The organism is Micromonospora sp. NPDC049240 (assembly GCF_040647835.1).
Lineage (GTDB): Bacteria > Actinomycetota > Actinomycetes > Mycobacteriales > Micromonosporaceae > Micromonospora.
The window spans coordinates 57,672-114,779 of record NZ_JBEZCX010000011.1 but is presented as its reverse complement, the minus strand read 5'-3'; the positions used below and the strand labels follow the sequence as shown (position 1 = coordinate 114,779).

Below are 57,108 nucleotides of genomic sequence, written 5' to 3'. Positions count from 1 at the left end.
CCGGAGGGCAGCCGCATCAGCCGTGGGTCGATCGTGAACGAGTCGAGCTTGCCGTCCCTGATGGTGGCGTACATCAGGCCCTCGCCGGCGCTGCCGGTTCCCATCGCCGATTCGGTGTCTTCCTGCACGGAACCCGGACCGCCGGACCGGACCGCCTCCAGCGACTGACGCGTCCCGGTCAGCAGAGCATCCAGAGAGGACAGCTCACGTTCGTTCGGCACAACACGGCAAGGTAGCAGCTCGACACCGTACGTAGGATCCCACAGTAGCGCCGCTCGTATGAAGAACCTGACCTTCCGTGGTCCATGAGGGACAAACGGCCACTTCCAGGCGCTGGGCACTCACCCTAGTGTCGATCACCTCACATGCTGTGAAGATCCCGACGGCAGCGGAGGAAACCTTGGTTGTCAGGCACACCATCGCCAACTGGTACGCCAACGCTGAAGGCCGAGATTCGACCGATTCACGATACGACTGGGAGAACGACGACCGGCCCGACCGCACGCCGGACACCTGGCTCGACCAGCTCGGGCAGTCGAAGCGGACTGGGGACTCCCGTCCCTCGAATGGATCCGCCACCCCCTCTCGGAAGAAGCGGCCGGCGCCGACACAACGAGGTCTCGCGGAGGCCGCCCGCGCGCTCCAGGCACGAATGCGAGGCATCAAGGATCAGACGATCGCCCGGCATCTGCGCGAGAGCGGCTGGCCGGACGTCTCCGCCGAGCAGGTTCGCCAAGCGCTGCGCGCTTACCCCGCCCGGCCGAGCCCTCAGCCCCGCGGGACCATCACGGTGACCACTCCACCCAGCACGACCCGGAAGCCGGCGAAGACCCCGTCCCGCGGCACCATCACCGTGATCACGCCACCCACCACCCGGACGCCAGCAAAGGCCAGTGCAACCGCCCCAGCACGACAGCCCCTGGTCGAGGTGGTCCGCGCCGTTCAGGCGAGCCGCCCGGGCCTGGGCATCAAGCAGTTCGCCCGGGAGGTCAGGGCACGCGGCTGGCCGTACGTCAGCAAGAAACAGGTGGAGGCCGCGCGGCGGTCCCTGCGGAAGGCTCCGCGCCCGTCGACTCCGCGCCCATCGATCACGGCGGTGCGGGCAACACCGGCGGCGCCATCGCTTCAGGCCGTACGGGCGCCTCATCCCGACGCCTGTTTCGCCTGCGGAGTGGTGCCGTCACCGCTGGGATCATGCCGTTGTTCCTGATGCACGGCGGATCCCAGCGGTCCCGGCGTCCATCGGACCCGGCCGCAGTAGGCCTGTGGTGACCGGTCAGTTCTCGGGGTCGTCCAGCTCGGCGACCGGTGGCAGCTTCGCCCGGTCGGGCCGCACCGGGGCGGGCGGCGGGGCGCCGAGGCCGGCCTGGTCCAGCGCGGTGTGCAGGTTGCCGACCAGTTCCTGGAGCACGTCCTTCCGGGCCTGCTGGTAGGCGAGCTGGGCGGCCGCTCCGGCGGCGGCACCGGCGCGCTCGTAGCCGCCCCAGACGTCCAACCACTCGTAGGAGCCGTTCGACTTGCGGATCCGCGCCACCCAGTAGGTCGCTCCCTGCTTGCGCACCGTCCAGTAGCTGCCGTCGGCCGTGTAATCCCGATATGCCATGACCACGAACCTATCGACACAACCACGCGCCACCTCGGCATTATGTCCACAGTGGTCATGAGACGCCGGTCGGCGGGGTCGGATAGTCGTCACAGAGATCGCATTGACAGTTTGCGGTCAATCGATGACCCTGGGTGTCCGGATGAACGCTGTGCCTCGCCCCCGGAGGTAGGCGTGAGGATCGATTCACTGGTGCGGTCGCTGGGCACCGAGTCGACGTTGGCGGTCGTCTCCGACGAGAACCTCGTGGCCGAGGTGCGCACGTTCGCCGGCGACAACGACCCGTACGCCAAGGTGCCGGTGCCCGTCCCGTTGGGTGCGGCCTTCCGCACCAGTCCCGCGCAGGTGCTGCACGAGTTGGGCGTGGCGACCACGTTCCTGGACACCTCCCCGCTGGCGCGGGTGGCCCGGCACTGGGCGCACGTCCGATACTGCGCGACGCTCGACGTCCGCCGGGGTCATCTCGCGTTGTCCCGGCACGCCGGCAACGTGGTGTACCACCACAAGGTGACCCAGTCCGAGCAGTTGGGCATCGGGCTGGCTCTGGTGGTGGCGAAGGAGGTGCTGCGGCGGCAGCACCCGGGGTGGGACTTCCACGCGGTCGACGCCGAGGTGGCGCTGAAGGCGGGGTTCCTCGACGGGGTCGGTGAGGTCGACACCGCGTCGAAGACCAAGAAGCGGCCGGACTACATCCTGATGGGCCACCACAGCGCCGGTCGGCGCAGCGGCGTGAAGATCGTGATCCTGGAGTGCAAGGGCACTCACGGGAAGGTCGGCTTCGCCCACGAGCAGCTCGCCCGCGCCGCCGTGCAGGTGGACGCGCTGCGGGTGGCGCCGACAGCCGTCGCTCATGGTGGCCTCCCGTCTGGCCGCGTCGCGGATCACCTCGTACGTGCTGGATCCACCGGGCGACGGCGAGCTGTGGTCCGGCGCGGACGGCGAGCTGGACGGCCTGCTGGGCGCCACCCCCGACGACCAGGACTGGCTGCCGCAGCCCGCACCGCCCGACGAGGAGCCGCCCGCGGAGCCGCCGGCCGAGGTCACGGACGCCTCCCTCGACGAGGAGTCGCCACCCGCGCGGCCGGACGTGTTCGACATCCCCGCCGAAGGTCGCCGCTGGTTCACCCAGATCCTGAGCCGTGCGGCGGCGGCGACCGCGCTGCTCTTCGCCGGCGCCAACGACACCGCCGGCGCCTACACCACGCCGCGCCAACGGGAGGAAACCCAGCAGCCGGCGCTGTTCGAGATCGACCACCCCTGGGCGTCGAACACCGCGCAGACACTGCGGCTGCCTAACGGCCTCCGGGCCGAGGGCACCCGCTACCGCGCACCGCTGCCCGGCGGCAACACGCTGGAGGTGTTCCGGGGCGTGGAGAGCGGCCTCTACCGACAGCTCGCGGAGGGCCGGGTCGGACCCTACCTGCGGGCCGCCCCGCGCACCTTCCGGCGTTGGTCGGGGGCGCGGCTCACCGGCGGGGTGCTGTCGGTCGGCCAGGACGGCACGATCCTCGTCGTCCGATCCAACGACGCAATCTGACGGCATCCGCGCCACACATTCCCACCCCTGGGGTACGTGATCAGCGCGGCGCGGGAATTGCGCGGTGATAGCCACTGTCGGGGGTGTCTTGTATGGTCAGAGGCGTAATCACCGCACTCGCAGGGGCCCCGGAAAACCATTTCCCGGGCAGCCATTGCCTGTTCCATCGACGGCGGAATGATGTAACAAAAAGCAACACGGAGAGGGGTGGGCGATGGCCGACGACATGGGTTCGACGGTCCCGAGACGACAGCTCGGGAGGGCGCTGCGCGAGCTGCGCACCGAGGCGCGCATGACGCTCGACGGCGCGGCCGAGGCGATCCAGTGCAGCCGGCAGAAGATGTGGCGCATCGAGACCGGCCTCGGCGCGGTCCGCGCGCTCGACGTCAAGGCCATGTGCGACCTGTACGCCGCCACGCCCGAGCTGACCACCGCGCTCACCGCCCTCGCCACCGAGACCAAGGCCAAGGGCTGGTGGCACTCCTACGGCGACGCCATCCCCGACTGGTTCGAGCTGTACGTCGGCCTCGAATCCGCCGCCTCCCGCCTGCGGGAGTACGACGACACCCTGATCCCGGGGCTGTTGCAAACCCGAGGGTACGCCAATGGCGTCTACCAACATCGCTTGCGCATGTCAGGGGATGAGCGGGAGCGCTTGGTCGAGGTGCGGTTGCAGCGTCAGACGCTCCTGGAACGTCGCCTTCCACCCGCACCCCGATTCGAAGTCGTTCTCTCGGAGGCGGTGTTGTTGAGGGTCGTCGGCAGCCCACACACGATGGCCGAACAGCTCCGGCGCCTGCTCAACGTAGGCAGACTTCCGCATGTCTCGATCCGGGTTCTCCCTCTGGCCGCCGGGTTGCACTTCGGCGCAGTGGCAGGGCCCTTCGTCATGCTGGACTTCCCGCTGCGCAACCGGGTCGAGCCCGAACCGTCGGTCATCTACAGCGAGTCCCTGACCGGAGCGCTCTACCTCGATCGCAAGGAAGAGATCGCCACCTACGAGGAGGTGTGGGCGAGCCTCGCCTCACTGGCCCTCGATGAGCAACAATCAAGGCAACTGATCAACAAGATCATCGGAGAGGTCCACCATGGTTGAGCTGACCGGCGCCCAGTGGCGGAAGAGCACCCGCAGCGGAGACAACGGCGGCAACTGCGTCGAGGTCGCGACCAACATGCCCGGCGTCGTCGCCGTACGCGACAGCAAGGATCCAGCCCAGCATGTTCTCACCTTCTCCCCAGCCTCTTGGACGAGGTTCGTTCGAGCGACAACGCGTTGACTTAAACGCAGAGATGCGGGAGCGCGCTTTGAACTATTAAAAGCACGCCCCCACATCTCCTTGCTAACACACAATTAGCTCTTCCCTGAACCCCGCAGAATGTAACGGATGACTGCAAGTCCAACGAGCGCCATAACAACGTAGCCAACTGTTTCGCCAGAACTCCCAAACAATTTCTCCGTCACCCAAAATAAGCACCCGAGCAGTACCATCAGAATGAACACCGCAATGAGGCACCCGCCGAAATCTAAATTGTTACGACTCATTAACCTCTCGCCGCTCTAGAGATTATCCGCTCGGATGACTGCTGGCCTGCATTGGCCGCATCCTGCAGCCGCTTGCTGAATACGGCGTGCGCCTGCCGGTATTCAGCCTCTCGTTCCGCTTTGTAGAACGGCGCCGAATAGCCCTCCGGCACAGCGTTACGCACTGGGTCGTCAAGGTAATCCATAAGCTTCCTGTATGCATCGTTCGCTTGGTTCACGCCTCGCGCATAGTAGTCCCTCGTAATCCGTCGCCCCGCGCCATCGAACCACATCGTGGACTCGTAATCATTCAACACGGGGAAGCGCGCCCTGTACATCGATAGCAGTTCGTCGACTCCGATGCCAAGCCAAACGGAAACAAGCGCGTCAAGTTCGACTAACGCTGAGCGACGAACTCGCTCCGTCCTCAGCGGCGTGCCGCGGCTCCACTCGCGATCCACGTCGCCGAGGGCCCGCGCCTCGGGCAGCTCGGGCCACCGCACGGCCCACCCCTCTTCGCCACGCCACCCATCGCAGTAGAGACCTCGCCAAAGGGCAGCGTAGGAGCGGGTCACGCAGTTCAGACGTAACGCACGGATCAACGCAGCAGACGCCAGAGGATGCCCCAGCTCAGGAGCTGGCATCAACCCCGCATCTTTCACATCTAAGTGACCACGGCCGGTAATGCGGAGCAGATAGTCCAGCGGCAGCGACGCCCAGAAGGCTGCATGTAAAGCAGTTTCGCGGTCAGTTTCGAGCACCATAGAACGCACTGCATGGATATGAGTCGGACCAGGTGGAATAATAGCCGCGAAGAGGCTCCGCTCGGTGTTCAGCGGCACCATCTCACGCCAAGCTAGACGGTAGTATTCGCTGGATGGTCGATCTTTCCACGAGTCTTGGGCTGAATCGAATACTGCACGTTCAACTACTCTTCGATAGTTCGTTCGCGGTATGGCGTCATCGCCGCAAACCGTAAGGTCCCATGATTCGTAGTCCTTAGGACTACGACATGGAATGTTCGGCTGCTTGGCGAGCGGTGCAGCCACACCAAAATGGGGCCCCTGCAGGATCACTTCGCGCCAGTCACCCGGAGCCGAGCCAAGCCACTTGATCAATCCATCGCTTTTAGCAATTTTTTCATGGAAGCCTGACGAAATCATGGGCCGCATATCGGCTAACCGACCACCAACGTTCGCCAAGGCAGAAATAACTGCCTGCTCTCCGCAGGTTACAGGCTGGAGAAGCTTGGCCTGATCCGCGGCGCCGCCAACATCACCGATTACCATCTGCCATTCCGCGAGCACTGATTTATCTACCGTAATAAGCCGGCCCCGATGCGGCCGCAGATCCCAGACGCCTTCGAACTTGATGCCCGGCAGTTCTCCCTGGCCGTCGTGCGTCAACGAACCAGCAAGGGTCTCCGGTGCATAGAGCCAACTTGCATGAGTGAAGGAGATATGTGATCTAGGACCTCCGTAAACGTGGATACCGAACTCACGAGTCCAGCTAATTTCTTTAAAGATTAAACGCATATTCTGAAAATGAGCATGAAGCCGCAGATGACTATAGGCCGCCGAACGTAGTCGCCCCTCACGCGCGCCGCCGAAGTGGCTGTCTGGGTGGACCAAGCCTGCCATACCAGTTTCCGCAAGATTTGACCACACGCGACACATAAAAGCGCGGTACAAGTCCGGCTGCGTTCCAGCGAGCAATGGATACGTGGCAATGGCCGCATAATAGGCCGCGTGGCCAGCGTTGACCGTACGCTCCTGGAGGAAAAACCGATCGGCTGTCGCGGCCAGCATCTTACGGCCCTGCCGCGCCTGAGGCGACGATCCATCGGTCAAGATGAACCAGGGGTCTTGCTCAGCCAGCACGAGGTTCTCTTCCCACAGTGGACGCACCCACGGTGGGTTTCCGACTTGAAGGTCGAAGCCGCCTTTGCCGAAGACTTGTGCGAAGGCAAGGCCCCAGTGGAAGAAGCCCTGCTGATCAGCAACCTCGCCCGTTATGAGAAGCCAAGGGAAGCGATCGGACAGGGTCCAGGGTGCGTCGACGCCGATGACGCCGTCGAGTTTGCGCTCGAAGTCGCTCATCTCGCTCAGGCTGGTCAGCTTCCGGCCGTAGAACCGCTCGGTGTTCTCGTCGGCGTCGCTGCGGCCGATCAACGCTTCGGCGAAGGTGAGCCAGTCGTCAAGGTTGGTCAGCGGGACCTGCCGGCGGAGCTGTTCGGACACCGACAGCTTCCGGGAGGTGGTCGGCTTGGTCGGCAGTTGCATCTGCCGTGCCGGCACGTTTCCGAAGAGGTCGGCGGCCTCGTAGACCACCGGTTCCTCGTACGCCGGCACCTCGCTGACGTGTGACACCTGGACCGGCGCGGCCGGGTAGGCCGGATCCGAGCCGTCGAGCATCCCGACCTTGTCCAGCGGCCAGAACCACAGCGCGCACCATACGTCCATCAGTGTCTTGAGCCGCCAGTACGGCGTGCCCGGCGCGGTCAGGTCGGCGAGGATCTCCTCCCGGGGCACCGCCTCGGTGACCGGTGGCAGGTCGTCGGCGCCCCAGACCTTGATGTCGCGGCGGATCTCCTGCTCGGAGATGGCGAGGCGCTGCTGCACCAGCCCCCACAGGAACTCCACCCGCCGGGCGAGCACCTGCAAGCGCTTGACCTGGGAGTTCTTGCCCTTGGCGGAGGGGGTGCGCTTCATCGCCGTACGCCATGCCTTGAGCTTGGCGGTCTCGGCCGGTGCCAGCTCGCGGGCCTCCTTCTCCCCCGCGACCGCGCCCCAGCCGTCGGCGGGGAGCAGGAAGTGGTGGATGGTGCCCTCGTCGATCGGGCCGTCCCGGAACGGCTGCTCCTTGGGTGCGGTGGTCAGCCACGACTTGTCGGCGAGCTGCTTCGGGTCGTAGGTCTTGCGTCCGCAGCCGATCAGCGAGTTGCCGCGTTGCAGGTGCAGGCCGAACCAGGGGGCCTGGAGGCCGGCGTGCATGACGTTGAGCCAGAGCGACACCTCGGCCAGCTCGACGGCGGTGCGGTTGAGGTCGACGCCATAGCAGTTGTGCAGCGCGATGTAGGCCTTCACCCGCTGGAGTTCGAGGTGGTAGTCCTCCGGGTCGAGGGTGACCTCCAACTCCTTCTGCCGGCGGCGCAGGTATTCGGCGGCGACCTGGTTGATCGCCTCGTTGAGGAACGCGCCGGAGCCGAGCGCCGGCTCGCAGATCGTCCAGTCGAGCAGCTCCCGCGCCTTGGTCTCGGTGCCGTCCTGGTCGAGGCGGTACTTCAGGGCGAGCTGGACGGTGACCTCGGTCAGCGACTGCGGCGTGTAGTAGGAGGCGCTGGTCTGCCGGTCCCGGCCGGCGAGCCGGTAGACGAACGCGCCGGGAGCGTGGCTGACCCGGCTGCGGACCCCCGTGTACGGGTCCTCCTTGTAGACGAAGACGGCGTCGTCGTAGTCGTCGGCCTTGGAGGCCGGGATCATCCACGAGCCGTCCTTCGGGTCGCCGTTCTTGGCGACCTCGTAGAGCTGCTCGGTGGCGACGAAACCGGTGTACGACATCAGGCCCTCGTAGACGGCACCGAGCTGGTTGATGCCGAGCTGCGCGTACGAGATGAAACCGCCGCGGCGCTTCTTGCCGCCCTTGGTGAGCATCAGGCGGCGCAGCACCTCGTAGAGGACCTTGTTGCGCAGCCGCGTGTCGATCTTCGGGCTGTCCGGGTCGTCGGGGTCGCCGTCGTAGTCCGGCTCGGGGATGAGCCGCCCGATGAGTCGGGTCTTCTCCGGCAGGAATAGGTCCGAGCGCATCGGCTCGAAGCGCAGCCCCTCCCCCTCGCTGGCCTTGTCGTCGACCTGCGCGCCGCCGCGTGGCCGGTGGCCCTCGTTGACCATGCGGAACAGCAGGTCGAGCGACTCGTAGAGGTGGGTGCCGCCCTCGGCCGAGGGTGCCAGCCGGCGGGCGACCAGGTCGCCGATGCGGGCCAGGCTGTAGCCCTGGGCGTAGTCGGGGTCGTTGACCGGGAGGACACCCAGCTCGGGGCGGGCCTCGGCATAGAGCAGGAAGAGGATCCGGTAGAGGTAGCGCAGCGCCTCCCGGCCCAGCTCCCTGGCCAGCTCGTCGAGAACCATCACGTCCTGCGGCTGGTAGCCGGCGTCCCGGATCCGGTTCAGGACCTCGTTGGCGATCAGCTCGACGGAGACCTTCAATCCCTCGCGCAGTTCGCCGGAGACGCCGACGGCGTGCTGGCGGGAGCCCGCGACCAGGTCGGCGAGGGGTTCGGTGCCGCCCTCGGCGGGCGGGCGCAGCGAGTCGGCGCCGAACAGCGCCGCGACGACGTCGTACTCCTTGTCGTCGTTGCGGCCGTAGGCGGTGTCGAGGCTGACGGCCAGGTAGCGGCCCTCGCCCCAGGCGTGGCGGTCGGCGAGGGTGACCACGCCGCCGCTGAGGATCAGCACGTAACGCGGCTGCGGGCTGTCGGCGGCGAAGAGCCAGGAGGCGAGCTTGGCACCGGTGGCGATGGTCTCGTTGCCGGGCAGCGTGACCGGGTCGAGAAGCCGGCCGGCGTCGTCCGGGTCCTGGGCGGCCTCGGTGTCGACGGCCCAGCCGCAGTCCAGCGCGACGATGCCGTGCGCACCGCCCAGCTCGGCGTGGGCGACCGGGATCTGGTGCTCGTGGCCGGCGCGTTCAACCGTGATGGTCTGCGGTCGCGGCTCGAAGCCGAGCGCCGTCAACAGCCCCTGGTGGTGCTTGCGCAGCCGATCCGCGCCGAAGAACTCCTCGTCGGCCAGCTCCGTCTTGGCGTCGAAGTAGTCGCGGCGTGCGCGCCGCAGCGAGGTACGCGGGGTCTGCTCGCCGCTCTTCTCCGTCGCGGTCCAGCGCTTGACCAGGTCGCTGTTCTTGAGAGTGGCGGGCAGGATCTCGGCGAGGTAGTGCGCGGACAGGTACTCGCCGCGGTTGGTAAGTGACTCGAAGCTCATGCGACGTTCTCCGGGGACGGGACGAGGACGGCGAGCACCCGCAGCAGCGGGTCACCGGCGGTTTCCAGGCGGTCGAGCAGGTCGTGTTGCTCGGCGACGGTGGCGTCGACGCGCTGACGTCGCTTCTCGCGGTACGGCGCGGGCAGCTCGTCGAAGATGCTCGCCTGCTGGAAGTGGACGAGCTGGTCGCGGTGTCTGCGCAACGGCTCGGCGTTGGCCTCGGCCCACTCGTCGCGCTTGCCTTCCAGATACGTCCGGGCGGCGTCGACGGCCTGCGGCAGGTGATCGGCGAGCGGGTCCAGGGGCACCGCCTCCGCGCGGTTGACCATGTCCGGCCCGACTCCGGCCGCGCGGAGCACCTCGTCCATCGGGCTCACCGTCGGGTCGCCGGGCAGGCCGGACACGGCCATCCACTGCACCACTGTGGGCTGGCCGAGGCGGTTGGCGTAGATGCCCTGGATCAGATAGGTGGGGGCGGCGACGTCGGCGGTGAGCACCGGCGCCTGCTGGCGTCCCAGGCGGATCAGCACCTTGTCGACCAGCCAGTCGACCATCGGGTGCACGTCGCTGAGGAAGGCGATCTCCGGCCACATCGGGGTCTTGCTCTGCCGGGCCTGGTCGAGCTTGCGTTGCGCGAGCCGGCGGTCGAACGTGACCTTCAGGCGCAGATCCTCGCCCTCGCGGTGGGCGCGCAGATAGGACCGGGGCAGGTCGGTGAGGCGGTGCACCAGGTCGTCGGGGGCGAGGAAGGTCAGCAGCTCGTCGTCGCGGTGCAGGTCGATGTGGTCGTCGGGCCGGTCGTCGTAGATCTCGGCCAGTGCGGCGTCGACGAAGTCGGGGGTGGAGTCGAACAGCTTCGGCACCTGGGCCCGGGCGATGTCGGCGGTGACCGGGGCGGTGCCGACCTCGGCGAACAGGTCGGCCATCACGTCGATCTCGGCGTGCGCGGTCTCGTAGGACTCGTCGACGGTCCGGCCGGCGAGCAGGTCGCGGATCAGGCGGTCCTCCTCGGCCTTCGCGTCGTAGAGACCGGTCGTGGCCTCGACGCTACCGAGGGTGCGGTGGGCGACCGCCTCGCGGTCCAGCAGTTTCTGGGCGACCGTGCGGTCGTCCTTGGCGTCGTCGCGGCCGGAGGTGAGGATCAGCGCGCGGAACTGCGGCCGGTGCTTCTGCCCGTAGCGGTCGATGCGGCCGTTGCGCTGCTCGATGCGGATCAGGCTCCACGGTACGTCGTAGTGGATCAGGTGGTGGCACTGCTGGTGCAGGTTGACGCCCTCGGACGCGACGTCGCCGGTGAACAGCAGTCGTACTGCGCTGCCGGCCAGCTCGAACTCCTGGAGGATCCGCTGTTCGTCCTTGTCGGCCACGCCGCCGTACAGCACCCGGACCGCGTCGCGCGGAAGCCCGAGCCGGCCGGGCACCACCTCGGCGAGCCATTTGATGGTCGGCACCCGCTCGGAGAAGACCACCGCCCGGGTGTCGCTGCCCCGGCCCACGCCGATCGTCCGCAGCTCCTCGACCAGCGCGTCGAGCTTGCTGGAGTCCTGGTCGGACATCGCGGAGGTCAGCTCCGCGAGCCGGTCCAGGGCCGCCCGCTCGGTGCCGGTGGCGTTCCTGCTGCGGTTCTTGACCGTCTCGTGCAGGGCCCGGTGGGAGGAGAGGAACGACTTGAGCAGGTTGTAGGGGAAGAGACGATCCTTGCCGGTGACGGCGTCGTCGCTCCATCTGCCGGCCAGCCACACGTCGGTCAGCTCGTCGAAGATCTTCTCCTCGATCGCGCCGGCCTGGCAGTACACGGCCTGGGACGGGCCCCGGTCCGCCCAGCGGTCGCCGATCTGGTCACGCACCTCCGGACTGATCTTCGTGCGCCGCAGGTAGAGGTGGGCGATGTCCTTGGCCTCGTACCGCTTCTCGTCGGCGATCGCCGCCGGGTCGAGCAGCGAGATCAGCCGGGCGAAGGACTCCTTGTCGCCGTTGTGCGGGGTGGCACTGGCCAGCAGCAACGCGTCGGTCTTCGCGGCGAGCCGGCGGGCCAGCTCGTTGCGCTGCGTGCCCTTGTTGATGAGGTTGTGCGACTCGTCGATGACCACCACGTCCCAGGTGGTGGCGTCGAGGTGGTGACCGAACTGGCCGGCGTCCTTCAACGTGTCGACGGAGATGATGGCCCGTTTGAAATGGGTGAACGGATTCCGCCCGGCCGGGATCTCCTGCTGGATGCGCTGGATGCCGGTGGAGTCGAGCCGCACCAGCGGGATCGCGAACCGCGTCCACAGCTCCCGCTGGAACTGTTCGAGCACCTGCTGCGGGGACACCACCAGGATCCGGTCACCCCGACCGCGTCGGATCAGTTCCGCGAGGATCAGTCCGATCTCCAGCGTCTTACCCAGACCGACCACGTCGGCGAGCAGGATGCGTGGCCGCAGGCCCGACAGGGCCAACTCGACCGGGCGCTGCTGGTAGGTCAGCGGGTCGAGCAGGAACCGGTCGGCCAACGCCAGACCCCGCTCGGTACGGGGCAACGGAGTACGCCGCAGCACCGCCTCGAGAAACAGCCGGCTCTGCCGGAACCGCGACGACGTGTCGTGGACCAGGCGGGTCTCCTCCGGGCGCATCGCCTTGATGGTGTCGAGGGCGGTGAAGAAGGTGGCCTCGACGTCCTGCACGAACTCGGAGACGCCCACCGCCTTCACCATCGTGCCGTCCGCGGTGCCGGTCTTGACGCTGCGGACCAGCCATTCCTCGTCGCGGACGACGATCCGGGAACCCGGGGCGAAGGTGGCGTCCTGGGGGGTGGTCATCGGTGGAGCCTTCCTACAGGGTCGAACGGCGGGCGTACTGGCGGCGCACCCGGTCGACCAGCCAGGTCATGTCGGCGCCCGGGAGGGTGGGCCGCTCCGGGTCGGGCCTGGTGGGTGCCGGATCCGGCACCGGCACGGTGCCGTCCTCCTCGGGGATGGGCGGATCCTCGGGTTCCCGGCGCGGATCGTCCAGATCAGGCGGCACCAGCAGCTCGGTGTCACCGTCATAGGTCAGCGCGGCGACCTCCCGCCGCAGGTCGAGGACGGTCCGGCCGCTGCTGCCGGTGGCGACCGCGAGCAGCCGGGCGCGCACGGCGTCGAGGCCGGGCCGGGCGGTCGGGTCAAAGGCCAGCATCGTGCCGAGCACCTGCACCAGTTCCGCCGGTACGCCGCTCAGATCGGGCAGGTCGGCCGGATCGGTGATCCGCAGCAGCAGATTCCACGAGTTCGTCGGCGGGTAGAGGCCGTGACCGGTGAGTGCGAAGACCAGCGTCGCGGCCAGGCCGTAGATGTCGACCGCAGCCGTCAGATCCCGCTCGCCGCGCACCTGCTCCGGTGACATGTACGCGGGGGTGCCGACGATCGCGCCCACCTCGGTCAGGTAGTGCTCACGGTCGATCAGCACCGCCAGACCGAAGTCGATCAGTTTCGGGCCGTCCGGACCCAGGATGATGTTCTGCGGCTTCAGGTCGCGGTGCAGCAGCCCAACCTGGTGCACCTTCGCCAGGCCGTCGGCGAGCATCGCGCCGACCATCGCGGCCAGCGGCAACGGCAGCGGGCCCCGGGCGTCGACGTGCTGGCGCAAGTTCGCGCCCGGCACGTACTCGACCGCCAGCCACGCGGGGTCGCCGGTGGTGTCGGCGTCCTCGAGCTGCGCCACCCGGGAGCCGAACACCAGCCTCAGGCTGTCGACCTCGGCGGCGAACCGCTCCCGGACCGTGGGTTTCTCGATGAGATGCTGCTTGATCACCTTGAGGGCGACCCGGTCCGCGGTCGGTGACACCGCGAAGAAGACCTCACCCATGCCACCGGACCCGAGCGGCTTGACCAGCTCATAGCCGCCGATGTTGCGCAGCGTCATTCGCCCCCCCTCGCGACGACCGGCACTGTCCACAATGTCGTATCCATGCCGGACAGACGCATGACCGTACAACTTCGCACGATCACGAAGCTAGGGACCCTTTGGCGTATCGTGCTGACCCGATGGCGGCCGATCACCGACCTGTCGCCGGAACCTCTTTCATGCCGGGCCGTTACGCCCCAGGTGCGGGCCGTAGAACTCCGCTCGCCAGACCGTCGGCGGTCAGCCTGACCAGCTCCGCCCCCAGCGACGCCGCCTGTCGGATTGTCGACTCGAATGCCTCCAACCGCCGGAACGCCTCCCCGTACGCCCCCTGCTCCGCTCGCGACACCCGCCGCACCTGCGCCCGCCGCACGTCGAACCGCAGCGTCCCCGACAGGCTCGACGCCTGCCGTTCGTTCGTCGACGTCCGCAGTTGCCCGGCCAGGAACCACGAGTCGAGAACCGCCGGATCAGGCCGCAGCAGGTACAGACCCGGTCCCAACAGTGCTCCTTCGGCGGTCACGACGAGAGCGGTGAGCTGCCGGGCGATCACCGGCACGACCACGTCACCGGCGGCCAGGGGGATCTCCTGCCCGAGCGAGCCGCCGCGGGCCGAGGGCTCGCTGCGGGTGACCACGTCGGGCGCGGTCAGCACCGGCCGGCCACCCCCGGCCGGCTCACCACCGTCGCCGGAAGCCGCTCCCCGGATCGGGCCGAGGAGGTGCAGCGCGCCGGACCGCACCAGCTCACCGACGGAGAGGAACTCCCCCTCGGCCCCGTCGGGCGCGGGCGTGACCTGCGGCATCAGCGCCGGCAGGTCCGCGACGACGGTGGCGAGGCGCTCCCGCGTGCGTACCAGATGTTCTCCGCTCGCCTCGCCCACGACGGCGGGTTGGCGGCGGGCGGGGGTGAGGTCGACGTCCTCGTCGAGCAGCTCGATGACCGGCACGGCACGCGCGTAGCCGGGTTCGTCGACGTCGGTGTCCGCGACGAACGCCCGCCAGGTGTCGAGGACGCGCGAGAGGTCGGCGGCGTCGACGAGAAGCGTCCGCGCCGGGGGCGGCGCGTCGGCCGGCGGGCGTCGCAGCACCCACAGGTGCAGGGGTACGCCGTGCGGCGCCGCCGCCCCGGGCGGAAGTGCCACGACGGCGCGCAGTGCGCCGCGGCGCAGCAGTTCGGCGCGGATGCGCCGCCCGGCGCGGCGACCGGCGACGGTGGGCGGCATCAGGAGCACGGCGTGGCCGCCGGGGCGCAGGTGGGCCAGGGCGTGTTGGACCCAGGCCAGCTCGGGTTCGGTACGCGGGGTGGTGCCGACGATCCAGCGGGGGTCGTGGCCGAGTTCGTCGTCGCCCCAGTTGCTGGCGCCGAACGGCGGGTGGCAGACCACGGCGTCGAAGGTGCGCCCCGGGTAGGCGTCGGCGCGCAGTGAGTCGCCGGTGCTCACCTCTCCCGGCACGTCGCGCAGGGCCAGCCGGAGTTCGGCGAGTCGGGCGAGGTCGCTGTCGAGTTCCTGCCCGTACGCGGAGGTGCAGCCGGCGCGGACCGCGGCGCGGAGGGTGGCGCCGGTGCCGGCGGCCGGGTCGAGCACGGCGCCGCCGGCGACGTCGGCGAGCCCGGCCATCAGGTCGGCGAGGTCGTCGGGGGTGGCGATCGCGCGGCCAGGGCCGGGGGCGGAGAAGCGTTGCCACAGCGCGTCGAAGGCGCCCTGTGGGCCGAGCTCGTCGGCGAGCGCGTCGACGTCGGGCAGTAGCGGTATGAGCTGCGGATCGGTGGTGCGGGCGGGGCGTCGGCCATGGTGCCGGGCGAGCAGTCGGGCGGCGACGGCGGCGAGGCCGGCAGCCGGGGAGGTGCTGGTGGCGGCGAGGTGCCGCCAGAGCCGGTCGGCGGTGGCGAGGTCGGGGAGCTTGCCCTGGGCGTGCAACCAGCGTTCGACCTGGGCGAGGTCGAACTCGGGGCTGGTCGCGCTGCCGCCGACCGGCGCGGGGAAGTCCTCGTGCCGTTTGCGCCAGTTGCTGACGGCGGCCCGGCCGACACCGGCGAGCCGGGCGATCTCCGCTGCGGTGATGGTCGGCGTCTCCTGCACGTTCGAAGTGTGCCACAGACGTCAAGCGTCATATCTGTTGACAGGGTTCACGGACGATGCTGTCATTGAGCCCGTTGACATCCCTGCTCTCCACCGGAGTTCGTCATGCGCTTGGTGAACAACCCCGATGACACCTACCCGACCACTGTCTACCGGCTCGCCGTGCCGCCCACCGTCGACGGCCTGTCGTCCGCGCTCCACGTCGACTACCTGCGGCGACACGGTTTCGAGCCGACGCCGCACCGGGTCGGCGACACGCCGGCGATCCTGGTGCACGGCAGCGCCCCGCGCAGCCGGGCCGAGTGGTGCGGCGTGCTTTCCGGACTGGTCGGTACGGACGTGACCATCGGCCACAGCAACGGCGGCGGAGCGCTGCTGCTCGCCGTGGACGACCGGGCGTACGCCCTGACCTTCGGCACGCTGGGCCGGTTCATGGTCGAGCCGGAGCGGGTGGATCCCACGTTCGGGGTCTCCTTCGCCGTGCGGACCCTGAAGCCCGACGACATCCGCCACGTCCGGCGGCGGGTGCTCGGCACCAGTGGCCGCGTGGACCGCAGCCTCGTGCCGGGCGGTCAGCCCATCTGGAGGTACGCCATCGACAAGTGGGGCGAGATCGTCGGCCAGCTGTCCGGCCGGGTCGACAATCCGAACCTGACCGCGTGCCGGCGCGTCGGCGGGGCGGTGAAGGTCGAGGGCGGTGACGCGCTGCGCATCCCGCTCGGCGTCTCCCCGGAACGGCTCCTCGCCGACCTGCGGGAGATCGACCGGGTGTGCCGGCAGGAGTCGCCCCCGGCCGACCTCGAGTTCATCGAGCAGATCCGGCCGCTGCGACCCACCGACCCGCGACAGTCGGCGCTGGCCGACGAGCTGGACCGGCGGCTGGCGCTGGCGGAGCCGCCGGACCTCGGCGTCGCCGTGCCGGGCCGGCTCGTGGCCGACGTCGAGCACGTCGGGTCGTACCGGATCCGGGTGCCCCGCTCCGGACGGCGCCCCACCCTGACCACGGAGCTGGACCTGGCCGCGATCCTCGCCCACACCACCGGAGCGCTCGACGGTGACCGGTGGACCGGGCTGCACGACGGCACGCTGACGCTCTACGCCGACACCGCCGGCACCGAGGAGCTGACGTCCACGCCGGTGTCCCGCTGGCTCACCGCGGAGGTGGCGGTCGGCGCCGGTCACCTGCTGCTCCACGAAGGCCGGTGGTACGAGATCGGCGCTCGGCACCGCGAGTTCCTGCGCGACGAGATCGCCCGCCTCCTGGACCGGCCACCGAGCGTCGCGCTGCCGGCCTGGACCACCGCGCTGCCCAACGAGGACGCCTACAACAAGGAGGCCGCGAAGCGTCACCCCGGGCTGGTGCTGCTGGACAAGAAGCTCGTCCACACCCGCCAGCACCCCCGTGGGATCGAGGCGTGCGACCTGCTCGGCCCGAACGGCGAGCTGATCCACGTCAAGCGGGCGTCCGGCAGTTCCCCGCTCAGTCACCTCTTCGCGCAGGGTGTCACCTCCTACGACGCGCTGCGCTACGACGCCCGGGCGCGTACCCGGTTCCGTGACCTGGTGCGCGCCCAGCCCGGCGGCGTGGAGCTGCCCGAGGACTTCCGTCCCCGCACGGTGGTCTACGCCATCGCGCTGAGCGCCGGCCGCACGCTCACCGTGGACTCGCTCTTCACGTTCGCGCAGGTCGCGCTCTATCAGGCGGTGAAGACGCTGCGCGCCGAGGGCGTCGACGTCGAGGTCGTCGCCATCCCGTCCCGCTGACCGCGCACCGCTGAGCCACCCGCCGCGCCGCGCCGGGGCGGTCCCCCTGTCCGTTGACGTCACTCCGGAGGCACCGTGCGATCCGACGAGTTCCGCCAGGCCCTGAGCCTGCTCCCCGCCGCCCTGCACGACCGCGTCCCCGCGCTGCGTCGCCACCTGTTCCGCGACGACTGCCCGCGGTGCCAGCGCGTCGGCGACACGGTCACGCTCGCGCTCACCGCGGCCCACTACGGCCAGGTGGACTCGGCCGGCCGACTCCTCGACAACGCCACCCGGCTGGCCGCCGAACACGACGCCGCCGGCCACCCGCCCGACCGGGAACGGGGACACGGCCGGGCCGAGCGCCGGGTGGCGGTCTCCGCGTCGGTCACCGCTGGGACCGACGCCGGCCGGGACGGACACCCCGCCGGCAACGGCCGGTTCGTCCTGCGGCCCGAGACGCGGATCGGCCCGACGCGTCCCCGAGCGCGGCCGGCCGGTCCGGTCCCGGTGTCGCTGCGGCGGACCGGCTCCGGCCTGTACGTCTCCTCGCCACGCTTGCTCCGGGCGCCCACCGGATAGTTGACTCGACGACATGGCCCGCATCGCGTACGACGACACCGACGCGGCGGCGTTCGCGGCGACCCGGCACCTCGCCGACGACGGGCTCACCGCGTGGCGGGAGGCGGTCGCCCGGCACCTCGACCCGCGGCCCGGCATGCGCCTGCTCGACCTGGGTGCCGGCACCGGCAGTTGGGCGCGCGCGTTCACCACCTGGTTTCCGGGCCTGCGCGTCGTCGCGGTCGAGCCGTCGCCGGCGATGCGCGCCCGTGCCGCGTTCCGGCCGCTCCTGGGCGGCGACGCGGCGGGCCTCCCGCTCGGCGACGGCAGCGTCGACGGCGCGTGGCTCTCCACCGTGATCCACCACGTGCCCGACCTCGTCGCCGCGGCGCGCGAGCTGCGCCGGGTGGTGCGGCCCGGCGGCCCGGTGCTCATCCGCTCGGCATTCGCCGGCCGGCATCGGGCGATCACGCTGTTCCGCTACTTCCCGGAGGCCGTGCGCGTGCTCGACACGTACCCCGGCGTCGCCGAGGTCGGGTCGGCCTTCGGCGGCGCCGGTTTCCCCGCCGCGTCCGTCGAGCCGGTCCCGCAGGTCACCGCGGCGTCGCTGCGGGAGGCGGCGGTCACGCTGCGCCGGGAGGCGCACACGCCGCTCCAGTTGATCACCGACGACGAGTACGCGGCGGGCGTCGCGCGCCTGCGCGAGGCTGCCCGGGCCGGCACCGGGCCGGTGGTCGACGCGTTGGACCTGCTGGTCGTGCGCTGATCACCGCCGCGTGAGTCGTCTCCGCTCTCAGCTCGACAGTGGCCGTCCGACGCCGACCGAAGCCTGACGTGACGTGACGGAACGCTAGCCGACCTCGGGGTCGGCCAGGTGCAGCGACAGGACCTTGGCGGTGCCGACCGCCAGTTCGCGGTCGAGCACCTGGTCGCGGGGCACGAAGACCATGGCCTGCCCCTCGCCGAGCACCACGTCCTCCTGGCGGGCGTCCGTGGTGCCACGGAAGACGTACACGGTGACGGTGTGCGGGAAACCTTCCTCGTACGGTCGGGGGCCGCTCCACAGCAGGCGCAGGTCACCGGCGGTCAGGCCGGTCTCCTCCCGCAGCTCGCGGCGGGCGGCCTGCTCGGGTGTCTCGCCGGGCTCGATGCTGCCGCCGGGGAGGCTCCACCGGTACGGCGAGACGGGCGCGTTGCCGTCGCGGTGCTGCATGAGGATCGCGCCGGCCGGGTCGACGAGCAGGACGAGGGCGACGTCGTAGCTGGTCATGCGCGGAGCATGGCACGGCGAGCCACTTTCGTCCAACCTGGGCAAAAGTTGAGCCGAAACAACAGAAAGCTATGGACATATCGACATGGCTTTTGTAGCGTCGGCCGCATCCCATGACCTGCCCGACCGTCCCGAGCAAGGAGAGGCAGTTGACTGGACGACTCGCACTCGCGGTGGCCACCGTTACCGCCACCGCCCTCGTCACCACTCCCACCGTCGCCGCCACCGCCGCACCGGGCACCGCCGCCCCACCGCCGGATAGCGCCTTCCAGAAGGTCACCCTCAACGACAGTCCCGGCGAGCCGATGGACCTGGCCGTGCTGCCCGACCACCGGGTGCTGCACGTGACCCGCGCCGGCGAGGTCTGGCTGCACAACCCCGCCACCGGCCGCAACACGGTCGCCGCCACGTTGGACGTCTACCGGCACGACGAGGAGGGCCTGCAGAACGTCGCCGTCGACCCGAACTTCGGGCGGGGCGGCAACAACTGGGTGTACCTCTACTACTCGCCGCCGATGGACACGCCCGTCGACGACCCCGCCACCCCGGGCGTCAACGAGGGCGACGCGCCCGGCTGGGGCACCGCCGAGGACTTCGCGCCGTTCCGGGGCGTGCTGCGCCTGTCCCGGTTCCGCCTGGTCCAGGACCGGCTGGACCTGCGCACCGAGCAGCAGATCCTGGACGTGCCGGTCGACCGGGGCATCTGCTGCCACGTCGGCGGCGACATCGTCTTCGACGCCCAGGGCAACCTCTACCTGTCCACCGGCGACGACACCAACCCGTTCGAGTCCGGCGGCTACGCGCCCATCGACGAGCGGCCGGGCCGCAACCCGGCGTACGACGCGCAGCGCACCGCCGCCAACACCAACGACCTGCGCGGCAAGATCCTGCGGATCAGGGTCGCGGCCGACGGGTCGTACTCGATCCCGGCGGGCAACCTGTTCCGCACCGGGACGCCCCGCACCCGCCCGGAGATCTACCTGATGGGCGTGCGCAACCCGTTCCGGATCGAGGCGAACCGGGGCACCGGTGAGCTGTACGTCGCGGACTACTCGCCGGACGCGCGGGAGGCGGACCCGACGCGCGGGCCGGCCGGGCACGGCAAGTGGCTGTCCACCCGCCGGGCCGGCAACTTCGGCTGGCCGTACTGCGCCACCGCCGACCTGCCCTACGTGGACCACGACTTCGCCACCGGCGCGTCCGGGGCCCCGTTCGACTGCGCCGCCCCGGTCAACGACTCACCACACAACACCGGGCTGCGCGCGCTGCCACCGGTGCAGCAGCCGCAGGTGGCCTACACGTACGGCGACTCACCGCGGTTCCCGGAGCTGGGCGACGGTGGCATCGGCCCGATGGCCGGCCCGGCGTACGACTTCGACAGGCGCACCACCCGGGGTCGCACCGCGGTCGGCTGGCCGTCCCACTACGACGGCCTGCCGCTGTTCCACGAGTGGACCCGCGACTACGTCAAGGCGTTCCGGCAGGACCGGCGCGGCGCGGTGACCGGCATCGAGCCGGTGCTGCCCTCGGTGGTCTTCGACAACCCGATGGACCTGGAGTTCGGCCCGGACGGCGCGCTCTACGTGCTGGAGTACGGCGACGGCTACTTCAGCGAGAACCCGGACGCGCAGCTCGCCCGCATCGACCACATCGGCTGGACCGGCAACCACACGCCGGTGCCGCGGGCCTCGGCGACGCCCACCGCCGGCGCCGCCCCGCTGACTGTCGCGTTCTCCAGCGCCGGCACCACCGACGCGGACGGTGACCGGCTGCGCTACGAGTGGTACCTCGACGACGACAACCGGGTCGACTCGCGGGCGCCGAACCCGACGTTCACCTACCGGGAGAACGGCCTCTACCGGGCCACGCTGAAGGTCACCGACCCCGCCGGCCGGTCCGCCTCCACCGAGGTACGGATCGCGGTCGGCAACGCCGCCCCGGTGGTGGAGCTGGTCGACCCGGTCGAGGGTCAGTCGTTCTCGTTCGGCGACACGGTCGCCTTCGAGGTCCGTGTGACCGACGACCAGCCGGTGGACTGCGCCCGCGTCACCGTCACCTACATCCTCGGCCACGACAGCCACGGGCACCCGCAGACCACGGCCAGCGGCTGCACCGGCTCGATCACCACCACCGTCCCGGAGGGCCACGACCCCGGGACGGACAACCTCACCGGCGTGTTCGTCGCCAGCTACACCGATGCCGGGAGCGACGGGCTGCCCGCGCTGACCGGCACCGACCAGGTCGTCCTGGTCCCCTCCGCGTAAGACCGGCGAAAAGGAGAACGTCATGTGTTACGGATTCGACGGGGAGAGCGCGCTGCGGCAGTCCCTCGACCGGCGCAACCTGCTGCGCGGCTCGCTGGCGGCGCTGGCCGGTGTCGGGCTGGCCGGCGGGCTCGGCGCGACCGCGGCCCAGGCCGGCGGTGGGCACCAGCACGGCCGGCGGCACGTGCCGAAGGAGCTGATCAGCCTTCAGCTCTGGACGGTCCGTGACGCGCTCAACGGCGCACCCGGCTACGACGCGACGCTGGCCCACCTGGCCCGCGTCGGCTACCCGCGGGTGGAGCTGGCGCTCGGCTACTTCGGCCGCACCGCGAAGGAGCTGCGCCGGTTCCTCGACGGCATCGGCATCCGGGCCACCTCCAGCCACGACGGGATCGCCGCCGACGCCGCCGCTCTGGAGCAGAAGATCGCCAACGCCCGTACGCTGGGCCAGCGGTTCATGGTGGTGCCGTACCTGAACTCCGACCGCGAGGACGACTGGAAGCGCTGGGCGGAACAGATGAACGTCGAGGCCGCCGCCGCGCGCCGGGCCGGCCTGCGGTACGGCTACCACAACCACGCGCACGAGTTCACCATCGACTTCGGCAACGGCCGGCGCCCGTGGGACGTGCTGACCGAGGAGTTGGACCCGCGCCTGGTGCACCTGGAGATCGACCTGTACTGGGCGGTGACCGGTGGCATCAACTCGGGTGAGGGCGTCGACGACCCGGAGGGCTTCGCGCTCGACGTCATCCGCTGCGCGCCCCAGCGGGTGTTGCAGTACCACGTCAAGGACCGCGACCCGGTCACCGGCGACATGGCCGACCTCGGCACCGGGATGATCGACTTCGCCCGGATCTTCCGCCGGCACCAGGTGCTGGAGTACATCGTGGAGAACGACACCCCGGACGTGACGCCGCAGCGGACCGCCGAGGTCGGCTACCGCTACCTGCGCCGCCTGACCTACTGACACGACGGCGCCTACGGCTCGCCGCACCCTCGGGTGGCGGAGCCGTAGGCGCCGTCCTGGTCAGCGGTGCCAGTGCTGGCGTGGGCGCAGCCCTCCCGCCTGCTCACGCGCCCACCTTGGCGGTGCTGGCGCGCAGGACCACCTCGCCGCTCAGGCGCAGGATCCGCCGGCGGCGGGTGGTGTTCTCGGTGAGCGCCAGCTCCATCACCTTCTCGCCGATCTCGCGCAGCGGCAGCGCCACGGTGGTCAGCGGCGGGGTGAGGTCGCGGACGATCGGGATGTCGTCGAACCCGGCGACGGACACGTCACCGGGCACCGACAGGCCGTGGTCGCGCAGCGCCGCGTACGCGCCGATGGCCATCACGTCGGTCACCGCGAACACGCAGGTGGCGTCCAGGCCGCGGGTCAGCAGGTCGGTCATCGCCTGGTAGCCGCCGTCGCGGGTGAACGGCCCCTCGATCACGTCTGCCGGGTCGAGGGTGACACCGGCGGCGGCCAGCTCGTCCCGGAAGCCGCCGAGCCGGTCGATGACGGTGGTGAGCGTCCGAGGGCCGGAGAGCACCGCGAAGCGGCGGTGACCCAGTTCCAGCAGGCTGCGGGCCATGGCGGCGGCGCCGGCCCGGTTCTCCGGCAGCACGCTGTCGACCTTGAGGCTGCGGTGCCGGCTGACCACGGCGACCCGGCCGCCGCCGTCGAGGTAGGGCTTCAGCTCGGCCTCCATGGCCCGCTCCCAGCGGGTGTCCTCGAAGCCGGAGCCGATGAGCAGGATGGCGGGCGCGCGTTCGGCGCGCAGCATCGACACGTACGCGATCTCGCGTTCCGGGTCGCGGAACGTGCTGGCCAGCATGACCAGCAGGTCGTTGGCGCCGGCGACCCGCATGACGCCGCCGGCGACGGCGGCGAAGTAGGGGTCGGTGACGTCGTGGCAGATGACGCCGACGGTGCGGTGGGAGGCCCCGGCCAGCGCCCGGGCGTGCGCGTTCGGGGTGTACGCGAGTTGCGCGGCGGCGGCCAGGACGCGGTCGCGCAGGTGCGGGGTGACCCGCATGCCGTTGAGCGCGCGGGAGGCCGTGGCCAGCGAGACGTCGGCGGCCCGGGCCACGTCCTCCAGCGTCACGTGCGCCCGTGGCTGCATCGATCTCCCCCGTACGGAACGTCTTGACCGGCCGGTTTCGGCGTGGCTACCGTACCTCCTGAAAGCGCTTACTGAAAACGCATTCAGGAGCGGGACCGCCACCCGGAAGGACACACGTGGAGCGCACGTCTATCGGGATCATCCTCAACGGCGTGACCGGGCGGATGGGCTACCGGCAACATCTGGTCCGGTCCCTGCTCGCGATCCGGGAGCAGGGTGGGCTACCCGCCCGCGACGGCAGCCGGATCTGGCCGGAGTTGACCCTGGTGGGCCGCAACGAGGCCCGGCTCGCCGAGATCGCCGCCCGGCACGGGCTCACCTCGTACACCACCGACCTGGCCGCGGCGCTCGCCGACGACCGCCACCAGATCTACTTCGACGCGCAGGTCACCGCCCAGCGGGAGAAGGCGATCCGGGCGGCGATCGAGGCCGGCCGGCACGTCTACACCGAGAAGCCGCTCGCCGAAGGGGTGGACGGGGCGCTGGAGCTGGCCCGGCTCGCCACCGACCGGGGCGTGAAGAACGGCGTGGTGCAGGACAAGCTGTTCCTGCCCGGCCTGCGCAAGCTCAAGCGGCTGGTCGACGGCGGGTTCTTCGGCCGGATCCTGTCGGTGCGCGGCGAGTTCGGCTACTGGGTGTTCGAGGGCGACTGGCAGGACGCGCAGCGGCCGAGCTGGAACTACCGCGCCGAGGACGGCGGCGGCATCACCGTCGACATGTTCCCGCACTGGCACTACGTGCTGGAGCAGCTCTTCGGCCGGGTCACCGCCGTCACCGCGGTCACCGCCACGCACATCCCGGAGCGGGTCGACGAGAACGGCGTCACCTACCCGGCCACCGCCGACGACGCCGCGTACGGGATCTTCGAGCTGGCCGGCGGCGTCATCGCGCAGATCAACTCCTCGTGGGCGGTCCGGGTGTACCGGGACGAGCTGGTCGAGTTCCAGGTCGACGGCACGCACGGCAGCGCGGTGGCCGGGCTGCGGGACTGCCGTATCCAGCACCGCGGCGCCACCCCGATGCCGGTGTGGAACCCGGACCTGCCGGTCACCGAGCCGTTCCGCGCCCAGTGGCAGACCGTGCCGGACAACGCCGACCACGACAACGGGTTCAAGGTGCAGTGGGAGGCGTTCCTGCGGCACGTCGTGGACGACGAGCCGTTCCCGTGGGACTTCCTGGCCGGCGCGCGCGGCGTGCAGCTCGCCGAGGCCGGGCTGCGCTCCGCCCGGGAGGGGCGGCGGGTCGAGATCGAGGAGATCGACAGGTGACCGTCCGGATCACGCTGCCCACCCCGGGCGGCGGCACCGAGACGCGGACGCTGCGGGAACCGGCCGGCTGGCAACGGCCGGCCGCGCCGCCGGCCAGCCGGATCGCGTACGCGGCGGCGCACGTGGTCGCCGACCCGTACGCCGACAACGCCCCCGACGCGCCCGCGCGGCTGGACTGGGACGCCACCCTCGCGGTACGGCGTGACCTGTGGTCGTGGGGGCTCGGCGTGGCCGAGGCGATGGACACCGCGCAGCGCGGCATGGGGCTGGACTGGGCGGCCACCCGCGAGCTGATCCGGCGCAGCGCCGCCGAGGCCGCCGCGTGCGGCGGGCGCATCGTCGCCGGGGCGGCCACCGACCAGCTCACCGGCGTGCCCGACACGCTCGACGAGGTGGTCGCCGCATACGCCGAGCAGGTCGCGTTCGTGCAGGAGTGCGGCGCGGTCGCGGTGGTGATGGCCAGCCGGCAGCTCGCCGCGCTCGCCACCGGCCCCGACGACTACCGGCGCGTCTACCAGCAGGTGCTGGGCGCCAGTGGCGCACCGGTGGTGCTGCACTGGCTCGGTGACATGTTCGACCCGGCGCTCGCCGGCTACTGGGGCTCGACCGACCTGGACGACGCCACCACGACGTTCGTCGCGCTGGTGCGCGCGCACGCCGACGTGATCGACGGCGTGAAGGTGTCGCTGCTCGACGCCGGCCGGGAGGTGCGGCTGCGGGAGCTGCTGCCGCCCTCCGTGAAGGTCTACACCGGCGACGACTACCACTATCCGGAGCTGATCGCCGGCGATGGCGAGCGGTCCAGTCACGCGCTGCTCGGCGCGTTCGCGGCCGTCGCCCCGGCCGCGTCGGCCGCGCTGCAACGGCTCGACGCCGGGGACCCGGCCGGCTTCCGGGCGGTCCTGGACCCGACCGTGCCGCTGTCCCGGCACGTGTTCGCGCCGCCGACGCGGTACTACAAGACCGGCATCGCGTTCCTCGCCTGGCTCAACGGCCGGCAGCCCGGCTTCACCATGGTCGGCGGCCTGCACGGCGGGCGCGGCGTACCGCACCTGGTGGAGACGTTCCGGCTGGCCGACGCCGCCGGGCTGCTGCTCGACCCGGAGCTGGCGGCACACCGGATGCGCGGGTACCTCGACGTGGCCGGGGTGACCGGATGACCGCCGATCCGCGGCTGGCGAAGCTGTCGCTCAACCAGCGCACCACCGAACGCTGGTCGGTCCGGGAGGCGGTCGACGGCTGCGTCCGCGCCGGCATCCCGGCGATCGGGCTGTGGCGCGAGCCGGTCGCCGAGATCGGCGTACCGGCCGCCGCGGCGCTCGTCGCGGACGCCGGGCTGCGCGTGTCCTCGCTGTGCCGGGGCGGGTTCCTCACCGCCGCCGGCGGGACCGCGCGGGCCGAGGCGCTGGCCGACAACCGGCGCGCCATCGACGAGGCGGCCGGCCTCGGCACCGACTGTCTGGTGCTGGTCGTCGGCGGCCTGCCGCCCGGCTCCCGCGACCTGGCCGGCGCGCGGGCGCGGGTCGCCGACGCGCTCACCGAGCTCGCCCCGTACGCCGGCGAACGCGGCGTGCGCCTGGCGCTGGAGCCGCTGCACCCGATGTACTGCGCCGACCGGGCGGTGCTGTCCACGCTCGGGCAGGCGCTCGACCTGGCCGAGGCGTTCCCGGTCGACCAGGTCGGCGTCGTGGTGGACACGTTCCACGTCTGGTGGGACCCGGACGTGTGGCGGCAGATCGCTCGCGCCGGAGCGCGGATCGCCAGCTTCCAGGTGTGCGACTTCCTCACCCCGCTCCCGGCCGACGTGCTGCTCGGGCGCGGAATGATGGGCGACGGGCACATCGACTTCCCGCCGCTGCGCCGCGCCGTGGCGGCGGCCGGCTACACCGGGGACACCGAGGTGGAGATCTTCAACGCCGAGGTGTGGGCGACCGACCCGGACCAGGTCGTCGCCACCATGGCCGAGCGCTACGTCGAGCTGGTGCTGGCCGACTGACGCGCGCCCGGTCCGGCCTGTCGGACGAAACACGTGGTCGTCCGGCGGACCGGTAGGTCAAGATCGGGTCATGACGCTGCCGCCCCCCTCGATCACCACGCCGATCACCGCCGACCTGCTGCGCGGCGCGCTCGACCTGGAACGCACCGCGCACGGCGTGCTGCCGCACCGGCTGCCGGCCCGCGCCCGGGCCCAGAACACCGACCCGCAGGTGACGATGGCGGAGACGATGCCGTCCGGCGTACGACTGGTGTTCCGCACCCGCGCCACCGTCGTCGAGCTGGACGTGCTGCCCACCAAGATGGTCTACCGGGGCGCCCCGCCGCGCCCGGACGGCCGCTACGACCTGCTCGTCGACGGGCGGCTGGCCGGGCAGGCCACCGCCGATGGCGGCAAGGTGCTCACCATCGACCTGACCACCGGCGACGTGACCACCGATCCCGGACCGGTCGCCACGGTCCGCTTCGCCGACCTGCCCGTCGGCGACAAGGAGGTGGAGGTCTGGCTGCCGCAGCGCGAGATCACCGAGCTGGTGGCGCTGCGCACCGACGCGCCGGTCGAGCCGGTCGGCGACCGGGGGCGGCGGGTGTGGCTGCACCACGGCAGCTCGATCAGCCACGGCTCGGACGCCGAGAGCCCCACCGCCACCTGGCCGGCGATCGCCGCCGGGCTCGCCGGCGTGGAGCTGGTCAACCTCGGGTTCAGCGGCAGCGCGCTGCTCGACCCGTTCACCGCGCGGGCGATGCGCGACACCCCGGCGGACCTGATCAGCGTGAAGATCGGCATCAACCTGGTGAACAGCGACGCGATGCGGTTGCGCGCGTTCACCCCGGCGGTGCACGGCTTCCTCGACACGCTGCGCGACGGGCACCCGGAGACCCCGCTGCTTGTCGTCTCGTCGATCCTGTGCCCGATCCAGGAGGACACGCCCGGCCCGGGTGCGGCCGACCTCAGCACCGGCACGCTGCGGTTCGTCGCCACCGGCGACCCGGCCGAGCAGGCCGCCGGGAAGCTCACGTTGCGGGTGATCCGCGCCGAACTGGCCCGGATCGTGGCCGCCCGCGCCGCCGACGACCCGAACCTGCACTACCTGGACGGGCTGGAGCTCTACGGCGAGGCGGACTACGCCGAGCTGCCGCTGCCCGACGAGCTGCACCCCGACCCGGTCGCGGACCGCCGCATCGGCGAGCGGTTCGCCGCGCTGGCGTTCGGCGCGGGCGGCCCGTTCGCCGCCGACGGTTCCTGACACGCCGGCCGGTCGGGACGCTCGCGGCGTCCCGACCGGCCCGGGTGACGGCGGTGCGGTCGGGTCAGAGCCGTCGCCGGCCGTAGGCGCCGGCGACGACGGCCACGCCGATCGCGGCGAAGACGACCTGGATGAGCAGCTCGATCCAGTCGACGCCGTTGGTGTCGGCCACGTCCAACGCGCCCGCGACGGCGGTGCCCAGCAGCGCGGCGACCACGCCGATGACCAGGGTGAGCCAGATCGGGATGTTCTGCTTGCCCGGTACGACCAGGCGGCCCAGCGCGCCGATGATCAGACCGATGATGATGCCGGAGATGATGCCGCCGACGTGCATGATGGCCGCCCTTCCTCAGGGATGTGAGTCGACCGGTCAATTGCCCCGGGCAACGGAAAATGAAACCGGGTGGCGGGCTGACCGGAGCGCCGCCGGTGGGGTGGGATGGGACGGACCGGACGGCGCGGCACACCGAGGAGGACGCGATGGCACACGGCCCGGTGCTGGTGATCGGAATCGACCCGGCTCGGATCCCGGGCTGGGACCCGGCGCCGGTGGTCGCCGCGATCGCGCGCGGTCACGCCCGCTTCGCCGAGCACGGGATCGAGGCCGACCTGTGCCTGGTCGCGCCGGACCCGGACGCCGAACGGGAGGTCGCGGCGGCGCTGACCCGCCGGGCGTACGCCTGCGTGGTGGTCGGTGGCGGCCTCCGCAAGCACGAGCCGCTGCTGGAGCTCTTCGAGCAGGTCGTCAACCTGGTGCACCGGCACGCCCCGGGCGCGGCGATCGCGTTCAACAGCACCCCGGAGGACACCGTGGACGCGGCGCTGCGCCGGCTCGGCTAGGGCGTGTCGCGCAGCGGCCACACCTCGACCACGCCGTGGGCCACCGCGCACGGCGTTCCCGACACCAGCTCGATCGCCTCCGCCATCGACGCCGCCTCGATCACCGCGAAGCCGCCGATCGGCAGCGCCGAGGTCAGGAATGCCCCGTCCCGCACCTCGGCGCCCGCGCCGTCGGGGTTGCGCACCTGCACCGGAGCGCCGGCCACGCCCATCCGCACCCCGGTCGCCCGCAGCCGCTCGTCGTGCGCGTGGGCGGCGTCGCGTACCGCGGGGTCGGTGCGGTCGTAGCCGTCCTGGTCGCCGTACCCGATGGTGATGAACGTCGGCATGCTGCGGGCCCTCCGTCGCGGTTGCGGTCCTCGACCTGCCTACCACGCCCGCGCCGCACCACGGCGCGCCGCGCCCGTCCGGGGCGGTCGAAATCGATTTAGAACCATCGATTGACATCGTTATCGAAGGCTCAGTAGCGTGGGGCCGGCGGGAGCGGAGGGCAGGCTCCCGTGCGGCACGACACCGGTGTCCGGGTCCCGGTCGGCCGCGCCGCACCTCACTCCCGTTCACCGCGCGTGCCACGGCGACCGCGGTGACGCACGCACCGACCGATCCCCCGCGGAGGACCCGATGATCCGAAGATTTCGACTGTGGAGCGCGGCAGCCGCCGCGATGGTGGCCCTGGCCGCCGCGGCGACGATGGCCGGCGGCCCGGCGAGCGCCGAGTCCAACGGGGGCGTCCGGGTGATGCCGCTCGGCGACTCCATCACGGACGGGTTCAACGTGCCCGGCGGCTACCGGACGGAGCTGTGGCGACGGCTGGCGGCGGACAACTACCGGATCGACTTCGTCGGCTCGCAGTTCAACGGCCCGAGCAGCCTGGGTGACCACGACCACGAGGGGCACTCCGGGTGGACCATCGCCCAGATCGACGCCAACGTGGTGAACTGGTTGCGGGCGACGAATCCCCGCACCGTGCTGCTGCACATCGGCACCAACGACATGTACGGCGACACCAGCGGCGCCCCGGGCCGGCTGGCCACGCTTGTCGACCGCATCACGTCGACCTCGCCCACGACCGAGCTCTTCGTCGCCACGATCGTCCCCAAGTCCGGCGCGGACACGCAGGTCCGCGCGTACAACGCGGCGATTCCCGGCATCGTGAAGAGCCGGGCCGACGCGGGGCGGCGTGTGCACCTGGTGGACATGTACGCCGCGCTGACCCTCGGCGACCTGGCCGACGGCGTGCACCCCAACGCCGGCGGTTACGCCAAGATGGCCGCCGCCTGGTACAACGCGCTGCGATCGGTGCCGGGCAGCATCAGCGACAGCACGCCCCCCACCACTGCCCCGCCCACCACACCGCCGCCCTCCACTCCCCCGCCGACCACCCCGCCGCCGGCCGGCGGATGCCGGGTGGCGTACGCGGTCAACGCCTGGGGCAACGGTCTCACCGCCAGCGTCACGATCACCAACACCGGCGGCGCGGCCGTCAACGGGTGGGCGCTGGCGTTCACGCTGCCGGGCGGGCAGACCATCACCGGCGGCTGGAACGCCTCGTACGCGCCGACGAGTGGGGCGGTGACCGCGCGCAACGTCTCCTACAACGGCACGATCGCTCCGAGCGCCTCCGTCGACATCGGCTTCCAGGCCAGCCACTCCGGCAACACCGGCAAGCCGGCGTCCTTCACCCTGAACGGCGCCCCCTGTTCGGTCGGCTGATCGACCGCCGACGGACCGCACCTGCCGTCCCGATGCGCCCGACGCGCCCGGCCGCACCGGCCGGGCACGCCGGGAGCGGCGGGCGGTCAGGTCCGCACCGGCGCGTCGGCGCGCCGGAGCACCGCCTCCAGCCAGCTCCGCTGCCGCCGCACGTGGACCGCCTCCCCGCCCTCGTGGCCGTTGTACGGGTAGGTGTGCATCTCCCGCAGCGGCGGCACCGGCCGGCCGCTGGCGGCGCCGTACTGGTTGTACGCGGCGAAACCGGTGCTCGGCGGGCAGACGTCGTCGCGCAGGCCGATGCCGAAGTGCGCCGGGGCGGTGGCCCGGCGGGCGAAGGCGACGCCGTCGACGTGGGCGAGCGTGTGCCGGACCGCCGCCTCGACCTCGCGATCCACGGCCAGGTACCGGGCGATCTCGCCGTACGGGGAGGCGTCGGTGAGCTGGACGGCCCGCAGGATGTGACACGCGAACGGCGCGGTGACCAGCACCGCGGCGAGGTCGTCGACCAGGCCGGCGACCGCCAGGGCGAGACCGCCGCCCTGGCTGTTCCCGGCCGCGACGACGCGCGTCGCGTCGACGCCCGGCAGCGCGCGGACGGCGTCGACCGCGCGGACCGCGTCGGTGATCAGGCGACGGTAGTAGTAGTCGTCCGGGTTCAGGATGCCCCGGGTGGCGATGGTCGGACCGCCCGGGCCGCCGTGCGGGTCGGGAGTGTCGCCGCGGGCGTGCCAGCCGCCCTGGCCCCGGTTGTCCATCAGCAGGTGGGCGTACCCGGCCACCGGCCAGGTCAGCCGCTCCCCCGGCAGGCCCCGCCCGCGGCCGTAGCCGGCGTACTCCACCACGGCGGGCAGCGGGCCGTCGACGCCCGCGGGGCGGGTGTACCAGGCCCGCACCGGTTCGCCGTCGAAGCCGGCGTACGTCACGTCCCAGGTGTCCACCAGGCGCAGGCCGGTGGGTTCGGGCCGGGCGTCACACAGGACCGGGGTCGCGGCGGCCCGGTCGAGCGTGGCGCGCCAGAACCTGTCGAAGTCGGCGGGCTCGGGGACCTCCGGCCGGTACCGCCGGAGCTGGTCGAGTGGCAGGTCGGAGAAGGGCACGGATCCTCCACGGATGACGGGGACATCGATCGCCTTGACATCGATCAAGCGATGGCCATAAATTTCCGGAAAGCTTACGGGCCATTACCGGAATTTTCGGCCACGGCGGGAGGGCGCGAATGACATCCGTACGCTCGGATGCGCGGTTCGCCCCGACGGCGCCCGCGCCCGCGCCGCGGCGGGACCGCCGACGCCGCGTCGGCCGCCGCCGGCCCTGGCGGCGGGCGCTGCGGCGGGACTGGCAGCTCTACTCGCTGGCCGTCCTACCGCTGCTGTTCTTCCTGGTCTTCCGCTACCTGCCGATGCTGGGCAACGTGATCGCGTTCCGGCGCTTCCGCCCCGGCGGCAGCGTGTTCGGCGAGTACTGGACCGGCCTGCGCTACTTCCGGCTGTTCTTCACCGACCCCACGTTCTGGGACGTCTTCACCAACACGCTGGTGCTGGGCGCGCTGACGCTGCTGTTCTGCTTCCCGCTGCCGATCGTGCTCGCGCTACTGCTCAACGAGGTGCGCAGCCGGGTCCTCAAGCGGTTCGTGCAGTCGGTGTCCTATCTGCCGCACTTCCTGTCGATCGTGATCGTGGCCGCGATGGTCATGCAGTTGCTGTCCGTGGACGGCACGGTGAACCAGGTGGTCGGCGCGTTCGGTGGGCGCCCGGTCCCGTTCATCCAGGACCCGGGCTGGTTCCGGTCGATCTACGTCTCCTCCGAGGTCTGGCAGACCGTCGGCTGGGGCACCATCCTCTACCTCGCGGCGCTCACCACGATCGACGGCGACCTCTACGAGGCGGCCCGGATCGACGGCGCCAACCGGTGGCGACAGACCTGGCACGTGACGCTGCCCGGGATCCGACCGACCATGATGACGTTGCTGATCCTGAACATCGGCACGTTCATGGCGGTCGGCTTCGAGAAGATCCTGCTGCTCTACAACCCGCTCACCTATCCGACCGCGGACGTCATCTCCACCTATCTGTACCGGGTGGGCATCGTCTCCGGGAACCTCAGCTACGCCGCCGCGATCGGCCTGTTCGAGGCCGTGATCGGCTTGACGCTGGTGCTGTCCGCGAACGGGATCTCCCGGCGCGCGGTGGGGACGAGCCTGTGGTGAGCCCCCGGCCCAGCCGGGGCTACCGCGTCTTCCAGGCGGTCAACGCCGTCGTCCTCACCGCCGTGGTGGTGGTGACGGTGTACCCGTTCCTCACCATCGTGGCGCGCTCGCTCAGTGACAACGCCGCCATCGTCAGCGGGCAGGTCAACCTCGTCCCGCGCGGGTTCAACCTCACCGCGTACCGGGTGGTGACGTCCGACCCGGCGTTCTGGATCAGCTACCGCAACACCGTCGTCTACACGGTGGTCGCCACGCTCATCTCCGTCGTGCTGACCACCTGCTACGCGTACGTGCTGTCGAAGAAGCACCTGCGGGGCCGGACCGCGCTGGTCGGGATCGCCGTGTTCACCATGTTCTTCACCGGCGGCCTGATCCCCAACTACGTGCTGGTCACCAGCCTGGGCCTGAAGAACACCGTGTGGGCCGTCGCGCTGCCCAATGCCATCAACGTGTTCAACCTGCTGGTGATGAAGGCGTTCTTCGAGAGCCTGCCGGTCGAGCTGGAGGAGGCCGCCGCGGTCGACGGGCTGGGCACGTACGGGACGCTGCTGCGGATCGTCCTGCCGCTGTCCAAGGCGATGGTGGCCACGATGGTGCTGTTCTACGCGGTGTCGTTCTGGAACTCGTGGTTCGCCGCGTTCCTCTACATGGACCGTCAGGACCTGCTCCCGGTGACGGTCTACCTGCGCAACCTCATCGTGGGCGCGACCGACGCCACGCAGACCGGCGGCGGGCTCGGCAGCGGCGACGACATCGTGCAGGCCGCCGCGACCATCCAGTCCGTGACCGTCGTGCTGACGGTCCTGCCGATCCTCGCGGTCTACCCCTTCATCCAGCGCTACTTCGTCTCCGGAATCATGCTCGGCGCCGTCAAGGGATAGCGGTGCCACCAACCGAAGGGAACACCCATGGTCCAGCTGTCCCGCCGCCAGGTGCTGCTCGCCACCGGCGCGGCCGCCGTCGTCTCGCTGACCGGATGCGGTGACGACGGCCCCGACAAGAAGGACCTCGACCGCAACCGGGCCGGCGCGATGGAGAAGTACGGCATCGGCGACCAGTTCCGGGCCACCGAGCCGGTGTCGTTCTCGATCCTCTACAACAACCACCCGAACTACCCGCTCAAGCCGGAGTGGCTGTTCTGGTCGGAGCTGGCGAAGCGGACCAACGTCAAGCTCGACCCGGTCGCCGTGCCGCTCAGCGACTACGAGCAGAAGCGCAGCGTGCTCGTCTCCTCCGGGGACGCGCCGCTGATCATCCCGAAGACCTACCACCCGCAGGAGAACTCGTACGTCTCCTCCGGCGCGATCCTGCCGGTCAGCGACTACCTCGACCTGATGCCGCACTTCGCGGAGAAGCTGGAGAAGTGGAACCTCAAGCCGGAGATGGACACGCTCCGGCAGGAGGACGGCAAGTTCTACCTGCTGCCCGGCCTGCACGAGAAGCCCTGGCAGGAGTACACGCTCGCGGTCCGCACCGACATCCTGGAGCAACTGGGCATCCCGTCGCCGACCACCTGGGACGAGGTGTACACCATGCTCAAGGCGATGAAGGCGGCCCACCCGGACGTCCATCCGTTCTCCGACCGGTTCGGCAAGCCCAACCCCGCCGGCAACCTGCTGAACATGCTCGCCCTGTCGTACGGGCTGCCGGGCGCCGGCTGGAACTACCAGGCCACCGCCTGGGACGCCGGCGCCGGGAAGTACGTCTTCACCGGCGCGTCGGAGCAGTACCGGCAGGTGGTGACGTTCCTGCACAAGCTGGTCGCCGAGGGGCTGCTCGACCCGGAGACGTTCACCCAGACCGACGACCAGGCCCGCCAGAAGCTCGCCAGCGGGAAGTCGTTCGTGATCAGCACGAACGCGCAGTCGCTCGTGAACGACTACCGCCCGGACATCGCGAAGATCAACCCCAACGCCCGGCTGAAGAAGATCATGTTCCCGATCGGCCCGGCCGGTCCGGTCAACCCGGCGAGCCGGCTGGAGAACGGCGTGATGATCTCCAGCAAGGCGCGCGACGGCAAGCACTTCGTGGCCATGATGCAGTTCATCGACTGGCTCTGGTATTCCGACGCCGGCCAGGAGTTCGCCAAGTGGGGCGTCGAGGGCACCACGTACACCAGGGACGCCGCCGGCCGGCGCGCCCCCACCCCCGACGTCGACATCGTCGGGCTCAACCCCAAGGGCACCAAGCATCTCCAGAAGGACTTCGGCTTCGCCAACGGCGTCTTCGCGTACGGCGGCAAGCTGGACCTGGTGCAGTCGTTCTTCTCCCCCGAGGAGATGGAGTTCCAGCGGGAGATGAACGGCCGCAAGCCGGCGCCCTGGGTGACGCCGCCGCCCGCGCCGCTGACCGACTCCGAGCGCGAGCAGACCACGCTCTGGGCGACGGCGCTGAAGGACTACGTCACCCAGAACACGCTCCGGTTCGCGCTGGGCCAGCGCCCGTTGAGCGAGTGGGACGCCTACGTCACCGAACTGAAGGGCAAGAACGCGCAGGCGTACACCGATCTGGTCAACAAGGCGTACGAGCGGTACCGCAAGAACCACGGGTGACCGGCGATGCGCCACATCGTCCCCGACCGGCCCGTCGGCCGGCTGACCGACGCCTGGCGCACCTGCGTGGGCACCGGGCGGTTCGACCTGGCGCTGCGCCGGGACTACCAGGACTCGCTGGCGCTCGTGCAGCGCGACATCGGGTTCCGGCACATCCGCGGCCACGGGCTGTTCAGCGACGGCGTCGGCGTGCACCGGCCGTACGAGTACCGGGGCGAGCGCCGGGTGCGGCACGCGTTCACGTACGTCGACCAGGTCGTCGACGCCTACCTGGAGCGGGGCGTCCGGCCCTTCGTGGAGCTGGGTTTCATGCCGTCGGCGCTCGCTTCCGGGGAGCAGACCGTGTTCTGGTGGCGGGGCAACGTCACGCCACCCAACTCCTATCCGGAGTGGGGCGACCTGGTCCGCGCCACGGTGGCCCACCTGGTCGACAGGTACGGCCTGGCGGAGGTGCGCGGCTGGCCCATCGAGGTGTGGAACGAACCCAACCTGCCCGATTTCTGGCGCGACGCCGACCAGGCCGCCTACCACCGCCTGTACGAGGTGTCGGCGCACGCGGTCAAGGACGTCGACGCCTCGCTCCAGGTCGGCGGCCCGGCCATCTCCCCCGGCGCGGACGAGTGGCTGGCGCCGTTCGCCGAGTTCGTCGCCGCCCGCGACGTGCCCGTCGACTTCGTCAGCCGCCACGCGTACACCTCCGGCCCGGCCCGGCACGTGCCGTTCGGCACCCACCAGACGCTGGCCCCGGCGGCGGAGCTGCTGGAACAGTTCGCCGCGCCGCGCCGCCACCTGGCCGGCACCGCGCTGGCGGACCGGCCGGTGCACATCACCGAGTTCAACTCCTCCTACCGGCCGGACAACCCGGTCCACGACACCGCGTTCCACGCCGCCTATCTCGCGCCGGTGCTGGCCGCCGGCGGGGACCTGGTCGACTCGTTCTCGTACTGGACGTTCAGCGACGTGTTCGAGGAGGTGGGCGTGCCGACCGCGCCGTTGCACGGCGGTTTCGGCCTGCTCGCCCACCGGCAGCTCAAGAAACCCACCTACCACCTGTACGCGTTCATGGCCCGGCTCGGCGGCGAGGTGCTCGCCCACGGGTCGGACCACCTGGTCACCCGGCACCCGGACGGTCGGGTCGCGGTGCTGGCCTGGGCGCCGGTCGACGTCACCGGCCGGACGCCGGCGCCGGCGCGGCACACCCTGGCGCTGTCGGTCCCGCTCGGCCCGCCCGGCACCACCTCGGCGTTCCAGCTCCGCTCGTCGGTGAGCGAGGAGGCCGGCAACGTCCGGGCGGCCTGGCGGGAGATGGGCAGCCCGCGCTCGCCCCGCCCCCGGCAGCTCGACGCGCTGCGGGAGGCCGCCGAGCCGGCCCGCAGCCACCGCGCCCTGCCGGTCGCCGCCGGGCGGGCCGACGTCGACCTCGCGCTCGCCCGGCACGAGGTGACGCTTGTCGAGCTGACGCCGGTGGTGGACGAGACGCCGCCGTGGGACGACGGGCGGATGCTCGACCCGACCGGTGAGCCGGCTTCGACCCGGCCGGAGCCGTGGTGAGCGGGCCCGGCCGGCGGGAGTTCGGCGACGGGCCGCTCTCGCGGGCCGCCGCGGCCGTGCACATCCTGCTCGTCGTGGAGCTGCTGCTCCTGCTCACCACCGTGCCGGGGCTAATCGCGCTGGTGCTGCTCGACCGGGACGCCAGCAACCTGCCGCTGGTCGCGGTCTGCCTGCTGCCGGTCGGGCCAGCCGTCTCCGCCGCGCTGCACGCGCTGCGTCACCAGCGCCGGGACCTGACCGACCTGCGGCCCGCCGCCGCGTTCCGGCGCGCCTACCGGGCCAACCTGCCGGGCGTGCTGCGGGTCTGGGTGCCGACGCTGGCGTGGTTGACGCTCATCGCGGTGAACCTGGCCCACCTGCCGGCCGCGGCCGTGCCGGCCTGGTGGGCGGTGCCGCTGGCGCTGGTCGGGGCGGGCGTCGCGCTGGTCGGGACCAACGCCCTGGTGATCGTCTCGCTGTTCGCGTTCCGCACCCGCGACGTGGTCCGCCTGGCCGGGTACTTCCTGGTCCGCACGCCCGGCGTCACGGTCGGCAACGCCGTCCTGCTGGGCGCCGCCGCCGGCGTCACCGCCGTCTTCTCCGAGGCGGTGCTCGCGCTCCTGGGCGCGGTCGGCGTGCTGGCGCTGCTCCGGATCGGCGACCCGATGATCGACGTGATCCGGAGGGAGTTCACCACGTGAGTACCGCTGCCACGGACGAGCCGGCGAGCGGCGCGGAGCCGCTGCCGGTGGACACGACCACCTGGCACGCCGCCTGGCTGCCGCCGGAGGCGTTCCGGGCGCTCGGCACCCGGGGCGTCCTGGTGCACGGTCCCGGCCCGCTGGTGGACACCGTGCTGGACGAGGTGACGCGAGCCTGCGCCCGGTACGGCGGTCGGGTGTGGCGCTCCCCGTCCTGGGACGTCGACGCCGACCTGGTGCTCGCGCTGCGCGACGCCGGTCCGCTGGCGAACGCGACCGCGGAGGCGGTCCGCCTCGCCGCCACGCCGGCGGGAAACGGCCGGGGCGACGGCGCGCTCGGCGACGAGGGGTTCCTGACCGCCCGGTCGGGGGGCGTGACGGTGGTGCTGGCCGACGCGCCGGCCGGCCTGCTGTACGGGCTGTTCCACGTGGTCCGGCTGGGCGCGGCGGCGTTCGACGTCGACCGGCCGGCGCGGCGGCACGGCCCGGCGCTGTCCCGCCGGATGCTCGACCACTGGGACAACGTGGCCGTGCACCCGGTGTCGGGTCAGGTCGAGCGCGGCTACGCCGGCGGCTCGATCTTCTGGCGCGACGGCGCGGCGCGCCGGGACACGGCCCGGATCCGGGACTACGGGCGGCTGCTCGCCGCCTGCGGGATCAACGCGATCGCGGTGAACAACGTCAACGTGCACGACACCGAGGCGCGGCTGTTGACCGACCGGCTGGGCGACGTGGCGGAGATCGCGGACGTGCTGCGCCCGTACGGCGTGCGGGTGCACCTGGCGGTGACGTTCGCCGCCCCGGTGGTGCTCGGCGGCCTGCCCACCGCCGACCCCCACGACGACCGGGTGCGGGCCTGGTGGGCCGCCGCCGCCGGGCGGGTGTACGCGCGCGTCCCGGACTTCGGCGGCTTCCTGGTGAAGGCCGACTCGGAGGGCCGGCCCGGCCCGTTCACCTACGGGCGCGACCACGCCGACGGGGCGAACCTGCTGGCCGCCGCGCTCGCGCCACACGGCGGCGTGGTGCACTGGCGGGCGTTCGTCTACGACCACCACCAGGACTGGCGGGACCGGTCGACGGACCGGGCCCGGGCCGCGTACGACCACTTCACCCCGCTGGACGGGCGCTTCGCCGACAACGTGATCGTCCAGGTGAAGTTCGGCCCGGTGGACTTCCAGGTCCGCGAGCCGGTGTCGCCGCTGCTGCTGGCCATGCCGGCCACCCGGATGGCGGTCGAGGTGCAGGTGACGCAGGAGTACACCGGCCAGCAGCGGCACGTCTGCTGGCTCGGCCCCTGCTGGAGCGAGGTGCTGCGGTTCGCGCCCCGGGGCGACGCCGGCACGGTCGCCGACGTGGTGGCCGGCGCGCGCGGTGGCGGCCTGGCCGCGGTGGCCAGCACCGGGGACGACCCGTTCTGGACCGGGCATCCGCTGGCCCAGGCCAACCTGTACGCCGTGGGGCGGCTCGCCTGGGACCCCCGCCTGGAGCCCGGCGCGGTGCTCGACGAGTGGATCGGGTTGACGTGGCCGCCGGCCACGACGCCCGACCCGGACCTGCTGCGGCGGACGCTGCACGAGATCATGGACGACTCCTGGCGCGGCTACGAGCGGTACACCGCGCCGCTGGGTGTCGGTTTCATGGTGCGGCCCGGGCACCACTACGGGCCCGACGTGGACGGCTACGAGTACACCGCCTGGGGCACCTACCACTTCGCCGACCGGGACGGCGTCGGGGTGGACCGCACCCGGGCGACCGGGACCGGGTTCACCGGCCAGTACCCGGCGCCCTGGTCGGAGGTGTACGAGTCACGCGAGCGGTGCCCGGACGAGCTGCTGCTCTTCTTCCACCACGTCCCCTACGACCACGTGCTGCACAGCGGCCGTACGGTGATCCAGCACATCTACGACACGCACTTCGCCGGCGTCGAGCAGGTGGTGGCGATGCGCGAGCGGTGGCGCCGACTCGCCGGCCTGATCGAACCGGCGGTGCACGAACGGGTGGCCGAGCGCCTCGACGAGCAGGTCCGCAGCGCCATCCAGTGGCGGGACCAGATCAACACCTACTTCTTCCGCAAGTCCGGGGTGCCGGACGCGTACGGTCGCCGCATCTGGTGACCCGGCGAGTCACCACGGGTGCACCGTGCCGTCGGTCAGCCGGTTCACCGGGAGGTAGGCCGGCGCGTACGGGAACCGGGCCGCCGCCGCCTCGTCGATGTCCACCCCGAGGCCGGGCGTCTCGGCGGGGTGCAGGTAGCCGTCGGCGAAGTGGTAGCCGTGCGGGAAGACCTCGTCGGTCTCGTCGGTGTGCCGCATGTACTCCTGGAGGCCGAAGTTCGGGATGGCCAGGTCGAGGTGGAGCGCGGCGGCCATGCAGACGGGCGACAGGTCGGTGGCCCCGTGCGAGCCGCTGCGGACGTGGTGCAACGCCGCGAGGTCGAAGATGCGACGCAGGTGGGTGAGCCCACCGGCGTGCACCACCGTGGCGCGGACGTAGTCGATGAGCTGTTCCCGGATGAGCTGGGCGGCGTCCCAGATGCTGGTGAAGACCTCACCGACGGCGATCGGGGTGGTGGTGTGCTGGCGGATGAGCCGGAAGCCCTCCGGCAGGTCGGCCGGGACCGGATCCTCCATCCAGGTCAGCGCGTACGGCTCCAGGCTGCGGCCGAGCCGGGCCGCCTCGATCGGGGTGAGCCGGTGGTGCACGTCGTGCAGCAGCCGCAGGGTGGGACCGAACTCGTCGCGGACCCGGGCGAACACGCCCGGCACGTGGGCGAGGTACGCCTCGGTCGACCAGGTGGTCTCGCTGGGCAGCGCGGCGTCGGCCGGCTCGTAGAACATCTTGTCGGCGCTGACGCCGTAGGTGCGGGGCAGGCCGGGCACGCCGCACTGCACGCGTACCGCGCGGTAGCCGAGGTCGACGTAGCGGGCCACCTCGGCCAGCACCTCGTCGACGGTCTCGCCGTTGGCGTGGCCGTAGACGGTCACGCCGTCGCGGGACCGGCCGCCGAGCAACTGGTAGACCGGCAGCCCGGCGACCTTGCCCTTGATGTCCCAGAGCGCGGTGTCCACCGCCGCGATCGCGCTCATCGTGACCGGCCCGCGTCGCCAGTACGAGCCCTGGTAGAGGTACTGCCAGGTGTCCTCGATGCGGGCCGGGTCGCGGCCGATCAGCAGCGGCACCACGTGGTCGCGCAGGTAGGACGCGACGGCCAGCTCCCGACCGTTGAGGGTGGCGTCGCCGACCCCGGTGACGCCCTCGTCGGTGACCACCTTGAGGGTGACGAAGTTGCGGCCGGGGCAGGTCAGGATGACCCGAGCATCGACGATCCTCATCATCAGGACATTAACAGACATCCATGGTCGCGGCGGCACGACGGCCCGCCGGCTGGTTCAGGCCGTCGGCACCCAGGCCACCGTCCGCATGGTGGTCGGGGCGGTCGCCTTCAGGCCGGTGTCGGAGACGGTCCAGAGCACCCCGTCGACCACCAGCGACCGGCGGACCGGCGTCCACTCCGCACCGTCGCCCAGCGACGGCGGATGGTCGATCGTGCCGGCCACCGTGAACCCGTCGTCGCCGACCCGCAGCGCCAGCATCCCGGCGGCCGGCGCGGCCCGGCCGGCCGCCCCGCCGGCCCGGTCGGTGACCACGCCCGGCCGGTTCACCGGCAGCACCACCAGGCGCTCCGGCGCCCAGTAGAGGAACGCGTGCGGGTCGGCCTCCGCGTCGGACCAGCCCCGCGCGACGTGGTGCCGGGCGATCCGGGTCGGCCGGGCCGGGTCGGCGACGTCGAACAGCGACACCTGGGTGCCCAGGACCTGCCCCCGGTCGGTCGCCTCCTGCCCGACCCCGAGCAGTCGGCCGTCCCCGGCCGGATGCAGGTACGACGAGTACCCGTTGATCTTCAGCTCGCCGGTCACCCGGGGCGCGACCGGGTTCCGCAGGTCCACCGCGTACAGCGGGTCGGTCTGCCGGAACGTCACCGCGTAGCCGGTGGGGCCGAGGAACCGCACCGCGAAGATCCGCTCGCCCCGACCCAGCCCGGTGACCTGGCCGACCCGGGTAAGCGTCGGGCCGTCGGGCCGCAGCACGTAGACGCCGGAGGTGGACCCGTCCCCGCGGCCCCACCGGTCGCCGGTGGTGGTGGCCACCCGCAGGTGGCCGTTCCACTCGGACAACGCGTACTGGTTGATCAGCCAGCCCGGCACCGAGCCGGACGCGACGTGACGCGGGGTGCGCCCCGTCAGGTCGAACTGGTAGATCTCGGTGCCGCCGTCCGCCGCGCCCGGCGACGCCAGCGGCATCCGCCGGCGCTTGTCGTTGGTGAGATAGAGCCGGGGACCGCTGCTGTAGACCGTGTCGCCGTCGGCCGCGACGGTCACCGGGTCACCGGTGCCGAGCGTGGACGCGCCGAGGTCGAAGCTGAGCACGGTCACCATCGCGGCGCCGGAGAAGCCGGCCGGCCGGCTCACCCGGTCGCAGTCCACCCGCCCGGTGGCGGTGTGGCCGCCCGCGCGAACCTCGTACCGGGGCAGCCAGTCGTCGATCGTGGCCCGGTCGACGACCGCGCGATTGGCGGCCGTCCGCTGCGCGTCGGTACCCCGGCCCGGCGCGGGGAAGGCCAGCCGGGGCGCGGAGCGGACCACCACCCGGACGGTCGCCCCGACCTGCCGCGCGTCGACCATGCTGCCGTCGATCCGGTAGTCACCGAGGATCCGCGGCGTCCCGGCGAGGTCGACCAGGACCAGCCGGGACTGCGGCCCGTCCGGGCCGATCTGCCCCTTCGGCGCGGCGGACTTGACCATCCACCGGGCCGGGAGCAGCACGAGCGCCCGGTCGCCGTGCAGCAGCAGGCTGGTGTCACCTCCGGCGAACCGCTCCCCCACCGTCGGGTCGATCGCCAGCCGGCCGGTCAGCCGGCGGCTCGCCGGATCCACCACGGACAGCACGCCCCGGGTCACCGTGACGATCCGCCGGCCGTCGGTCTTGACCAGGTCCGGCTCGTCCACGCCGGCCTCGTGCACGGTGGTGCCGGAAAAACCGGCCGTGGGCGCGCTCGCCGCGTCCTTCGCGGCGGCCGGTCCGGTGGCCCGTTCGACGATGAGCCCGCCGTCGCCGTCCACCCCGAGACCCCACGGGCCGACCGCCGCCCGCGCCGCGGCCCGGAGCTGCCGCAACGCCTCCTCGCAGGAGTCGAACGCGACCAACCGCAGCCCGCCGGACGAGCCGCCCCGGTCCCGGGGCGGCGGCGCGGCCGACGGTGCGGGGGTGCAGCCGGCGAGGGTCAGCGCGACGACAGTCGCCCATCCGACGGTTCGGGATCTGCCACCAGTCATGGACCCTCAGACGTGGCCGCCCCGGACGCGGTTCCCGGACGCGGCGCTCAGCCCCCGGCCATCGCGCCGAGCACGATGAACGGCTCCTTGCCGGCGACCACCTCCTCGGGCAGCGGCGCGTCCGGCGGCTCGTGGGACAGGTCCCGTTCGCAGGCGTAGAAGCGGACGAACGGGCGGCGCGCGCCGCTGTGCCGGTCGCGGATCGTGCCCCGCAGCATCGGGTAGGCGGCCTCCAGTGCGTCGAGCACCTCACGCTGCGTGGGCGGGCCGGCCACCTCGACGCGCACCTCGCCGGTGACGTGCGCCAGGTTCTTCAGATGGGCCGGCAGCACGACCCGGATCACGGCAGCACCTGCACCTCGACGGAGAGCACCGGCGGCAGGTCACGCACGATCGGCGCCCAACTGTCGCCGGCGTCCGCCGAGTGGTAGACCTGCCCGCCGGAGGTGCCGAAGTAGATCCCGCACTCGTCGAGCGTGTCCACCGCCATCGCGTCCCGCAGCACGTTGACGTAGCAGTGCGACTGCGGCAGGCCCTCGGTCAGCGGCTCCCAGTGCTCGCCGCCGGTGCGGCTGCGGTAGACCCGCAACCGGCCGTCCGGCGGGTAGTGCAGCGAGTCGCTGGTGATCGGCACCACGTAGATCGTCTCGGGCTCGTGCGCGTGCACCGCGATCGGGAAGCCGAAGTCCGACGGCAGGTTGCCGCTGACCTCCCGCCAGCTCCCACCGGCGTCGTCGGTGCGCATCACGTCCCAGTGCTTCTGCATGAAGAGGGTGTCGGGCCGGGACGGATGCTGGGCCAGCCGGTGCACGCAGTGGCCGGTCTCCGAATCCTGGTCGGGGATCTCCGCCGACCGCAGCCCCTTGTTGATCGGCAGCCAGCTCGCGCCGCCGTCGTCGCTGCGGAACGCCCCCGCCGCCGAGATCGCCACGTAGATCCGGTCCCGGTGGACCGGGTCCAGGATGATCGTGTGCAGGCACATCCCGCCCGCGCCGGGCTGCCAGCCGGGACCGCTCGGGTGCTGACGCAGCGCGGTCAGCTCGGTCCACTTCTCGCCGCCGTCGGTGGAGACGTAGAGCGCGGCGTCCTCCGCGCCCGCGTACACCGTGTCGGGGTCGTGACGGGACGGTTCGAGATGCCAGATCCGCTTGAACTCCCACGGCCTGGGCGTGCCGTCATACCAGAGGTGCTCGCCGACGTCCCCGGCGTAGGCGAAGTCGTTGCCGACCGGGGCCCAGCTCCGACCGCCGTCGTCCGAGCGCTGGATGAGCTGCCCGAACCAGCCGCCGGACTGGGACGCGTAGAGCCGGTCCGGAGCGACCGGGGAGCCGGTCAGATGATAGATCTCCCAGCCGCCGAAGTGCGGGCCGTCGACCGTCCAGTCGCGGCGCCGCTCGTCCGACGTCAGCAGGAACGCGCCCTTGCGCGTGCCGACAAGCACTCGAACTATGCTCATATCCTCATCCTTTGTCCGCAGGTGCAGCAGCTATGACCACGGATCGCGTCGAGACTCATCGGTGTTCTACTCCCCGCCTACGACAATCGACGGCCCCACCGGCGGCGGCAAGGACGCCGCGCCGGCCCTCCGGGTTGTCGGTGGGAGTGGTTAACCTGCCCGCGTGACCGCCCCCGGAGACGTCCCACCCGACCACCTCGACCGCCTGCGACCGATCTGCCTCGGCCTGCCGGAGACCCACGAGGAGCCCGCCTGGGTGGGCCTGCGCTGGCGGATCCGCACCCGCACGTTCGCCCACGCGTACACCGTCGGCCCCGACCACCCGGCCGCCGTCGCGCGGGCCACCGCGACCGACGAGCCGCTCTGCGTGCTGACGTTCCGCGCGCCCGGCGACGAGATCGCCGGGCTGCTCGCCGCCGGTCCGCCGTTCTTCGCGCCGGGCTGGGGCGCCGACGTGGTCGGGATGACGCTCGACGACACGACGGACTGGACCGAGGTCGCCGAGCTGCTCACCGAGAGCTACTGCCTACGGGCGCCGAGAAAGCTGGCCGCCCGGGTCGACCGGCCGCCGGGCTGAGTCAGCCGAGCTTCTTGCACAGCGTCTCGAACGCCAGGTCCGGGCGACGCGGCACACCGAAGCGCTCGTCGCCGTACGGGAACGGGCTCAACTCGCCGGTGCGGGCGTAACCGCGCCGCTCGTACCAGGCGATCAGGTCGTCGCGCTGGACGATCACGGTCATCCGCAGCTCACCGGCGTGCCAGCGCTCCCGGGCGTACCGCTCGGCCTCGGCCAGCAGTTCCCGACCCAACCCGCCGCCCTGGTGACCGGGCGCGACCGCGAACATGCCGAAGTACGCGTGGTCGTCCCGGCGCTCCAGTTGGCAGCAGGCGACCGGCGCGCCGTCCCGCTCCGCCAGCAGGACCACGCCGGTCGGGCCGGTCACCGCCGCGGCCACCATCTCCGGGTCGGTGCGCTGGCCGTCGAGCAGGTCCGCCTCGTGGGTCCAACCGGCCCGGGCCCGGTCCCCCCGGTAGGCCGACTCGATCAGGTCGACCAGGGCGGGCACGTCGGCGGGTCCTGCGGTACGGGTCGTGGTGCTGGTCATCGTGCTCTCCACGGTCGGCGCGGCGTACCCCGCCAGCGTACGCAGCCGGATGCGCGACGCACCCGGCGGCACGGGACGGCCGGGGCCGGCGCGGCGTGGTTGACTGCCGGCGTGGAGACGACCATCGGCGCGTCGGGCCGGCCGGCGACGCTCGACCTGCCGGCCGGCCCGGTCCGGGGCGGGTTGGTGGTGCTGCACGGTTCGCACGCCGACAAGCGGTCCCACTTCCTCTACCGGCACCTCGCCCGGCTGCTGCCGCCGGCCGGCGTCGCGGTACTGCGCTACGACCGCCGCCCTCGGGTGGACGGCCGCGACGTGCCGCTCGCCGACCAGGCCGAGGACGCCGCCGCCGCGGTGGCCGTGCTGCGCCGGCACGTCGGCCCGGCGCCGGTCGGGCTGTGGGGCTTCAGCCAGGGGGCCTGGGCGGCGGCGGTCACCGCCGCCGCCCACCCCGTCGACTTCCTGATCCTGGTCTCGTGCAGCGGGGTCAGCCCGGCCGCGCAGATGCGCTACGGCACCGCCGAGCAGCTACGCCGACACGGCTACGGGCCGGTCGACGTGGCCGAGCTGACCCGGTTGCGCGAGATCGCCGAGGGGTTCCAACGCGGCGACGTGCCGCGCCCGGCCGCGCAGGCGGCGCTGACGGCCGCGCTGTCGCGGCCCTGGTTCCCGCTGGCGTTCCTCCCCCGCGAGCTGTCGGAGCGGCCGGGCACCTGGGCCGACATGGATTTCGACCCGGCGCCGGTGTTCGCCCGGCTGACCGGCCCGGTGCTGCTCTGCTACGGCGAGACCGACGCCTGGGTGCCGATCGAGGAGAGCATCGCGGTGTGGCGACGGGCGGCCCACGACGCCGACCTGACCGTGACCCGGCTGCCCGGCTGCGACCACGCGCCCACGCTCGGGGAGCGCGAGGAGCTGGCCGCCGTCAGCCCGCGTTACGAGGCCGTGCTGCTCGACTGGCTCGACCGGTGGCTTCCGGCCGGTCCTCGTCTGGCGTGAGCCGAAACCGCGTCGCCGCCGACCCGCGACGCGGCTACGCTGCGCGCCATGACCGCCGAGCTGCCCCCGTACGAGTTCGCCTTCCCCGGCCCGCTGCGTGACCAACTGGTCGCCGCCGTGCTGAACGGCACCAAGACCAGCACCACCGGGCTGCTCCAGGACAACGAGATCGAGGGCGAGCCGCTGCCGACCGTCGGCAGCCGGTTCGCGGTGATCGACTCCGCCGGCCGGCCGGTGGCCGTGATCGAGCTGGTCGAGGTCCGCGTGGCCCGGCTCGGCGACGTGGACCTCGACCACGCCCGGGACGAGGGCGAGGGCTACACGTCGGTCGACGCCTGGCGCGCCGGCCACGAGGACTACTGGCACGGCGACGACTACCGGGGGTGGCTCGGCGACCCGACGTTCACGGTCGACGACGACACGCCCGCCGTGCTGGAGCGCTTCCGCCTCGTCGAGACGCTGTGACGACGCGCGATTCGCTCCGGGTGCGGTCGTCGTCGCGCTGAGCCCGCTCCGGGTGCAGTTGTCGTCGCGCCGGTGCCCCTCAGTCGAGCCACCAGGCCTGCATGTCCGCCCCGACCGGCGTGAAGCGCAGCACGGTCACCACGGCACCGGCCACCACGCCGGCCAGCAGCAGCGCCCGCAGCCCACGCGGCAGCGACCGCCGGTCCCGGGCCAGCAGCACCACGCCGTAGCCGGCCAACAGCGGGCTGGCCAACCCGGCGAGGTAGAGCAGCGCGGTGAGGCCGTAGAGCCACATGAACGGGTTCCAGCCGTGCATGCCGAACGGCACCAGATCCTTCGGGTCGTACGCGCCGGTGCGCAGCTCGGCCGGGCCGGCGGCGCTCGAATGTCGGGTGGCATCGCATCGCCACCGGCGTGCCACACCTCGCCGCTGCCGGACCGGCGGAATTGAGGGGCGAATTCAGGGGTTGCTTTGCCGAACCCCCTGAGCGAATGCGCATTCCTTGCCGGGCCGACAATTCCACGGCTACTTTCTCGACGTTGCGCTCACGCACCGCCGCGAAGGAGAGCACCCGTGGACCTCACCCTGACCTTTGACAACGCGTACGCGGCGCACGCCGCGGTCGTCATGTCGACAGTCGCCGAGTCGAACCCGGGCGAGACGCTCCGGTACTGGCTGGTGGCCGCCGACGACGTGCCGGCGAGCGCCCGGAACACGCTCACCCGCATCGCCGGGCCCAACGCCACCGTGGAGTTCCTCCGGGTGGACGCCGCGCAGGTGAACCTGTCGAAGGGCAGCGACCCGCTGATGGCGTACCTGTCCCCGGCGATGTACCTGCGGCTGCTGGTCCCCGCGGCGCTGCCGGCGGACGTACGCCGGCTGCTCTACCTGGACTGCGACACGATGTGCCTGAACAGCCTCAACCCGCTGTTCGAGCTGGACATGGGCGGGGTGCCGCTCGGCGCGGTGCGGGACCCGTTCAACCGCCGGCTGCTGGACATGGGCGGCATCCCCGGCCTGTCGAGCTACGACCACCTCGACCCGCACGCGCTCTACTTCAACTCCGGGGTGCTGCTGATCGACGTGCCGCGCTGGAAGGAGTGCGAGGTGAGCGAGGTGTCGCTGGACTACCTGCGTCGGCACGCGCACGAGTCCCGCTACCCGGACCAGGACGCGCTCAACTTCGCGGTGCACGCCAACTGGCTGCGGCTGCCGTGGCGGTGGAACGACCTGATGGCCTGGCGACGGGAGCCGGAGTTCGGCGGCAAGCTCACCGACTCGTCGATCATCCACACCGCCGGCCCGGTCAAGCCGTGGCAGCCCGGCTTCCCGCAGGGCGCCCGGCGGGACTTCTACTGGCAGCACCGGCGGCGCAGCGGCGGCGGCCTCGGGTCGACGCTGCGGCGCTGATCCTCGCGGACACGACGAACGGCCCCGCCCGATCGGGCGGGGCCGTTCGTCGTCGTCGGGCACCTAGGGGGCGGGCACCGCCCAGCGCAGGCCGGCCGGGTCCCGGAACACCACGCCCACCGGCGGGCCGCCACCTGTGGGTTCGAGCGTCGCGCCGGCCGCCAGCGCCCGCTGCACGAGCTGGTGCGGATCGGCCGGCGCGAGCGGCAGCGGGCCACCCGGACCGCCCGGGTCCCCCGGGCCGTCGGACCACTCGCTGACCGTCAGCCGGTGGCCGTCGACCACCAGTTCGGCGTGCAGGACGCGACCGTCCAGCAGACACTCCCGCTGCACCGGCACCGCCTCGAAGACCGCCGCGTAGAACGCGGTCACCGTGGCGACGTCGGTCACCGTCAGGTGCGCACCGTTGCGCGGATCCCCGACGCCCATCGCGTTACCGCCTCTCGTTCACTCCGCGATACGGGTTCGGCCGGTCCAGCGGAAGACCGCCGGCGTGCCGTCGACGACGCCGGCCGGATCCCGCTCGAAGTGCTCGTAGCCCCCGTAGTGCCGTACCTTGATCTTGGATTCCACCGGGGACACCCGGTGGTTGCGCAGCTCGACCGGCAACGTCGCCGGCCCGCCCTCCAGCACCGCCTCGACGATGCCGGCGGCGTCCGTGCCTAGCTGGTGGGCCGTCAGCGGCCAGGCGGTCCGGTCGTCACCGTTGACGAAGGACGTCGCCGTCCGGACGGCCGGGGCGGGATCGGAAGAAGCTGTCATGGCACGACCTCCGTCGTTCGTGTTCCGCCTCGCCGTGCGCGCGCCGCGGGCGCCGCGCACGAGCGCGGGGCGGATCGCCGCCGGTTCCGCCGGGGCGGACCGTGCGGCGATCTCCCGTGCGACTCGAACGTAATCCAGATCACACCGCCGACGTACCCTTAGCCGCCCCCTAGCGGGGGCCGGCGGGCCCTACTCCCAGCGGAACAGGCGGGTGGCGAGCAGGCAGCCCACGACGGCGGTGCCGGCCAGCACGAGCAGCTGCGACACGGACGGGCTCTGCCCGGCCCACGCGGCGGAGAGGGTGTCCACGGTGGCGCCCAGCGGCGAGTATTCCCCGATGCGGGCCAGCACGGTGGGCATCTGGTCGCGGGGCAGCCAGGCCCCGGCCAGGAACAGCAGCGGGAAGAACAGCGTCGGCCCGATGGACTGCGCCGAGCGCGCCGACGGGGCGAGCGCGGCGATGAGCAGGCCGATCGCGAACAGGCAGGCCACCCCGAGCAGGAAGGCCAGCACGAAACCGGGCACGTTGGCCGGCGCGGGCTGGTCCAGCAGGAAACGTACGCCGACCGCGGTGACCACCGCGCCGGCCACGCCCATGGCCAGGTTGACCACCACCTGGGCGATGAGCAGCAACGCCGGGCTGACCGGGGTGGTGGCCAACCGGCGCAGCACCTTGCGTTCCCGGTAGATGCCCAGCGCCATCGGCAGCGTGAACAGCGCCAGCATCCCGATCGTCAGGGAGAGCGCGATGGACGGCAGGAACGTCTGCTCGCCGTGCTGCCCGGGGGTCGCCTCCTGGGGGGCCCCGCGCTGCGGCAGGCCGAACACCAGCATCAGGCCGAGCGGCAGCGCGAAGACGAAGAACAGCGAGACCGGCTCCCGCAGGAACAGCTTGGCCTCGACGGCGACGAGCTTGGACAGGGCGTTCACGATGACCTTCCGTCGAGCGCCGGCGGGGTGGCCGGGTGGCCGGTGAGGGAGACGAACGCGTCGTCCAGGGTGGGCTGCTCGACCCGGAGGCCGGCGTAGCGGATCTTGCGCTCGGTCAGCGCCGACAGCACCGCCTGGAGCACCTCCTCGGGCCCGGTGACGGTGACCTCGTCGCCGTCCCGGCGCACGGAGCTGACCTCGGGCAGCGCGGACAGCAGCGCGTCGTCGAGGTGGTCGAGCGCGCGGAAGTGCACCCGGTGCTCGGCCTCCACCCGGGACATCAACCCGGCCGGCGTGTCGATGGCGACCACCCGACCGGCGTCGATGAGCGCGAGCCGGTCGCAGAGCCGCTCGGCCTCGGCCATGAAGTGGGTGACAAGCACGACCGTCACGCCCCGGTCGCGGATCCGCTCGACCAGGTCCCAGGTGTCGCGCCGGCCCTTCGGGTCCAGCCCGGTGGTCAGCTCGTCGAGGATGGCGATCTCGGGGCGGCCGACCAGCGCCAGCGCCACCGACAGGCGTTGCTTCTGGCCGCCGGAGAGCTTGTGGAACGCGGTGTTGCGCTGCTCGGCCAGCCCGAGGTCGGCCAGCAGCTCGTCGATGTCGGCGCGGTTGCGGTAGAAGGAGCGGTAGAGGTCGAGCGCCTCCCGTACCCGCAGCTTGTCGGGGAGCTGGCTCTCCTGGAGCTGGGCGCCGACCCGCTGGCGCACCTCGGTGCGGTCCCGGATCGGGTCGAGCCCGAGCACCCGCACCGTGCCGCCGTCGGCGCGACGCAGGCCCTGCACGCACTCCACGGTGGTGGTCTTGCCGGCGCCGTTGCGGCCGAGCACCCCGAATATCTCGCCCTGCTCCACGCTGAACGAGACGTCGTCGACCGCCACCTTGTCGCCGTACCTCTTGTGCAGGTGCTCGACTTCGATGACCGGCATCTGGCGGGATCCTCCGTCGTGTACGGGTGCCGCCGGCGAGTCGCGGCGTCGGTGTGGGCGGGGGCGACCCGCGCGGCGGGCCGACGCCGCCCATCATCCGGGCAACCGAGACGCGGTTCAACCCATCGGCCGATGAATCGGGGGTGCACGGCCCGTCGCCAGGGGTGTCGGACGGTCACCCGGCGTGTCGCCGGGCCCGGTGGCCGCAGGGGTGGTCGGCCCCCGGGCGGCCCGGTTACGGTCGGTGCGCCGCCGCCGGGCGGCGAATCGCGAGAGGGGTGCCCGTGCCGCTGCTGAGCTGGCTCGACCGGTCCACCGACGAGCGACCGGACGCGATCCGCGTCGACGACCGGGCACTGTCCTGGGTGGAGCTGCGCCGGGCGGCCGCCGCGGTCGCCGACGACCTGCACGGGGTCCGCCGGGTCGCGGTGCCCGCCACGTCGAGCCTGGAGACCGTGGTCGGCGTGGTCGGCGGGCTGCTGGCCGGCGCGGCGGTGGTGCCGGTGCCGCCGGACGCCGGGCCGGTGGAGCGCGACCACGTGCTGCGCGACTCCGCCGCCGAGGTGCTGCTGACGACGCCCGGGACGCCGGCCGTCGACGGTCCCGCCGGGCCGCCGGCCCTGCCGGTGGACCTGACCCGCCGCTCGGACAGCCGGCATCCCGAGCCGGACGCGGCGACCACCGCGCTGATCCTCTACACCAGCGGCACCACGGGCGCGCCGAAGGGCGCGGTGCTGTCCCGCCGCGCGGTCGCCGCCTGCCTGGACGGGCTCGCCGACGCCTGGGCCTGGACGCCGGACGACGTGCTGGCGCACGGCCTGCCGCTGTTCCACGTGCACGGGCTGGTGCTCGGCGTGCTCGGCCCGCTGCGGATCGGCGGCCGGCTGCACCACGTCGGCCGGCCCCGCCCCGACCGGTACGCGGCCGCCGCCGGCTCGCTCTACTTCGGCGTACCCACGATCTGGTCGCGGATCGCGGCGGAGCCGGCGGCGGCGCGGGCGCTACGCGGCGCCCGGCTGCTGGTGTCCGGCAGCGCCGCGCTCCCCGAGCCGGTCTTCACCGCGCTCACCGAGCTGACCGGCCACCGCCCGGTCGAACGGTACGGGATGACCGAGACCCTGATCACGGTGAGCGCCCGGGCGGACGGGCCCCGGCGGCCGGGCACGGTGGGTGTGCCGCTGCCCGGCGTACGCACCCGGGTGGTCGACGAGCGGGGCACGTCGCTGCCCGCCGACGGGGAGACCATGGGCGAACTCCAGGTCCGCGGCGACACGCTCTTCGACGGCTACCTGAACCGGCCGGACGCCGACGCCGCCGCCCGGACCGCGGACGGTTGGTTCCGCACCGGTGACGTGGCGACGGTCGGCCCGGACGGCGCCCACCGGATCGTCGGCCGGGCCGCCACCGACCTGATCAAGAGCGGCGGGTACCGGATCGGCGCGGGTGAGGTGGAGGACGCGTTGCTGGCGCATCCCGGGGTCCGGGAGGCGGCGGTGGTCGGCACCCCGCACCCGGATCTGGGCCAGCAGGTCACCGCGTACGTGGTCGGGGACGGGCTGGGCGAGGCCGAGCTGATCGACTTCGTGGCCCGGCAGCTCTCCGTGCACAAGCGGCCCCGGCAGGTGCGGCTGGTCGACGCGCTGCCCCGCAACGCCATGGGCAAGGTGCAGAAGAGCCGGCTGACCTAGCGTCGCGGCGCCCCCGGAACGATGACGGCGGTGAGCACCAGACCCCGCTCCACCAGGAACCGGCCGTCGAACGCGGTCAGCTCCACGCCGCCGAGTCGCGGGCCGGGCACCAGCAGCCGGGCGGTGAACGTGCCGGCCGGGTCGACCGTGATGTCCGCCTCGGCGAAGTCCAGCCAGCGGCCGGTCAGCGGGAACCAGGCCTTGTAGACCGACTCCTTCGCGCTGAACAGCAGCCGGTCCCAGCAGGTCCCGGGGTGGGCGGCGGCGAGCGCGGCGGTCCGGCTGCGCTCGGCGGGCAGCGCGACCGCGTCCAGCACCCCGTCGGGCAGCGGCGCGTGCGGTTCGGCGTCCACGCCGACGCTGCCGACCGTCGCCGCGCGGGCGAGGGCGGCGCCGCGGTAGCCGTCGCAGTGGGTCATGCTGCCGACGACGCCGGCCGGCCAGCCGGGCGCGCCCCGGACGCCGGGCAGGATCGCCGCCGGCGGCAGGCCCAGCCGGGCCAGCGCCCGGCGGGCGCAGTGCCGGACGGTGGTGAACTCCTGACGGCGTTTCGCCACCGAGTTCGCGACGACGTGCTCCTCGTCCGGGTGCAGGCGCAGCCCGACCGGGTCGGTGAAGCACTCCTCCACCACCACGGCCGGCGGCAGGATCCGCTCGATCACGCCCCGGATGGTAGGACGTGTCCGCCGTTCCGTCCGACCCGCGGGCGGTGGTCAGGGGTCGCGTACGGGGTGCTGTCCGCTCCGCCGGATCAGCAGCGACTTGCGGACCCGGCCCTGCGCGCTGCGGGGCAACTCGTCCACGAAGTGCACCCGGCGGGGTCGGGCCGCCGCCGAGAGCAGCCGGCCGACGTGGTCGATGAGCGCCTGGGCGGTGAGCCCGGCCGCCGCGACGACGTACGCGACGACCTGCTCGCCGAGCGTGCGGTGCGGCGCGCCGACCACCGCCGCGTCGTGCACGCCGGGGTGGGTGAGCAGCACCTCCTCGACCTGCCGGGTCGGCACCGGCCGGCCGCCGCAGCGCACCACGCCGATGCCCTCCGGGCCGAGGATGCGGTGCCGTCCGGCCGGGTCCACGGTGGCCAGGTCGCCGGTGGGGTGCCAGCCGTCGACCGGTGGCGCCGACCCGGGCCGGTCGGCGTACCCGCTGAACATCGTCGGACTCCGGACGCTCAGCTCACCGACCGCGTCACCGTCGGCGGCCACCGGCCGGCCGGCGTGGTCCAGCACCCGGGTCTGCACGCCGGGCAGCGTGGTGACCGGGGCGCCGGCCGGACCGGTGAGCACGATCAGCGTCTCCGTGGTGCCGTACCCCTCCACCGGATGATGGGAGGTCAGCAGCCGCAGCCGCTCGCCCACGGCGGGCGCCAGCGGGGCGTCGCCGGAGACCAGCATGCGCGCCCGGGACAGCGTCCGGGCCCGGGGCGCGTCCCGGGCGATGCGCGCCCACTGCCCGGGCAGCGCCAGGTAGATGGTGCCGGCCGGGCCGGCGGTGGCGTGCCGGTCGAGGTGGACGAACCGGCTGCCCACCCGGAGCGCGCCGAGCAGCCCGACCACCAGCCCGTACGCCCGGAACAGCGGCGCGCCCTGGACGAGCACGTCCTCGGCGCTCCACCGCCAGGCGGCGGCGAGCAGGTCCAGGTCGGCCGCGATGGCCCGGTGCGAGATGCGGACGCCGCGGGAGAGCCCGCCGACGCCGCCGGTGTAGAGGATCACCGCGTCGCTGGCCGGCAGCGGGTCCGGGTGCGTGGCCCAGGACCGCTCCCGCAGGTCCACCGGGACGATCGGCAGGCTGGTGTCGGTGGTGGTGGGGCCGAGCAACACGTCGGCGCGGGACTCGCGCAGGATGCGGTGCCGCTCGTCCGCCTCGGCGCCGGGCGGCAACGGCACCACCGGCACGCCGGCCTGGACGGCGCCGACGATCCCGACCATGGTCTCCAGGCTCGGGCCGGCCTCGACCGCGACCGCCCGGGCGCCCAGGATCCGGCCGGCGACCGCGTTCGCGCAGCCCAGCAGCGCCTCTGCGGAGAGCGTCCGGCCGGCGACCCGGAGCGCGTCGCAACGGTCCGCCCCGGACCCCCGCAGCCCGGGCAGGAGCGTCATCGAACCGGGGCCCGGTATCTCGGCGGTGGTTGGCAGATCACGCGCGAACCCTTCACGTCCCGGGCGCGCGGCCCGTGGCCGATCCCCCCGTCGTGCGGCGGATTGTCATCCGCCGACCATGGCGGACAGTCCGAAATTAGGCGGCCGACGGGCGGCGGACAACCCCTACCCCGCATGCGCGCCGACGCGTCCGGTCGCGGTGTCACCGGCCCGGAGCGGCAGGTGGGGAAGGGACGGAGCACCCCGGATGAAAGTCATTCGCGTTGATCGGTCGACGGTGCGCGGCGTCCGTGGGTGCGAACGGAATCGGGCCGTCGAATCGCGCCCGGCGCTCCACCGCGCCATCTACCAGGACCGGGAAATAACGATTCCTATTTCATTCCGGGGCAGTTACCGGCGGGGCCGCTTTCTTTCCCGCCGCCGTTCCGTGGACCGATGCGCCGCGAATTTCTTGTTTAACAACAAGTTGCGGCAAAGGGCTTCCAGACGGACTGAAACGGGCAAGTTGGGCGAGGGTCGAAAGTGCGGCGACGGCTGCTGAAATCGGCAGGCAACCGCCGCGGCGAGAAACGGTCGGAGCGCCGGCGGCCCGGGCCGGACGCACCGGCCGGAGCGACAGGTGACGGCGCCGGCCCGCGGCATGCGGGCGGACCGGCCGGCATCGAGCCGCCGTCCGACGCCCCCCGCCGGCACGCTCGCCGTCCGGCAACAGGTGAACAGCGAGAACGCTCTCCCGCCGCGGGGCGGGAGCCCTCGCGCGACCCGGGTCGCCGGGCCGCCGGCCGGAGCCGGCCGACCGGCCGCCGCGTCCAGCCCCCGAGGCCGGCCGGCCGTTCTCCACGCGCATTAGCGGCAAGGGTGGAAAACGTTACCAACCGCCCTGTCGGACCGTCTGCGTCACGTTCCGGAAGAACCGGATGACTTTCCGCTGTCGGACCGCCCGGGTCGCCCTCGTCGAGCCCCGACGCGGCGATGCCATGTTTGCTCATCCTTTACATCCTTCGACTTGCCGCCCAATTGCCGGGCTGACATACTCCACTCCATGAATCGGGATCGATAGAGGCGGACCGCGTCGATCCGCCCAAATTGCGGGACCGCAGGTGACGGCGGATTTTCGACGCGCGAGACCAGGCGCGACGTTCGACGAAACGCCCACGTCGTACCATCGTTGTCGGTATTCGCCAATTGGAATGGGTCAAGGATTTGTGGGTCTCTGACTGCAACGGGTGTCACCGGAGACCACGGCGCACGGCCCGCCCGGGGGCCGCGGCCGGGCGGAGGCCCGCCCGATGACGATGGCCGAACGGGACCGGCATCTCGACGTCCTGACCGGCCGGCTCGCCGGCCTGCTCCACCCCGGCGGACCGGCCCCCGCCCCCGGCCCGATCACGCTGGTCACCGGGCCGGTCGGCGCCGGCAAGACCACGCTCCTCCAGTCCTTCGCCCGGCGGTGCGCCGAGGCCGGGGTCGCGTTCCTCGGCGCCAGCGCGTCGCGCAGCGAACGCACCGTGCCGCTGGAGGTGGTGCGGCAACTCGTGCGACGGGCCACCGTGGCCGACGCCGACCGCGACCGCGTCGGCCGGCTGCTGGACCAGGCCGTGCTGCGCTGGGGCGAGACGGCCGACGAGGAGGCGCTCGCCCCGCTCATCGCCGCGATCGGCGGCGAACTGCTGGAACTCGTCGCGCGGGCACCCGCCGTGGTCGCGGTCGACGACGTCCAGCACGCCGACGCGCCGTCGCTGCGGTGCCTCGACCACCTGACCCGTCGGGTCACCGGCCTGCCGGTGCTGATCGTGCTGACCGAGGCGCCGCGCACCCGGCCCTGGCAGCCCACCGCCTACGCCGAACTGCTCCAGCCGGCCCGGCTGCACCGGCTCCGGCTGCCGCTGCTCACCGCGGACGGGACACACCGGATCCTGGCCGACCGGCTGGGCGCGCCGGTGGCCCGGCGGATCGCCGACGAGGCGTACCGGATCAGCGGCGGCAACCCGCTGCTGGTGCACGCGCTGGCCGACGACCACCCGGCCGACGCCGAGACGCCGACACCCGGCGAGGCGTTCCGGGAGGCCGTGCTGAGCTGTCTCTACCGCTGCGAACACCTGGTGCTCAAGACCGCCCGGGCGCTGGCGGTGACCGAGGAGCCGCTGCACGGCCCGCTCCTGCCCCACCTGGTCGATCTCCCCTCCGAGCTGAACCTGCACGCCGTCGACGCGGCCACCAGCGCCGGTCTCGTCGACGCCGACGGTCTCCGACACCCGGCGGTACGCCGGGCGGTGCTCGACGGCATGACCGTGGAGGAACGCGCCCGGTTGCACCGCGCCGCCGCCCAACTGCTGCACGACGACGGCGCCCC

At 72.2% G+C, this 57,108-nt stretch carries 50 protein-coding genes (2 of these 50 running past the window's edge); 26 read left to right on the top strand and 24 right to left on the bottom strand.

Annotation, left to right across the window (positions count from 1 at the left end):
- The 3 genes from AB0B02_RS18435 to AB0B02_RS18425 all read right to left on the bottom strand — a co-directional run.
- Positions 1–104 carry the 5' portion of a hypothetical protein gene (locus tag AB0B02_RS18435; protein WP_357301688.1) on the bottom strand. 205 nt of this gene lie to the left of the window's left edge, so the window shows 104 of its 309 coding nt (coding positions 1–104); it begins with the start codon at positions 102–104; its stop codon lies off the left edge, out of view.
- A 1,172-nt stretch (positions 105–1,276) separates the two neighbouring features.
- Positions 1,277–1,603 carry a hypothetical protein gene (locus AB0B02_RS18430; RefSeq protein WP_357301685.1) on the bottom strand — a complete coding sequence of 109 codons (327 nt, stop codon included), beginning with the start codon at positions 1,601–1,603 and terminating at the stop codon, positions 1,277–1,279.
- 186 nt (positions 1,604–1,789) lie between these two features.
- On the bottom strand, positions 1,790–2,455 hold the full coding sequence (locus tag AB0B02_RS18425) for a hypothetical protein (RefSeq protein WP_357301682.1): 666 nt from the start codon (positions 2,453–2,455) through the stop codon (positions 1,790–1,792).
- Here AB0B02_RS18425 and AB0B02_RS18420 point away from each other — a divergent pair.
- From AB0B02_RS18420 to AB0B02_RS18410, 3 genes are all read left to right on the top strand, one after another.
- Positions 2,454–3,140, top strand: a complete 687-nt coding sequence (locus tag AB0B02_RS18420; RefSeq protein WP_357301679.1) for a hypothetical protein — start codon at positions 2,454–2,456, stop codon at positions 3,138–3,140. The genes AB0B02_RS18425 and AB0B02_RS18420 overlap by 2 nt on opposite strands.
- A 214-nt stretch (positions 3,141–3,354) precedes the next feature.
- Positions 3,355–4,236 carry a helix-turn-helix transcriptional regulator gene (locus AB0B02_RS18415; RefSeq protein ID WP_357301676.1) on the top strand — a complete coding sequence of 294 codons (882 nt, stop codon included), beginning with the start codon at positions 3,355–3,357 and terminating at the stop codon, positions 4,234–4,236.
- Positions 4,229–4,417, top strand: coding sequence for a DUF397 domain-containing protein (locus AB0B02_RS18410; RefSeq protein ID WP_357301673.1), 189 nt, complete (start codon positions 4,229–4,231; stop codon positions 4,415–4,417). The genes AB0B02_RS18415 and AB0B02_RS18410 overlap by 8 nt, the downstream gene beginning before the upstream one ends.
- A gap of 265 nt (positions 4,418–4,682) precedes the next feature.
- Here AB0B02_RS18410 and AB0B02_RS18405 read toward each other — a convergent pair whose 3' ends face one another.
- The 4 genes from AB0B02_RS18405 to AB0B02_RS18390 all read right to left on the bottom strand — a co-directional run bounded on the left by AB0B02_RS18405 (position 4,683) and on the right by AB0B02_RS18390 (position 15,582).
- The gene (locus tag AB0B02_RS18405; RefSeq protein WP_357301670.1) at positions 4,683–9,638 is read right to left on the bottom strand and encodes a class I SAM-dependent DNA methyltransferase; all 4,956 of its coding nucleotides are present in this window, start codon (positions 9,636–9,638) and stop codon (positions 4,683–4,685) included.
- Positions 9,635–12,436, bottom strand: coding sequence for a DEAD/DEAH box helicase (locus AB0B02_RS18400; RefSeq protein WP_357301667.1), 2,802 nt, complete (start codon positions 12,434–12,436; stop codon positions 9,635–9,637). Before AB0B02_RS18400 ends, AB0B02_RS18405 begins: the two co-directional genes overlap by 4 nt.
- A 13-nt stretch (positions 12,437–12,449) precedes the next feature.
- A complete protein-coding gene (locus tag AB0B02_RS18395; RefSeq protein ID WP_357301664.1) occupies positions 12,450–13,517 on the bottom strand; it encodes a serine/threonine-protein kinase in 1,068 nt (355 codons plus the stop codon).
- Between the two features lie 172 nt (positions 13,518–13,689).
- Complete coding sequence (locus AB0B02_RS18390) at positions 13,690–15,582, bottom strand: N-6 DNA methylase (protein ID WP_357301661.1); 1,893 nt, start codon at positions 15,580–15,582, stop codon at positions 13,690–13,692.
- Positions 15,583–15,687: 105 nt separating this feature from the next.
- On the opposite strand from AB0B02_RS18390, the gene AB0B02_RS18385 reads away from it, so the two are divergent.
- The 3 genes from AB0B02_RS18385 (at position 15,688) to AB0B02_RS18375 (ending at position 18,652) form a co-directional block, all read left to right on the top strand.
- Positions 15,688–17,346 carry a DUF6119 family protein gene (locus AB0B02_RS18385; protein ID WP_357301658.1) on the top strand — a complete coding sequence of 553 codons (1,659 nt, stop codon included), beginning with the start codon at positions 15,688–15,690 and terminating at the stop codon, positions 17,344–17,346.
- Between the two features lie 75 nt (positions 17,347–17,421).
- A complete protein-coding gene (locus tag AB0B02_RS18380) occupies positions 17,422–17,907 on the top strand; it encodes a hypothetical protein (RefSeq protein ID WP_357301655.1) in 486 nt (161 codons plus the stop codon).
- Positions 17,908–17,920: 13 nt separating this feature from the next.
- On the top strand, positions 17,921–18,652 hold the full coding sequence (locus AB0B02_RS18375; protein ID WP_357301652.1) for a methyltransferase domain-containing protein: 732 nt from the start codon (positions 17,921–17,923) through the stop codon (positions 18,650–18,652).
- A gap of 84 nt (positions 18,653–18,736) precedes the next feature.
- On the opposite strand, the gene AB0B02_RS18370 is transcribed toward AB0B02_RS18375, so the two are convergent.
- Positions 18,737–19,156 carry an NUDIX domain-containing protein gene (locus AB0B02_RS18370; protein WP_357301649.1) on the bottom strand — a complete coding sequence of 140 codons (420 nt, stop codon included), beginning with the start codon at positions 19,154–19,156 and terminating at the stop codon, positions 18,737–18,739.
- Positions 19,157–19,305: 149 nt separating this feature from the next.
- On the opposite strand from AB0B02_RS18370, the gene AB0B02_RS18365 reads away from it, so the two are divergent.
- Together AB0B02_RS18365 and AB0B02_RS18360 are read left to right on the top strand one after the other, a co-directional pair.
- A complete protein-coding gene (locus AB0B02_RS18365; RefSeq protein ID WP_357301646.1) occupies positions 19,306–21,420 on the top strand; it encodes a PQQ-dependent sugar dehydrogenase in 2,115 nt (704 codons plus the stop codon).
- 22 nt (positions 21,421–21,442) lie between these two features.
- Complete coding sequence (locus AB0B02_RS18360; RefSeq protein WP_281941057.1) at positions 21,443–22,387, top strand: sugar phosphate isomerase/epimerase; 945 nt, start codon at positions 21,443–21,445, stop codon at positions 22,385–22,387.
- Between the two features lie 103 nt (positions 22,388–22,490).
- Here the strand turns inward: AB0B02_RS18360 and AB0B02_RS18355 are convergent, their stop codons facing one another.
- The gene (locus AB0B02_RS18355) at positions 22,491–23,522 is read right to left on the bottom strand and encodes a LacI family DNA-binding transcriptional regulator (protein WP_357301642.1); all 1,032 of its coding nucleotides are present in this window, start codon (positions 23,520–23,522) and stop codon (positions 22,491–22,493) included.
- A gap of 116 nt (positions 23,523–23,638) precedes the next feature.
- Between AB0B02_RS18355 and AB0B02_RS18350 the strand changes: the two genes are divergently transcribed.
- From AB0B02_RS18350 to AB0B02_RS18335, 4 genes are all read left to right on the top strand, one after another.
- Entirely contained in the window at positions 23,639–24,790 is a 1,152-nt protein-coding gene (locus tag AB0B02_RS18350; protein ID WP_357301639.1) for a Gfo/Idh/MocA family oxidoreductase, read from the top strand.
- Positions 24,787–25,950 (top strand): dihydrodipicolinate synthase family protein, encoded by a 1,164-nt coding sequence (locus AB0B02_RS18345; RefSeq protein WP_357301635.1) that lies wholly within the window; start codon positions 24,787–24,789, stop codon positions 25,948–25,950. The genes AB0B02_RS18350 and AB0B02_RS18345 overlap by 4 nt, the downstream gene beginning before the upstream one ends.
- Positions 25,947–26,786: a sugar phosphate isomerase/epimerase family protein gene (locus AB0B02_RS18340; protein ID WP_357301632.1), complete on the top strand. Its 840-nt coding sequence runs from the start codon at positions 25,947–25,949 to the stop codon at positions 26,784–26,786. The genes AB0B02_RS18345 and AB0B02_RS18340 overlap by 4 nt, the downstream gene beginning before the upstream one ends.
- Before the next feature lie 70 nt (positions 26,787–26,856).
- A complete protein-coding gene (locus AB0B02_RS18335; RefSeq protein ID WP_357301629.1) occupies positions 26,857–28,032 on the top strand; it encodes an SGNH/GDSL hydrolase family protein in 1,176 nt (391 codons plus the stop codon).
- 64 nt (positions 28,033–28,096) lie between these two features.
- Here the strand turns inward: AB0B02_RS18335 and AB0B02_RS18330 are convergent, their stop codons facing one another.
- Positions 28,097–28,366 carry a GlsB/YeaQ/YmgE family stress response membrane protein gene (locus AB0B02_RS18330; protein ID WP_357301626.1) on the bottom strand — a complete coding sequence of 90 codons (270 nt, stop codon included), beginning with the start codon at positions 28,364–28,366 and terminating at the stop codon, positions 28,097–28,099.
- Between the two features lie 146 nt (positions 28,367–28,512).
- Between AB0B02_RS18330 and AB0B02_RS18325 the strand changes: the two genes are divergently transcribed.
- Positions 28,513–28,872, top strand: coding sequence for a hypothetical protein (locus AB0B02_RS18325; protein WP_357301623.1), 360 nt, complete (start codon positions 28,513–28,515; stop codon positions 28,870–28,872).
- Here the strand turns inward: AB0B02_RS18325 and AB0B02_RS18320 are convergent.
- Positions 28,869–29,201, bottom strand: coding sequence for a YciI family protein (locus tag AB0B02_RS18320; RefSeq protein ID WP_357301620.1), 333 nt, complete (start codon positions 29,199–29,201; stop codon positions 28,869–28,871). The two genes, AB0B02_RS18325 and AB0B02_RS18320, sit on opposite strands and share 4 nt — an antisense overlap.
- A 292-nt stretch (positions 29,202–29,493) precedes the next feature.
- Here AB0B02_RS18320 and AB0B02_RS18315 point away from each other — a divergent pair, with 292 nt between their 5' ends.
- Positions 29,494–30,585, top strand: coding sequence for a cellulose binding domain-containing protein (locus tag AB0B02_RS18315; RefSeq protein ID WP_308447841.1), 1,092 nt, complete (start codon positions 29,494–29,496; stop codon positions 30,583–30,585).
- Positions 30,586–30,671: 86 nt separating this feature from the next.
- Here AB0B02_RS18315 and AB0B02_RS18310 read toward each other — a convergent pair whose 3' ends face one another.
- On the bottom strand, positions 30,672–31,682 hold the full coding sequence (locus tag AB0B02_RS18310) for an acetylxylan esterase (RefSeq protein WP_357301616.1): 1,011 nt from the start codon (positions 31,680–31,682) through the stop codon (positions 30,672–30,674).
- 119 nt (positions 31,683–31,801) lie between these two features.
- Here AB0B02_RS18310 and AB0B02_RS18305 point away from each other — a divergent pair, with 119 nt between their 5' ends.
- Genes AB0B02_RS18305 through AB0B02_RS18280 form a run of 6 tightly spaced genes read left to right on the top strand, consistent with a single transcriptional unit; the run spans position 31,802 to position 39,688 of the window.
- On the top strand, positions 31,802–32,791 hold the full coding sequence (locus AB0B02_RS18305; protein ID WP_357301613.1) for an ABC transporter permease subunit: 990 nt from the start codon (positions 31,802–31,804) through the stop codon (positions 32,789–32,791).
- Positions 32,788–33,672: a carbohydrate ABC transporter permease gene (locus AB0B02_RS18300; protein ID WP_357301610.1), complete on the top strand. Its 885-nt coding sequence runs from the start codon at positions 32,788–32,790 to the stop codon at positions 33,670–33,672. The genes AB0B02_RS18305 and AB0B02_RS18300 overlap by 4 nt, the downstream gene beginning before the upstream one ends.
- Before the next feature lie 27 nt (positions 33,673–33,699).
- On the top strand, positions 33,700–35,343 hold the full coding sequence (locus tag AB0B02_RS18295; RefSeq protein ID WP_357301607.1) for an extracellular solute-binding protein: 1,644 nt from the start codon (positions 33,700–33,702) through the stop codon (positions 35,341–35,343).
- Positions 35,344–35,349: 6 nt separating this feature from the next.
- A complete protein-coding gene (locus tag AB0B02_RS18290) occupies positions 35,350–36,894 on the top strand; it encodes a xylan 1,4-beta-xylosidase (protein WP_357301604.1) in 1,545 nt (514 codons plus the stop codon).
- Positions 36,891–37,574, top strand: a complete 684-nt coding sequence (locus AB0B02_RS18285; RefSeq protein ID WP_281941026.1) for a hypothetical protein — start codon at positions 36,891–36,893, stop codon at positions 37,572–37,574. The genes AB0B02_RS18290 and AB0B02_RS18285 overlap by 4 nt, the downstream gene beginning before the upstream one ends.
- Entirely contained in the window at positions 37,571–39,688 is a 2,118-nt protein-coding gene (locus AB0B02_RS18280) for an alpha-glucuronidase (RefSeq protein ID WP_281941024.1), read from the top strand. The genes AB0B02_RS18285 and AB0B02_RS18280 overlap by 4 nt, the downstream gene beginning before the upstream one ends.
- Before the next feature lie 9 nt (positions 39,689–39,697).
- Here the strand turns inward: AB0B02_RS18280 and manD are convergent, their stop codons facing one another.
- From manD to AB0B02_RS18260, 4 genes are read right to left on the bottom strand one after another with little or no spacing between them, the layout of a single operon-like run.
- The gene (gene manD, locus AB0B02_RS18275) at positions 39,698–40,906 is read right to left on the bottom strand and encodes a D-mannonate dehydratase ManD (protein WP_281941023.1); all 1,209 of its coding nucleotides are present in this window, start codon (positions 40,904–40,906) and stop codon (positions 39,698–39,700) included.
- A 57-nt stretch (positions 40,907–40,963) separates the two neighbouring features.
- Positions 40,964–42,907, bottom strand: a complete 1,944-nt coding sequence (locus tag AB0B02_RS18270) for a beta-propeller domain-containing protein (protein WP_357301599.1) — start codon at positions 42,905–42,907, stop codon at positions 40,964–40,966.
- Between the two features lie 47 nt (positions 42,908–42,954).
- Positions 42,955–43,251 carry a MoaD/ThiS family protein gene (locus tag AB0B02_RS18265; protein WP_281941019.1) on the bottom strand — a complete coding sequence of 99 codons (297 nt, stop codon included), beginning with the start codon at positions 43,249–43,251 and terminating at the stop codon, positions 42,955–42,957.
- Positions 43,248–44,363, bottom strand: a complete 1,116-nt coding sequence (locus tag AB0B02_RS18260) for a sialidase family protein (RefSeq protein WP_281941017.1) — start codon at positions 44,361–44,363, stop codon at positions 43,248–43,250. The genes AB0B02_RS18265 and AB0B02_RS18260 overlap by 4 nt, the downstream gene beginning before the upstream one ends.
- 163 nt (positions 44,364–44,526) lie before the next feature.
- Between AB0B02_RS18260 and AB0B02_RS18255 the strand changes: the two genes are divergently transcribed.
- A complete protein-coding gene (locus AB0B02_RS18255) occupies positions 44,527–44,940 on the top strand; it encodes an MmcQ/YjbR family DNA-binding protein (RefSeq protein ID WP_281941016.1) in 414 nt (137 codons plus the stop codon).
- A 1-nt stretch (position 44,941) separates the two neighbouring features.
- On the opposite strand, the gene AB0B02_RS18250 is transcribed toward AB0B02_RS18255, so the two are convergent.
- Entirely contained in the window at positions 44,942–45,469 is a 528-nt protein-coding gene (locus AB0B02_RS18250) for a GNAT family N-acetyltransferase (protein ID WP_357301594.1), read from the bottom strand.
- Positions 45,470–45,580: 111 nt separating this feature from the next.
- Here AB0B02_RS18250 and AB0B02_RS18245 point away from each other — a divergent pair, with 111 nt between their 5' ends.
- Together AB0B02_RS18245 and AB0B02_RS18240 are read left to right on the top strand one after the other, a co-directional pair.
- Positions 45,581–46,468 (top strand): alpha/beta hydrolase, encoded by an 888-nt coding sequence (locus tag AB0B02_RS18245; RefSeq protein ID WP_357301591.1) that lies wholly within the window; start codon positions 45,581–45,583, stop codon positions 46,466–46,468.
- A 48-nt stretch (positions 46,469–46,516) separates the two neighbouring features.
- Positions 46,517–46,933, top strand: a complete 417-nt coding sequence (locus tag AB0B02_RS18240; RefSeq protein WP_281941010.1) for an ASCH domain-containing protein — start codon at positions 46,517–46,519, stop codon at positions 46,931–46,933.
- Positions 46,934–47,012: 79 nt separating this feature from the next.
- Here AB0B02_RS18240 and AB0B02_RS18235 read toward each other — a convergent pair whose 3' ends face one another.
- Complete coding sequence (locus AB0B02_RS18235) at positions 47,013–47,354, bottom strand: hypothetical protein (protein ID WP_357301586.1); 342 nt, start codon at positions 47,352–47,354, stop codon at positions 47,013–47,015.
- A gap of 153 nt (positions 47,355–47,507) precedes the next feature.
- On the opposite strand from AB0B02_RS18235, the gene AB0B02_RS18230 reads away from it, so the two are divergent.
- A complete protein-coding gene (locus AB0B02_RS18230; RefSeq protein ID WP_281941006.1) occupies positions 47,508–48,344 on the top strand; it encodes a glycosyltransferase family 8 protein in 837 nt (278 codons plus the stop codon).
- A 63-nt stretch (positions 48,345–48,407) separates the two neighbouring features.
- Here AB0B02_RS18230 and AB0B02_RS18225 read toward each other — a convergent pair whose 3' ends face one another.
- The 4 genes from AB0B02_RS18225 to AB0B02_RS18210 all read right to left on the bottom strand — a co-directional run bounded on the left by AB0B02_RS18225 (position 48,408) and on the right by AB0B02_RS18210 (position 50,965).
- Positions 48,408–48,773: a VOC family protein gene (locus AB0B02_RS18225; RefSeq protein ID WP_281941005.1), complete on the bottom strand. Its 366-nt coding sequence runs from the start codon at positions 48,771–48,773 to the stop codon at positions 48,408–48,410.
- Between the two features lie 18 nt (positions 48,774–48,791).
- Positions 48,792–49,106 carry a DUF5988 family protein gene (locus AB0B02_RS18220; RefSeq protein WP_357301581.1) on the bottom strand — a complete coding sequence of 105 codons (315 nt, stop codon included), beginning with the start codon at positions 49,104–49,106 and terminating at the stop codon, positions 48,792–48,794.
- A gap of 189 nt (positions 49,107–49,295) precedes the next feature.
- A complete protein-coding gene (locus tag AB0B02_RS18215) occupies positions 49,296–50,036 on the bottom strand; it encodes an ABC transporter permease (protein ID WP_281941001.1) in 741 nt (246 codons plus the stop codon).
- Positions 50,033–50,965: an ABC transporter ATP-binding protein gene (locus tag AB0B02_RS18210; RefSeq protein WP_281940999.1), complete on the bottom strand. Its 933-nt coding sequence runs from the start codon at positions 50,963–50,965 to the stop codon at positions 50,033–50,035. Before AB0B02_RS18210 ends, AB0B02_RS18215 begins: the two co-directional genes overlap by 4 nt.
- Positions 50,966–51,249: 284 nt before the next feature.
- On the opposite strand from AB0B02_RS18210, the gene AB0B02_RS18205 reads away from it, so the two are divergent.
- Positions 51,250–52,653 (top strand): acyl-CoA synthetase, encoded by a 1,404-nt coding sequence (locus AB0B02_RS18205; protein ID WP_357301577.1) that lies wholly within the window; start codon positions 51,250–51,252, stop codon positions 52,651–52,653.
- Here the strand turns inward: AB0B02_RS18205 and AB0B02_RS18200 are convergent.
- Positions 52,650–53,315 (bottom strand): 4'-phosphopantetheinyl transferase superfamily protein, encoded by a 666-nt coding sequence (locus AB0B02_RS18200; RefSeq protein ID WP_357301573.1) that lies wholly within the window; start codon positions 53,313–53,315, stop codon positions 52,650–52,652. The two genes, AB0B02_RS18205 and AB0B02_RS18200, sit on opposite strands and share 4 nt — an antisense overlap.
- A gap of 51 nt (positions 53,316–53,366) precedes the next feature.
- Positions 53,367–54,755 (bottom strand): AMP-binding protein, encoded by a 1,389-nt coding sequence (locus tag AB0B02_RS18195; protein ID WP_357301570.1) that lies wholly within the window; start codon positions 54,753–54,755, stop codon positions 53,367–53,369.
- Positions 54,756–56,044: 1,289 nt separating this feature from the next.
- Here AB0B02_RS18195 and AB0B02_RS18190 point away from each other — a divergent pair.
- On the top strand, positions 56,045–57,108 hold the beginning of the coding sequence (locus AB0B02_RS18190) for an AAA family ATPase (protein WP_357301567.1). It continues 1,693 nt past the right edge of the window; the window shows 1,064 of its 2,757 coding nt (coding positions 1–1,064); it begins with the start codon at positions 56,045–56,047; the stop codon falls past the right edge of the window.

Bases quoted from the DNA above. Each gene is read 5' to 3' on its own strand.
- AB0B02_RS18430 (WP_357301685.1), bottom strand. From the start codon at position 1,603: ATGGCATATCGGGATTACACGGCCGACGGCAGCTACTGGACGGTGCGC.
- AB0B02_RS18420 (WP_357301679.1), top strand. From the start codon at position 2,454: ATGGTGGCCTCCCGTCTGGCCGCGTCGCGGATCACCTCGTACGTGCTG.
- AB0B02_RS18425 (WP_357301682.1), bottom strand. From the start codon at position 2,455: ATGAGCGACGGCTGTCGGCGCCACCCGCAGCGCGTCCACCTGCACGGC.
- AB0B02_RS18415 (WP_357301676.1), top strand. From the start codon at position 3,355: ATGGCCGACGACATGGGTTCGACGGTCCCGAGACGACAGCTCGGGAGG.
- AB0B02_RS18410 (WP_357301673.1), top strand. From the start codon at position 4,229: ATGGTTGAGCTGACCGGCGCCCAGTGGCGGAAGAGCACCCGCAGCGGA.
- AB0B02_RS18405 (WP_357301670.1), bottom strand. From the start codon at position 9,638: ATGAGCTTCGAGTCACTTACCAACCGCGGCGAGTACCTGTCCGCGCAC.
- AB0B02_RS18400 (WP_357301667.1), bottom strand. From the start codon at position 12,436: ATGACCACCCCCCAGGACGCCACCTTCGCCCCGGGTTCCCGGATCGTC.
- AB0B02_RS18395 (WP_357301664.1), bottom strand. From the start codon at position 13,517: ATGACGCTGCGCAACATCGGCGGCTATGAGCTGGTCAAGCCGCTCGGG.
- AB0B02_RS18385 (WP_357301658.1), top strand. From the start codon at position 15,688: ATGCGCTTGGTGAACAACCCCGATGACACCTACCCGACCACTGTCTAC.
- AB0B02_RS18375 (WP_357301652.1), top strand. From the start codon at position 17,921: ATGGCCCGCATCGCGTACGACGACACCGACGCGGCGGCGTTCGCGGCG.
- AB0B02_RS18370 (WP_357301649.1), bottom strand. From the start codon at position 19,156: ATGACCAGCTACGACGTCGCCCTCGTCCTGCTCGTCGACCCGGCCGGC.
- AB0B02_RS18360 (WP_281941057.1), top strand. From the start codon at position 21,443: ATGTGTTACGGATTCGACGGGGAGAGCGCGCTGCGGCAGTCCCTCGAC.
- AB0B02_RS18355 (WP_357301642.1), bottom strand. From the start codon at position 23,522: ATGCAGCCACGGGCGCACGTGACGCTGGAGGACGTGGCCCGGGCCGCC.
- AB0B02_RS18340 (WP_357301632.1), top strand. From the start codon at position 25,947: ATGACCGCCGATCCGCGGCTGGCGAAGCTGTCGCTCAACCAGCGCACC.
- AB0B02_RS18335 (WP_357301629.1), top strand. From the start codon at position 26,857: ATGACGCTGCCGCCCCCCTCGATCACCACGCCGATCACCGCCGACCTG.
- AB0B02_RS18330 (WP_357301626.1), bottom strand. From the start codon at position 28,366: ATGCACGTCGGCGGCATCATCTCCGGCATCATCATCGGTCTGATCATC.
- AB0B02_RS18325 (WP_357301623.1), top strand. From the start codon at position 28,513: ATGGCACACGGCCCGGTGCTGGTGATCGGAATCGACCCGGCTCGGATC.
- AB0B02_RS18320 (WP_357301620.1), bottom strand. From the start codon at position 29,201: ATGCCGACGTTCATCACCATCGGGTACGGCGACCAGGACGGCTACGAC.
- AB0B02_RS18315 (WP_308447841.1), top strand. From the start codon at position 29,494: ATGATCCGAAGATTTCGACTGTGGAGCGCGGCAGCCGCCGCGATGGTG.
- AB0B02_RS18305 (WP_357301613.1), top strand. From the start codon at position 31,802: ATGACATCCGTACGCTCGGATGCGCGGTTCGCCCCGACGGCGCCCGCG.
- AB0B02_RS18295 (WP_357301607.1), top strand. From the start codon at position 33,700: ATGGTCCAGCTGTCCCGCCGCCAGGTGCTGCTCGCCACCGGCGCGGCC.
- AB0B02_RS18290 (WP_357301604.1), top strand. From the start codon at position 35,350: ATGCGCCACATCGTCCCCGACCGGCCCGTCGGCCGGCTGACCGACGCC.
- manD (WP_281941023.1), bottom strand. From the start codon at position 40,906: ATGAGGATCGTCGATGCTCGGGTCATCCTGACCTGCCCCGGCCGCAAC.
- AB0B02_RS18270 (WP_357301599.1), bottom strand. From the start codon at position 42,907: ATGACTGGTGGCAGATCCCGAACCGTCGGATGGGCGACTGTCGTCGCG.
- AB0B02_RS18260 (WP_281941017.1), bottom strand. From the start codon at position 44,363: ATGAGCATAGTTCGAGTGCTTGTCGGCACGCGCAAGGGCGCGTTCCTG.
- AB0B02_RS18250 (WP_357301594.1), bottom strand. From the start codon at position 45,469: ATGACCAGCACCACGACCCGTACCGCAGGACCCGCCGACGTGCCCGCC.
- AB0B02_RS18240 (WP_281941010.1), top strand. From the start codon at position 46,517: ATGACCGCCGAGCTGCCCCCGTACGAGTTCGCCTTCCCCGGCCCGCTG.
- AB0B02_RS18225 (WP_281941005.1), bottom strand. From the start codon at position 48,773: ATGGGCGTCGGGGATCCGCGCAACGGTGCGCACCTGACGGTGACCGAC.
- AB0B02_RS18220 (WP_357301581.1), bottom strand. From the start codon at position 49,106: ATGACAGCTTCTTCCGATCCCGCCCCGGCCGTCCGGACGGCGACGTCC.
- AB0B02_RS18210 (WP_281940999.1), bottom strand. From the start codon at position 50,965: ATGCCGGTCATCGAAGTCGAGCACCTGCACAAGAGGTACGGCGACAAG.
- AB0B02_RS18195 (WP_357301570.1), bottom strand. From the start codon at position 54,755: ATGACGCTCCTGCCCGGGCTGCGGGGGTCCGGGGCGGACCGTTGCGAC.